Below are 40590 nucleotides of genomic sequence, written 5' to 3' on the forward strand. Positions count from 1 at the left end.
CTACGATAGAGGCTCATGGAAGAGGGATGCAGGTATATGGCGTTAATGGCGGCCTGCGGGGATGTCTGAAAGATGGCGCTGATGCCTTCATGCCGCTGGAGGTTGATGGCATTTCGAGAATATATAATCAAGGCGGCTCTCTACTTGGCACCTCTCGATTTAATCCCTTTTCTAAAAAAGAGAATGAAGAAAGGTTTGTTGAGATATTGAAAAAACTTCATATCGAGGGGCTCGTTATGATTGGTGGGGAGGGCACGGCCACCCTTAGCCACATTATTCATCAAAAGATGCCCACTATGCGCATCGCGCACGTTCCAAAAACTATTGATAATGATATTCCCCTTCCCGGTGGAAAAAGAACATTTGGATTCGAAACAGCACGTACCGTCGGAACCCAAATAGTAGACACGTTGATCGTCGATGCAAAAACCTGCAGGCGATGGTATCTTGTGGAAACTATGGGAAGACAAGCAGGCTTTCTGACCTTGGGAATTGGTTTAGCGTCAGGCGCATCTCTTGCACTTATTCCAGAAGAGTATTCTCGCGGTGCGCACGAACCAGCAGAATTTGCCAAGAGAATTGTGTCTACCATAAAAGCACAAAATATGGCTGGGAAAAATTATGGGGTCATTCTTCTCGCGGAGGGACTCCTTGATTGTCTTAGACCGGAAAGCTCAGAGCTTTTGGATGAAGATCTCCGAGACGAACTCGGTCGAATTACCTACTCAGAGATTGAACTAGGAGATGTGCTTCTTCCGCTTATCCGAAACCAGCTAGAGTCTGAAGGAATCACAGAAATTGAAATTAAGCATAAGACCGTCGGATATGAACTAAGATGTGCGAGACCTATAGCAGCCGATATCGAATATGCACGTATTCTGGGGTATGGAGCTATACAGGCTCTTTCTTCTCAGGAGGGTGCCTTCATGGTCACAAGAGAGTTTGAGAAGCTTTTTTTCGTTCCACTTGAACAGTTTGTCGCGAATGGAACAGTGAGAGGAAGAACCGTCGATCTCGAATCAGATTTCTACAAACTGGCATGTCGGTACATGGTTCGATAGCCCTACTTCATCACCATAAAAAGAGAAGCGCCTCACACATCAGCTTTGAGAACAGGATGGCTCGCCACCTCTCTTTTCTTCTTGAAGGGTGTTGATTGAGAGACAGACTGACGAACAGTGTCTTGAGAGAGGGAAAATGAGTTCCGGAGTTCCGGTAAGCACTGTTCATTCGAACGAGTAGCAATCAAATCAGCGACATGCAGGCGTAAAACTCTTCGTAGTTGCTCTTGTCTCAAACGTTCGCTATCCCCTCCCCATCGTGGCAGGGTGTCGGACGAAGTCCTTAGAGGTCTGCGCTGCAACTTCCGAAGCTTATCTATCCAACCAAACACTTCCATCACTGAGCTCTCCAGACACTTCCAAATAACACACGACAAAGAGGAAACTCGGTGGCTTTCACTGAATACCAGACCCCTTTTTCGAAATGTTTGATGACAAGAGAGAGTGTGTCGGTTCCTATCATTTAGAATGCCTGAAGATCCCCATGAAGTTCCTTCAACAAATCAGCAAGTTACCAACATCCTCTTCTGTTCCCATCACGGGCTCATATAAAACAACATTCTATTCAAATTGCCGAATATTAACTGATAGAAACCCATATTTGATTTGAATAGGTAATGATCATGCATATGAGTCTACCTCGTTGTTTATCTCCCACTTCAAGGGACCAACAAGACGCTCTTCAAGTATTTCTCGATGCTCTTCACTTCACTCTCAAGTCGGAGGGGGGAATATCTTACGACCCCAGAGACCCAGGAAATGCCGAAGGAAATGCGACTGCTTTTGGGATAACACAGAAAAGTTACGATGCCTGGAACAAAAAATGGGGACGTCCGATACGCTCCGTAACCGCTATTCGTCCGTGTGAAATTCAGAATCTCTACTTCGAAGATTATTATCTCGCTAGCCATGCACATCGTTTTACAAAGGAAATTGCCATCGCTCTTTTTGATACAGCCGTGCATACGGGACCTCGCAGAGCAATTCAATTACTTCAAGAGGTGCTCGGCATAGAGCCTGATGGAAGGGTAGGTCCGATAACTCTCAAATTCATTAAGGATGCTTGTCCACATTCACTCCTCAATCGTTTTCTAAGAAAGAGGGAAGAGTTTTATAAAGCGCTCTGCCAAAGGAAACCATCACTGTCAATTTTCTTAAAGGGCTGGCTCAGACGCGTTCATTTACTGAGAAATGAGGTGCTAGGGATAGGCGAAAGCCATTCTGACTACCCTCTATCTGACCAATAACTCTTGCAAATGGAAAACCTGATTTTCTCATCTTATGAAGCGTTGCCTTTGTATTATCGGACGCAATACCAAAAAGAATTGGCCCTGTTGTTTGAGGATCAATTAGCCAAGGATAGCGACGAACTGCTTCAAGCGTTGTATGCTGGCTTAGGATACTCTGCAAATTCGATTGATATAACGAACTTCTTATCCCAATTTGGCAAAGTGTTCGGACCCCTGGATAGAGGGGAATATGATCGGGAAGCAGCGTTACATGTACTGGGAGTTTGGCAATTTTGTTGAGTAAATGCCCCAGCAAGCCAAAACCAGTAACGTCCGTAGCAAATAGGACTGATTTTTCTTGAAGAATAGGGAGAAGTTTCAACTGACTCTGCAAAAGCTCTTTCTTCATGAGCTCAAGAGTACAACCCGATCCGAAGCCTCTTGCATAACCTGCTAGTAACGTACCAAGACCGACTCTTCTACTGATGATGATGTCAAAGGACGCACCCACGTCACAAAGCGCTTGCGGGACTTTCTCTCGTATAGCACTTACCTCAAAACCAGTAAGCTCAGAGTCTCCCACAGCACTATGCCCACCCACAATCAGACTTCCGTACTGCTGGGCAGCCAACCTACTCCCGGACATAAATTGCTCGAGCAATCTCTCCTCGACATCTTCAACCGCTCGTGGAAGCATTAACAGGGCATGCGCATTTTGAGGTTTAACCTTTTCTACGAGTAGGTCTGCCGCAGCATGATGGAATGCGAATTGTGCATTCGAGTAAGGATCCTTGGTAAAGGGTGTAAAAAAGTCTACACTCTGAACAAGCTCTTGATTCCCTTTCACTGATATCCGAGAAGAGTCTGAAAGCGGTGCTTGAAGATTTATGCATAATTGCTCTCTTCCGACTTTTCCGCCACAACCCTTGCAATACATCTCTTCTGAACCCTTGCGACTGAAAACCGATCCGAACACCCCTCGGTTCATAATCGGTAAGCGATGGAATTGACGTATAAATCGACCATCAATTATATCTTTTAACACTCGTGGCCATCGCCCTATAAAAGAGAGCGTTCCCCTCACAAAGAGAGCTTCCTCTTTGTCTGTCCCAATAATTTTCAAAAACCTTTTTTGAAGATAAATCGACTTCAGAGATTTTTTCCTGAGCTTCCTTCTCAGGTTCAGTACGAATGGTCTTGCTTGGCGAACTGCAAAAATACCCGACTTGGGTCTTTCCATACCTCTTATGTCCGCGATATCACCCAAGGCGAATATATCTGGGTGAGACGCGCTTTGAAGCGTATTTTCAACATCAAGAAATCCGCGGGGGGAAATAGCTAAACCACTACGGACTAGCCATTCCGGCAGAGATGCTCCTGCTGCTGAAATAACCTTACAACAGGAAAGACTCTCGCCATCAGTGGATGTAATGATTCTATCTGTAATCTGTTTGACCTCGAAGTGAGTCCTCGTTTGAATACCTCTCATACGTAAGACATTCAACACGCTGGCCCGCGCACGCTGCGGCAACTCTCGTAAAAAACTATCACTTCGCTCTAGGCAAATAATTTGAGCTTTCCCTTCAAAACGCGTATCCAATGCTAGAGCTAACTCAATAGCAGCTACTCCACCTCCTATTATGGCTAACTGGAAAATCTGCCCCTTCTTCTCTTCCTCCATTACTGCAAGCCAGCGCATAAATTGCTGAACAGGCTTAACACTACAAAGCGTCTCAGCATCGTGCCCTGCATTAAATACGGGTGAATGAACTCCAACATTCAAGCTGATGATGTCTCCACGTAATATTCTACCAGAAGATAGCTCAACTTCTTTTTTATCAGGATTAATTCTGGAAACATCACCTTGTATAAACACAGCACCTGCCCAGTCAGCCAACCGTGGAACATCAATATGAGCATCAGAGAACGGAATCCTTCTCGCGATAAGAGATGGCAACATTCCGCTGTAGGGCGCATAGCAAGAGTCTGAAACAATCGTAACCCTGACCGACGGCAATGGCTTCATCCCCAACATTCGAAGAGCCAAACAATGAGCGTGACCCGCACCTACGAGCAGGAGATCTTTTTCCAAAAGAGCGTGATAAGCTTTCTTTATCATAATACTTCACCGTTGACGGCGTAGCATGCCGCCACCACGAGATAACGAGGTAAACGAGTGGCTTCAGCGGCACTCACGTATTAGCGTACAATATACGTTCTAGGATAGCAGGCTCTCAACAAGAGTTGCGATTAAAAAAGTGATGCTTGCGAGACCATTCTGAGTGAAAAAGACATTATCCGCTCTATGTAATGTTTTTTCATGAATAATCATATTTTGCCGAAGTAAAAAAACTCCAAACACACCCATCAAAATGTAGTATGGAGAGTGCAATTCAGCTGCCATTCCGAAAATAATGAGTAAGACCCAAGAAATTACATGAGCGATCCTAGCGATACGGAGAGCGGATCCTATTCCCATCGCAGAAGGAATCGAAAAAAGTCCGACAGAACGATCAAACTGTGCATCTTGACAGGAATAAATAATATCAAATCCCGCCACCCAAAACAGCACGGCTGCCATCAAAACGAGTGGCTCGTATGTCAGGCTCCCTATCAGAGCAAACCAAACACCACCAGGAGCACATGCAAGTGCGAAGCCTAAGAAAAAGTGGCTGAATCTGCTAAACCGTTTAATCAATGAATACCCGCAGACAATGGCGAGTACGATCGGAGCAAGAATGAAACAATGGCTTCCGAGCTGCCAAGAGCCAAAAAGAAAGCCGATGCCAGCTAAGAACCAGAGCAGCAGAGCTTCATTTCTCTTGATCGCACCTGAGGGCAGCTCTCGATTCGAGGTTCTTGGATTAAGAGCATCCCATTTTTGATCTGCTATTCGATTAAAGGCCATTGCAGATGTTCGAGCTGCTATTACACACCATACAATCCATAAGATTTGCCCGATGGAGACATTCGTTGTCTTGGAACAAACCACCCCCATCCCCAAAGCAAACGGCAAAGCGAACACCGTGTGCGAGAACTTTACAAAACTGCCCCATGTTTTTAGCCGCACGGGTAGGGCAGAGGAAAATGCTTCAGTCATGAGTTGATGGTAAAGAGACCAGATTCAAAGATTTACTACTGCTCAACGTACGCCGACCCCCAGAATCCTTGTCATCACCCTTATCTCGGCCCCACCGAGGAACGAGCTCTCGGTGCAGACCCATTTGATCGAGGATTTTCATCACCATCATATCCACGAGATCCTGGATACACTCCGGACGCTGATAGAACCCTGGCATCGCTGGAACGATCCGGGTTTGCATCTTGGAGAGTCGCAACATATTTTCCAAGTGCAGTGAGGAAAGAGGCGTTTCCCTCGGAACGATTACCAAGCGCCTTCCTTCCTTCAGAACTACATCCGCTGCTCGATGAATCAGATTTTGACACAACCCATTTGCCACAGCTCCCAAGGTCCCCATCGAACAGGGAACTATAACCATGCCCTCCGTCAAGAAGGACCCTGAAGCGATTGCTGCACCAATATCTTTATTGTCATAAAAGAAGATCTGATCACTGGGTCTTCCAATCAGCGTTTCAGCAGAGAGCCGAGATGACTTTAACTTTACATTCTGCTCTTCATGCAGAACCCTGAAAGCTGCTTCGGAAAAGACTACGTGCACCTCGTCACAACACTGCTCAAGATGATCAATCAAGGTAAGGGCGTATGGCATCCCGCTGGCGCCAGTAATTCCCACAATCCAGTTCTTCTGAGGCGCTTCCTGCACGTTACTCTCCTTTGTATTCCGAGCTCTGTCGGGATCTCTACCGCGTGTTCTATTGTAACCTGCCAGCAATGCAAAGTCACTTCTTGTGGGTAGTCGATGATATCCACGATTCCCTAACGGAAATTTGTCGAAAAATCGTCCCCCCAGCTTGAGGAAACACCCCCTGAAACAAACCGATACTGAGAAAGTTCAACAAGATACGGCCTCTTTCTGGCCATGGTAAATGTAGGCCACGCCACCTGTAAGCGACTGTGATGAGCAACGTTGAAAGTGCGCTCTTTCCAGCTCCGCAACAAACTCAGCCTCACAGGGGAAATGTCTACTTGTTCTCGGAAGATATTCATAGGCTGCCCTATTCCCAGTCAGCAAGCCTCCTAACAAGGGCATGACTTGGAAACTGTAGAAGGAAAAAAGAGCATTCCATATTTTATTTTTAGGCTGACCAAATTCCATGATAAGGAGATGTCCCCCGGGCTTGAGCACCCGATACATTTCCTGTAATCCAAGCTGCAAATTTTCTATATTCCTCACTCCAAATGAGACCGTGAGAAGAGCAAAGGTTTCGTCTGAAAAAGGAAGGCACTGGGCATCAGCCTGAAGGAATAAACTCCTACTCCGCCTCTTCTTCCCTTGTTCTAACATAGGAAGACAGAAGTCAGCTCCGATACACATTGGAAAGCTATTTTCCAACTCAAAGAGCACATCGCCCGTACCACTACAAAGATCGAGAACCGGCCCATCAACAGGGAACTGCCTCCACTGCTTCGCGAGTTTCTTTCTCCACCATTTGTGAATGCCAAGACTCAAGCAAGAATTAGCAACATCGTATCGAGTCGCTATCGAGCCAAACATATCCTGTACGTCCTGACCAACTACTTGTATTTTCACTTGCTCATTTCCCATGACATATATTGCAATTTCTCTATTCCATATACCTTAAGCAACGATGTCAATAATTCACGGCCTTCTCATCCTCGTTTATATCCTTATTCCCCTGTTTGTACCCGAGGTCTTCATTCCCACACCATCACCGTTACAGTATTCATATGGACAAAAGACTTTTGTTTTAGGTCTTTGCATACTGGTTTGCTCTTGAGTTCTGAAATCCGGCAAGCTACCCTTTCCCTGGACTTATCGAAAGAAAAGATTAGGTCTATAGCCACCTGAACATTCACGTCGTAGATAGATTTTACAAACGACAATACTTTATGCACGAGAGGAACGATGCTCAGACACCAACGTAAAACGAATCATGCTCTGTCCCCTCAAATTCAGTATTCCCCAATAGCAATTCTTGAGACTGCCCAACCTCTAAGACGAACACCCCTGAAATTCAGCAACGTACGCATGCCGTGCCTATGGAAGCACTCAATCTTCGCTCCTGCTTTTTCTGTGTTCTGTAATGTTCTCTCCGTCTTTTTCGTCATCACCATGCTTGGCATCACTCCAGTAGATTTTGCTCTCGCTGCTCCACAAACCGAGGACGTCAAAACTGACGTACCCAGTTCGCACATCTCGCAAAAGTCGGCTGAACTGAACGAGCGTGGAGCTGCGCTAGCGCAAGAAGCGAACTTTCAAGAAGCAGAAGAACTTCTTCGCCAAGCGGTCTCACTGGATTCTCAGAATCTGTCGGCTATCTTTAACCTTGGCAGCGTCCTTATCCAAGTCGGCAAACTGAGGGAAGCGACTACTCTCTTGGAGAAGCATTCAAATCTTGCAAAGAACGACGCGGGACTGTTCGCGAGACTAGGAGACGCCTACTTCACTCAAAAAGAGATAAAAAAAGCAAAGACGGCATACGAGCGTGCGCTCGAACTCGACAACTCACTCCCTAAAGTCCCTGCGCGCCTCGGGACTGTCTATTCCCTCGGTAACGATCTGACCAAGGCTATTGAGCTGTATTTAGTAGCGATAGAGCAGGAACCTGAAAATATTGAATACCTGTCAAATTTGGTCAATCTTTATCTTGCTACGAATCAACCCCAAAAAGCAGTCAGTAGCGCTAAAAGAGCTCTACAATTACAACCATCGCCGCAACTCTATGTATCTCTCGGGTCTGCGTATGAACTTCAAAAGGAGTGGAAAAATTCACTTATTGCATTTCAGCGGGCAAAAGATCTTGGTGAATCAGGTTCTGACATCCAAGAAAAGATCGAGATTTTGAAAAAGAAAGTTGAAAGGACATGAAAACACGACTAACCATCAACTAATATCTTTGCGAGATAAAATGCAATTTTCAGAAATACGTCGGAAAATACTTAATGATCAATTGCCCCTGAATGCTGAAGAAGGAGTATGGCTTTACTCATCTGCAACTCTTCTCCAGCTAGGCCAATTAGCAAACGAAATTCGAGAAAAATTACATGGAGATAGAACGTATTACAATTGGAATCTCCATCTAAACTCGACAAATGTATGTAAATCAGACTGTCTATTCTGTTCTTTTGCCAGACTAAAAACGGGAATGCCACAGGCATATACCATGGATCTTCACACTGCCAAGCGATGGATTACAGAACGGTATCGGCCGGGAATGACAGAGATTCACATTGTTAATGGAAATAATCCTGATCTTCCATTTGAATACTATTGTGAACTCCTAAAAATGATCAGAGCAGAATTTCCTAAACTGCATATTAAGGCGTTCACTGCCGTCGAAATTCACCATTTTCATGAACAATTCGGCTTATCCTACGAAAGTATAATACAGAGCCTTATCGCTGCCGGGCTTGGCTCTCTCCCAGGGGGAGGTGCTGAGATTTTTTCTGCGAGAGTACGAAAAAAGATCTGTCGCGACAAAGCATCTGCGGAACAGTGGCTAGAAGTTCATCGCACCGCTCATCGCCTCGGACTGCGGTCAAACTGTACGATGCTTTATGGGACAGTCGAACGGCCACAAGAGATTGTTGAGCACTTGATTCAGCTGCGAACACTTCAAGAAGAAACAGGAGGTTTTCAGACCTTCATTCCCCTTGCTTTTCATAATGAGGGAAACCGAATGGAACGTTTACCCGCTCCTACTGGTAGTGATGATCTCCGAATAATGGCCTTAAGTCGGATCCTTCTCAACAACATCCCGCATATTAAGGCTTACTGGGTTATGCTGGGTATTAAGACCGCACAAATTGCCCAACACTTTGGAGCGAATGACTTTGATGGAACCGTAACGGAAGAAAAAATCTATCACATGGCAGGCTCAGACTCTCCTCAGAAACTCACCATAGAGGATATTCAGAGAATAATCGTTAGCACAAATCGGATTCCCATCGAACGAGACACCCTCTATCGAGAGGTTCAAGGGGAACAGGATTCTGGGACACAACTCGCTACGAGACATTGTGCCTAAACTCGCTGTAACGGATAGAGGAGCCACAGAGGGTCTCGTAAGCTCTCAGATAGGGTTAGCTCGAAACACGTACATATATGTATCTAGACAATAGAAACGACAACAGACAGTCTATACGATAGAGATAGTGGCGTGGAGAAGACAAATAGAATATTTTGTTCTCTGTGCTACTCATAAGTGCATCCAACTCAGGTTTCTCCGTGCGAAAAGCGACTGGAGAAAGGCTGAATAATCCATCAGGAGCAAAAGTGTCCGAAGACCTACTGAACAAAGTCGTATCTCTTGCCAAAAGAAGAGGGTTTATATTTCAGAGTAGTGAGATTTATGGGGGACTAAAAAGTGCCTACGACTACGGCCCATTAGGAGTTGAGCTTAAGCGAAATATTTCGAACTGCTGGTGGGAGTCGATGGTTCATGCCCGAGAAGATGTTGTTGGGCTTGATGCTGCTATCTTCATGCATCCAAGGGTCTGGAAGGCAAGTGGTCACTTGGCGGAATTCTCTGACCCCTTAGTAGACTGCTTGAACTGCGGCGGTCGTTTCCGCGCTGACAAAGCTCCGACACTGCCTCCTGAATCTCCTGTAACTTTCCGAGCAGGCGGGAAGTCCGACGGCGATGAGCTTCAAGGAACGGTCAGTGACCGCGGATATATCTGTCCTCTCTGTAATTGTCCGAACCTTTCGGCCGAACGTCAATTCAATCTTATGTTTCGTACGTCTATTGGACCAGTAGATCCGCTAGATAAAGCAATAAAGAAAATTGTGCATGGACGAATGAATGCCAAGGAGATTCGAAAGACGGTTGAAGAAGCCCTGCAACCATCAGCAATTTACCTGCGCCCAGAGACCGCCCAGGCAATATTTGTTCAATATCAGAATGTACAACAGAGCTTGGGAATGAAGATTCCATTTGGGATCGCACAAATAGGAAAAGCTTTTCGGAATGAGATTATCACTGAGAAGTTTATTTTTCGAACCTGTGAATTTGAGCAGATGGAGCTTGAGTTCTTCGTAGAACCTGGCACTGAAGGCGACTGGCTTGACTACTGGTCAAAAGCTCGCATGCAATGGTGGCAAACATTTGCTAATTCAACTGAGAATTTTCGCCTGAGACCGCATGAAGCTGATGAGCTGGCTCATTATGCCTCAGCTTGCTATGACATCGAATATGCTTATCCGTGGGGCTGGGATGAGCTGGAAGGCATCGCATCACGAACAGACTATGACCTTCGAAAACACTCAGAAGAATCTGGCAGCAAGTTGCACTTCTTTGATCAGCAAAAAGAGGACCCTGAAACAGGTAAACCAGGATATCGGTATATCCCATATGTTATTGAGCCTTCTGCTGGTTTAACGAGAGGACTCCTCGTGTATCTCCTCGATGCGTATACGGAAGAAGGAGGCAAAGATGCCGATGGAAATGATAAGATTCGAAAGGTTCTGAAGCTTCACCCAAGGCTTGCACCGATCAAAGCCGCAATTCTCCCTCTTGTAAAAAAGGAAGGGCTGCCAGAAAGAGCAGAGAAACTTTCGTTAGAGTTCTTTCAGTCGGGAATCAACGCACGCTTTGATGCCCAACAGTCTATTGGAAAACGATACGCAAAACACGATGAGATCGGCACACCCTTTTGCATCACTGTTGATCACCAAACACTAGAAGATGAGACAGTCACTATCCGAGATAGAGACTCGACCGAGCAACAGAGAATATCGGCGAGTCAAGCGGTACAGTTTGTTTTAGACGGCCTTAAGAAGTAAGCCCCCAAGAGGAGGATTCCTGTGTCCCTCACTCACTAATCTTCAGGCAACGCCGTACTGTTACCTAAGAAGTACCTGTTACCTAAGAAGTACTCGGGCATGCTCACGAAAAGGAGACCCGAAAGAAACGAGTTGGTTATACGTACAAGAGTGGGAAAGACATTCATTCTTGCACGAGAACCAATATCTTAGGCCACAAAGAATGCTGACAACGCGGCCCTCTTATCGCAACTCGAGTCTGGGGGAAATACTATTTAGCAAGTCTGCGAAAACTCCTTCCCGAAAAAACTTCTTCAATTGAGAGAATTGATCTTTCTCATAAATGAGATTTGGGATGGCTTCTTGATCAAGTGGCACTCCTGCCATTTCATAGATCTCTCGACTGGCATCATAGATTGTGCCATACCCATCAATCATCCCATACTCAAGGGCTTCCGAGCCAAGAATAATTCGCCCGTCTCCAATGGAATCGACGACATCCCGCTCAATTCCACGACCCGACACAACTGCATCCACGAACTCCTCTCTTACTTTATCAACTGATGCCTGCAAGAAATCCCTATCACTCTTGGTCATGGGGCGAAACGAATTCCCGACATCCTTGAGCTCGCCACTCTTGATGGTAATCATCTGAAAACCATACTGATCGGCAATTTTCGAGAAGTTGGGCAACTGTAAGATTACACCGATAGAACCTGTTAATGTCCCAGGTTGAGCCAAGATTTTCTTAGCTCCTAATGCTGCATAGAGCCCTCCAGAAGCTGCAACGGAGCCCATTACTGCAATGGTTGGCTTGCGCTCTGCTAATGCTCTAACAGTTGAATAAATGGCCTGCGATGGCCCAACAGCTCCGCCAGGTGAATTAATATCAAGAACGATTCCAAGGACATCATCATTGGCGCTATGTTTATAGAGTTCCTCGAGGATTTTCTTCGAATCGATTATCATCCCTTCAATTTCGACTACTGCAACTCCCTTCGCCGATTTTACCGGGGCTTTTACGGCTGAACCGGATATTGCGCCCACAAGTCCCGCTAAAAGAAATGGAATGCAAAATGCGAGGACTACTGCCCCTGTAATAAATTTGGCTAGCCAAGTTAAGTATCCCTTCATTACGAGAATCTCCCTAAATAGGTTATGAGCAATATAGCAAGGAGCACCGCACTCGATACTCCATGGATTATTCCCAAGTGAGCACGCTTGAGAACCTCTCCCCGACCTAATCGAGCCATCTGCTGCGATAAAAATACTGTTAATCCGAACAGAAGAACTACTAACGTCAGCTTGGTATGAAACCATCCTTGCTGAAAATATACGCTGCCTGCTCCCGATACAACATTGGCCACTCCTGTAACGAGCACGACAACCATACCTCCAAGGACAAAGCCCTTCCAGAGCGCCTTGACCGCCGCATACAGATCGCCCTGACCAAGAGACGAGCTCAGATTTTCATGGGTGGTGTAGACTCGCAAGACTCTACTGAGACAAACCAAGCCACCAACCCAAAAGACGATTCCTAAAATATGAATGGAAAGGGATATCTGCACAGCATTCACCTCAAAAAAGAAACTCAATAGAAAGCGAAGAGTAGAATAACAATAAATGGCTCATTTCCGCATTGAGAATTTACAGGAATCTCAAAAAATGGGGGCTTGTCCAACTCACCCAACGGCAACTTGGCATGATCAAAAGGCATCTCAGGGTTGAAGACTGGCTCCTCAGCAAAGCAGCTTAGGCGCTAGGCCTTTCCAAAAACTCACAGAAGGCATGGATGAGAGTAATGTGCACTTCCTGAATTCGATCGGTCTCTTGCGAAGGCACGACAAGTGCGTGCTTCACCATATTTACCAGTTCTCCACCATCCTTACCAAGTAGACCAATCGTCGGGGCATTGAGTGCATTAGCAACCTCTACCGCTTTAATTACATTCCTAGATTTTCCCGAGGTTGAAATTGCAATGAGAACATCTTTTTCCCTTAAAAACGTCTTAGCCTCCCTTTCAAAAAGGGTGTCATACGCATAGTCATTCCCCCAACACGTCAAAGTCGCTCCATCCATAAAATGATGAGCCCGAATTCCAGGTCGCTCCCTCTTATAACGAGCTACGAGTTCTTCCCGAAAGTGCATTGCATCACATGCAGAACCACCGTTCCCACAGATATAAACCGTTCCACCACTCTCAACAGACACTTGAATTTCTTGGGCTGCCCGCTGCCAGGCCTGTAAGAATCCCTCATTCTCACCAAGTTGCTGCTTCAACCTTGCCGACTCTAAAAGAAAATCCTGAGCTATCATTCTTATTCTCCTGTTAAGAACATCGTGTTTCCTGAGAAGAATGCTCCATAATGCTCGCCGCACTGCAGATTTCCTCTCGTTCTTCATGGGAAAGGCGATAAAGCGACTGGTACATGCAAGCTCGTCGAAGAAACAAATGTAACGGAAACTCCCAGGTAAATCCGATTCCTCCATGGAGTTGAATACACTTTTCGACGACAACCGGAATACGTTCTAGGGCTGCGGAAAGCGTTACCAGCGCAACGGACTCCCGTTGTCTATCCCCTCTGTCAAACATCTTTCCAAGAAAAAAGATAAGCGCTTCAAGCTCACGGACTTGAAGATACGTATTGGCTAGCGCATGACTAACCCCCTGAAAGCATCCTACAGGCACCCCAAACTGCCTTCTCTCACTCACGAAGTCTCGTGTCATTGAGAGAACTCTTTCTCCAATCCCCAGAAGCTCTGCTGCAACAAGAAATCGAATAATAGCTTTCCACTCTTGCCCCGATATATTCTTGCATGGAAGAGCTTTCTGCTTCGGAACCGAATACCTCCCTCTCGGAAGCATCCTCTCCAGCGACTTCGTCGGTGACAGATCACTCAAATCTGTACTCTCTCGGAAAAGATATACGCTGTCTTCAAGGCAACAGAGATATCCAATGCAATCTGAACGACGAACTACACCATTCATAATCCCATCTATAAAAAACGTATCTCCATCTTTTGAAACAGATAATTGTTGTTCGGAAGGGGGAATGATTGCCACAGTTTTTAGGCCGTTCCTGAGGGCATCAACAGATCCTTCGCCCAAAAAATCTAGTAGTGCCGTATTGTGGTCCTCGTTCGAAAGGAATGAGCAAAATAATGGGCCTGTTAGTAAACTCTCAACTAAAGACTCAGGGAGGAGATACTCTCCAGTTTGACGCTGCACATTGCCCAGAAGAGAAAATGGATTATCTTCTTTCGATAATTCTTGAAAGAACTCAAAAAATCCTATTTTCCGCATCTCTTCCCAAAGCGTGCTATCAGATGTGACCTCGTCCTCAAGTCGTGCATAGAGGTAGTCAGTAGTGATCTCTGATTTAAGAAATCTTTCTACCAGCTCAATCAGCTCAATGTGCTCTGGTTGCTCCATCTTTGATATCTGCCCCTTACCGTTCTTGATATTTCACTAAACAAGACCCATGAGAGCTTTTACCTCCTCATTCGGCTTCCATGGAGGTTCAAAAACAACTCGCACTTCGACCTCGTCGACCTCCTCAAGCTTACACACTTCAGAACGCACCTGCTCCACTAATGTTGGGCCTGATGGGCAAAGCGGTGTAGTAAAGGTCATATCAATCTCAACGGTTCGTTCATCAATTCGGATATCGTAAATCAGTCCTAGAAACCACAGATCCAAAAACAAATCTGGATCTTCGATCGTTTGTAAGACTGCTATGATCTCCTCTTCTGTAATCACAGAAATTTTCCTTTGCAGATAGCCTTTGACTTTAAGGAGTATGACAGCCCATGGGCAGGACAGGCAAGTCGTTTCAACCAGCTCTTCACCAGGCTTTAGCCTTTCTCCTTCTTACTTGATTGATCCCGATAAGTGGCATAGAGCCTCTCAAACGCTTCAGGAAAGGTTATTTCTCTTTTTACGAGCTGAATCGCAGAGTCTTTCAAAATATCCTGGCACGAGAGCTCAATCTCTTCTCGAATATCATCCAGAAACAACTGAAGTAGCCGCTGCTCCGTGAGATCAGCGGCCCGACGCTGTCCCAGCTTGCTCGAATGAAGCCAACTCTTGTGCTCAGACATCGACTGTCTTGCAGCAGTTATTCCCTCACTTTTAGTGGCAACCGTTCTAACAATCGGAGGAATCCAACCATCTGGCTGAACTTCAACAAGACTCAATAAGACATGCAGGTCTTTCTCGAGAATATCCGCACCAAACAGATCGCTTTTATTAATAATAAAGAGATCCGCTATCTCCAAGATTCCTGCCTTAAGTGACTGCACACTATCTCCCATCCCAGGGACCAATACTACGCAACACGTATCAGCACTTCGAACGATATCGACCTCCGCCTGCCCTACACCAACCGTTTCAATGATAATTACGTCAAAAGGCGCACTTTGCAGAATCAATAAGGCATCATGGGTACCACGACTAATACCCCCAAGCGCTCCTCGAGTTGCCATACTTCGAACAAATACAGAATCCTTCGCTAAGGCAGAGACCATCCGTATTCTATCACCCAATACCGCACCACCAGAGAATGGACTCGAGGGATCAATCGCTATAACTGCTACCCGTTTTCCCTCAGACGCCCACTCATAGGCAAGCTGATCAACAAGGCTTGATTTCCCTGCCCCGGGGGAACCTGTAACCCCTATGACATGCGCACTTTTCTTACGATTTGGGAGTTTTGTTAAAAGGTGTCGAGCTCGTGGAACACGATTCTCAGCAAGCGTTATAAAACGCGCGATCGCTCGAATATCGCCCTTGACCACCCCATCAATAAGTTCTTGATCTGAAAAAACTCCCATGCGTCTCTATCCCCGCTGGTACACCAACAGCTGTATTATTAATCAATCGGGTCTAAGAAAAAATAATTGATTATGATGAAATCTAACGGATCTTCCGCCAAAAGACCACTATCCGTAACATCCTAAATTTTGAGGAACTCAGAAAATTATCCTCATAGAATATAGAAATACCGTGGAAGAGACCCCCATCTCTTCCACGGCACCTGGGTGTGAGGTAAAAATTATCTAAGCGAGCTGAATAATTTCATTCAGCAACTGATCAATTGATGTAATAATTCTCGAATTTGCTTGGAATCCCCTTTGTAGAGTGATCAGTTTAACGAACTCTGTCGCAATATCAGTTGTTGATAGCTCTAAAGAACCTGATTGGATATTACCAAACGTTCCACTGCTAGGACTTCCTTGAATCGGCTCTCCTGAATCATTAGACTGTGCAAGGAGGTTACTACCTACTCTCTGAAGCCCCTCCTCATTCGCGAAGTTTGCTAAACCAATAGTTCCGATAACGGTATTTTCACCATTATCAAGAAGCGCGAAGATTTCTCCATTCCCAGAGATACTTACAGAGGTAACCGCTCCTACCCCCTGCCCATTTTGGCTAATTGAGTTAATATTCGAGTTTGCTGCAAACTGTGTGAATTGAGCAAAATCAAAAGCGATATCTCCAGTTGTAGTTGATCCATTATTCCACGGAATATTCGTAGCGTTAATGGTACTCCCTGAGGCAATAGAGCCGTCTGCATTGAATGTCATTGCTGATGATCCAAGGAATCTCGGCTCTCCAGTCTCTAATGAAGTAAGCGGATCTACATCTTCACTATTAACGTAAGCAGCAGCCGTCCAAGAGTTAGCACTTGCCTGATTCTTGAAGAAAAATACGGTTACGGTATGCGCCTCTCCAAGAGAATCTACCACATCAAGAGCTGTTTGAAACGCAGCCGCGTCAGACAGGTCAGCAAAAGTGAGAGTATTAGCGGTTCCATCCGTTCCTGCATTTGTTGCTTGGAGACTTGGTGCCGTGCCAGTTAGGCGGCCTATGACTATAGCATCTGTACTTCCTGCATCAAGATTCCCAGAAATCGTTACTGCGGATGTAGTGGTTGCGCTCGATGCAGCAGTGTTCAAATTGAGAGGGGCAAGTGCTCCCGTTCCATTAGAGGGGAACCCAAGCACTGAGTATCCATTTTGGTCGACAAGATTACCAGTCTCATCTGTTCTGAAATTTCCAGCTCGGGTATAGAAGCGTTGTGGTCCATCAGCAACTACAAAAAAGCCATTGCCATCAATTGCGAGATCAAGTGGTCGACTCGTGAATTCGAGCGTCCCTTGGCTAAAATTACTGGTCACACCTGCAAGCTGAGAACCCGAACCTATAGTTCTTCCAGCAGTTTGACCTCCAGCAATCAGATCGTTGAACTCGGCACGACTTGCTTTGTAACCAATCGTACTCGAGTTGGAAATATTATCACCCACAGCTGCGATAGCTGAACCGTGACTTGAAATACCTGCGCGACCTGCGAATAGTCCGTTTACGATGCTCACGTGTAATCTCCTTTAACCTAACTAAACAACAAAATTTCTTCTCTAGCCCGTTTAGCTTTTGGGCTACTTAAAAACATAAAACTACTTAGGAATCTGAACTCGAGATATCTCAGAAGTCAGAACCTCTCGATCTCCAACAAGAAGCGTAGGATTCGGACCTGGAATATATCCATTCACAATACCAGCTACTGATACTTCAGGGGCAATCTCACCACCTCCAGACGAAACGGCCTTTACTCTTGCCTGATAATCGCCATTTGCCGCTGTTACTTCATCGAGAGGAATTCTATGCGAACCGCTCGACAGAGGCCCAAAACTTAATACTTGCTGAACAATTCCAGCCGAATCAACCAGCTCAACCTGTACGTTTGATGCGTTATTACCGAGCTGGAATGCTATCTCTCCCGCATTCCCATTCGATACTGAGACGACATCTGAATCGAGCCATACCTCTTGGCCAAGATACGATACAAGTGACCCAAAACTGTCACTTCCCTTATCTGACTCAAGTTTTTCATTAATGCCGATTAACTGCTCAACCTGGGTGAACTGTGCAAGCTGTACTGCAAATTCCTCATTTTGCATCGGATTTAGTGGGTCTTGGTTCTGAAGCTGTGTTACCAGAAGCTCAAGAAATTCGGTCTGATCGATAATCTCAGGATTATCTTTCTTACTGGCAGCTCCGCCTAGCGCATCACCTGCTACTTGTCCTAGTCCGTTTATTGTCGCCATTTTTCCTTTATTCCCTATGCTACCCAGTGGTCAGAAATCTGTGAGCTCTTCTGCTCACCAACTACTGCAACAGAGTCGTGAGCAGAGAATCCATCTGTCTCCCCGCGCGATTCTCTCTCAAATTGTTCTTGCTGTTGTGAAAATGTATCGGCATTCGCATTTTGTTGGCTGCCGTCATCCTGAACAGAAACGTTTACATTATTTACATCAAGTCCAAGTCCCCGAAGAACTTGTTGAAGCTCTGCGCCCTTATCACGAAGTAAGGTGTTAACATGTGCATTATCAGCTGCTAAACGCGCATGTAAAACTCCATCTCGAATACTGACTTCCACTCTCACACTTCCTAGAGATGGTGGATCAAGTCGCAACGAAATTGATTTTCCATCCCGTGATTTTGCTACATCTCGTAATGCTTCCTCTACTTTTTTTAAGGTTCTCAGCTCTTGCCCCTTTGATAATTCCTTCATGGACTCCTTATTTGCTGCTGCCTCTGACTTATCCGCTTTCAGATTGATTACAGAGCCATGTGCCTGGCCATTAAGTGTTTGGCTATGCCCTTGCTGAGCACCTGAATTCGTAAAGCTAGACATCTGCTCAACTCCTCGTGAAACGCTAGCCTCAGATGGATTTGATAAAATTCTTGACTGAACTAGAGACGAAAAAAGTTCACTCTGCGGCTTAAATGTAGGAGACAAGATAACTTGTTGAGCGCCGGCCTCTTCACCGTTCTTTCCCTGAAGGAGACCTTCTACAAGTTTTGCAAGCTGATCCTCTCCTCGAGGCTGCCCTTGTTGTACCTGTTGATTGAGTGCAGTCTGTTGAATAGCACTGGTGACTTCCTTAACAACCTGAAGCTCCTCTCCGGTAACAGATTGAAATTCTGGTATCAGGGGCGTTCCTTGGGGGTTTTCACTTTGAGTTGGAGCACCACCTGATGGTTCCCCTGTTATAACCTTTACACCTGGCTGAAAGCGGGATTCTACCAGTCCATCTTGCACCACAGCATTCTCTTGTACGGCAGCATTCTCTTGTACGGCAGGACTCTCATGAATTTTTGTTTGCGATGGCAAACCCTGTGATACAGGGAGTTGCGGCGTCTCATCTATGACGACCTCGTTCGATGTAGCAGCGGTGAGTTGAACTCCTACTGCCAGAATAGCTCCCTCTGTGTCTTCGCTCTTCTCTGAGGAAGCGGGGATTGGCGTCTCAATGAGGATCTCCTCGGAGGGCGCCTCGTGATTGGCGTCTTCTTTTGCTTCTGAATTATCCTGCTCTGCAACATCTACTGTCTCCGTCTTATCAACAGTCGATGCGTCTTGCTCGCACGATGTCCGATTGCTGTTCTCTTGTGCTGAATTATCTGAATGCTTTACTGAGCTTTGAACGGATTCAGACTTGACTGCTGTGAACGTATTCACTTCTGATTGTTGCTGCTGAAATCTTGCGGACTCTTCTTCTTGAGCACTATTTTTTGAATTTGCTAACGTCGAAGTCTGATTTGCCAGTAAAGTGTTAAAATCTGTAGTCTTTTCTAGTTCTACCGAGATCTTATCAAGCAACTGAGAGAACTGTGCCATCAAGAGACCATCAGCTCCAGCTTGACCCAGTCTATTCGCCGATGGCGAAAGCTTTTCTGGAGGGGTGTTTTCAATCGCTATCCCCTGATTTTTCAAGATCGGACTCGGCATAATTATCCCTTTCTAGACACCTGCATCTGCAGCTGGGAGATAGGGAGCAATCTGTACGCCAAAAAATGATAAACATAAACATATGTGATATTAGGTAGTTAAGAGAACATTGTCCGCTCAATTGGGGCAATTAATGCCTCATAGAGGTGAATTCACCGAGTACGTGGAGAAGTCTTCCTCTCCTTCCAGACCCTCATAGCGACATTTCGCATGCAAATGATATCGAGAAGACCATTTCATGATAGCGGCACCTACCAAAGAAAGAGAAAGAGAAAGAGAAAGAGAAAGAGAAAGAAGGATTCGTATTGCTACGTTCTTCTGCAACAGCATAAGCAGGTATTACATGCTTATAATTCCCTGACTGTAATCGCCCCGTTTGGATATCCACCAACGGCAATCAGCCTATAAACACCCGCTATCACCATCGCATGAAGTGGCAGCTTATTCGCCTCTGCTTAACATCCTTGTGATCGTCAAAGCTCGCTCAGCACTCATAAGTGATAAAATCTGTCCGATCCTTTTCTCTGGCATTCTTTCAAGCAGGCCCAGCGCAATAGAAACATCCAGCTGCTCTATTAATTGAGCCGACTCTTTTGGATCCATTGAACCATAAACATTTGATAGCTGTTCAAGCTGACCATTCCTTCTTTCGGCACTCTTTTCTCGAGATATCTTTAACTGATCAGTAAGCTCCCTCAATTCAGCCAGCCGTACAACAAATTCCTGCTCTTTAAGCGAAAGCTCTCTAGCCTGCTGTTCAATCTGCGACTCCTGCTCACGCAGCTCTACACGTCGAATATCAAGCTGCTTTAAAACCGAAAGTTCCTCTTCTGAGTACCTTGGCAATGCCGGGACAGAACTCAGCGCAACTTCTTGGTGCAGAGAGGCACGAGCTGTGCTTACATTAAAAACTCCGGCATACTCAAATGCAGCAAGAGAAATCTTCATAAGAACGAAGAAGGCGACTAACGCCACTGCACTCTGAACTCCATTCGGCCTTGAATGATCGAATGCAAAGCGAGAGTTGTGACTGGCGCGGGAGTTATGTTGAGTTATGCTTTCTGCCGAGGACTCATCCGTAATAATTTTAGACCTCTCTCGTGTAGCATCCTCTCTTCTCATGCTCTCCCTGATTGCCTGAGCAATCTGTTTTGCAACTTGTGCGTCACCGCCGCCTTTTTGTCCCCCTTCTTTCATCCTGCCAATGGTTTTATGAAGGTCTCGGTAAAGCTCTGCAGCATCTTCTCGCGTCAGTTTTTTCTTTTTTGCATTCATCATTTTTCTCCGAACTGCATATTCCCCTTCAAGGTGCCTATCTCATCAAGAAAACTTGCTTCCTCTTTCTCATATTTCTCCGTATATGCTGATAGCTTTTTCTCTTTTAGTCTTTTCAGCACTTCTTCTTCTTTTGCCGCCTCTCTGTATTGTATGAGAGCCTCTTGCTGATCCCTCCGCGCCACTAGTAAGTTTTCTTCATTTACAGCAAGCTCTCCTCTCAGCCGAGTGATATAGTTCCCGAGTAAGCTCATCAGCTCACCGCTGGTAACAGGCGACGTAATCTTCGCCTCACTTAGAGATTGCAGGATCTGTTCCTCTTTTTTCTCTAGATCGCTCACTGTCTGATTTTTCTCAAGCAGCGCCTTATGGAGTCCATCTTTCAGTAACTTTCGGTACTCTAGAACGCGCTGCAGTCTAAACTTGAATTTTTTCGGCATGTTACACTATCCATTTTCCTGAGCACTCTGTGACTGCTCTGCCTGCGCTCGTTGATAGAGTTCATTGACCTTCTTATTCGCCTGTTCAACTACTGTTATAAGATTCTTACATGCATCTTCAAGTGACACCCTTTCGTCAGGCTTTTGGCGAAGAAAACTGTTCAGCATATCAATAGCACCAACCGCTCGGTCCACACGAGGATTCTGACCAGCCTTGTATGCTCCAATAGTGATAAGGTCTTCTGTATCTTTATACGTAGCTAAAATATCTCGGGCCTCCGAAGCAATATCAACAAATTGAGATGGAACAATGTCATTCATTACTCGAGAGATACTCTGTAACACATCGATAGCTGGGAAATGCCCCTTGGATGCGAGATCTCGATTGAGCACGACATGTCCATCTAGAATTCCTCGTACAGCATCTGCGACGGGTTCATTCATATCGTCCCCTTCAACCAGCACCGTGTAGAGAGCAGTAATAGAGCCCTGACCTTCTGTCGTTCCAGCCCGCTCAAGCAACTTTGGCAGTAAAGAAAATACGGAAGGCGTATAACCTCTCGTACTAGGCGGCTCACCGATTGCCAGCCCAATCTCTCTCTGAGCCATCGCGAGTCGTGTAACAGAGTCAAGCATAAGAACTACCTTCTTCTCCTGATCACGGAAGTACTCAGCAAGAGCGGTTGCATACAAGGAGGCACGTATTCTCATCAAAGCTGATTCATTACCCGTTGCTACAACAACAACGGAACGCTTTAATCCCTCCTCGCCAAGGTCTCGCTCTATGAATTCTCGAACCTCTCTTCCCCGCTCACCAATAAGACCAATAACATTCACCTCACTCTTAGAATGTTTCGCAATCATCCCAAGGAGCGTGGATTTTCCGACTCCAGAACCCGCCATGATGCCGGTCCTCTGCCCCTCTCCCATGGTAAGAAATCCGTTCATTGCCTTTACACCCAGGTCGAAAGGCTCCGATACCCGACGACGTGAGACCGGATTCGGAGGATCTCTTAGAATAGGGACTGCCTCACCTCCAGGCACCAATGGCCTCCCATCGAGGGGTCGTCCCATTCCATCAATAACTCTCCCTAAAAGATGTGGTCCCACTGGAACGTGAGATTCAAGACCAGTGGAAGTAATGGTTGCGCCCGGAGCAAGACCTTGGGGCTCTGCATAAGGCATAATCAGTATGCGGTCTTTTTTGAAGCCAACCACTTGCGCCTGTATCAGATGACTACCGGAGCGAATATCAACAGTAGAACCAACGGAAACAAAAGGCCCAGTGCCTTCAATAATTAAACCCCTTACATCAGTAACTGTTCCGCGCATTTCGCATGCACTGGTGAAGTCAAGCACCGATGAGGCTTTTTGAAATGCACTGCTCATTTTACAACTCGCATCACTTGTTCAGCGATTCTCTGCCATGCCTCTTCTAATTGGTAATCAATTTCACCAGCACTTGTATCAACCACACAACCTGAACGAACGGTCTCATCTGACTCGAAATTCCACGACTGATCGGAATCATCGAGCATCTTCCTAACGCCAAAGATCTCGATAAACTCGAAGTCCTGGGGACTAACGCGAACACGCTCTATGAGCGCACTTCCAACTTTCGATAAAGCCTCACGCACAATCTCAATAATATACTCAGGATTAATCTCAACTGCTTGTCCGACTAATTTCTTTGCAATCTCAAGAGAAAATTTGACAGCATCGCTCTCTAGCTCTTGTAGAGTCCGTTCCGACTGCTGTATCAGGTCCTTTAGGACTATTTCAATAGACTCATTTCTTTTGTTTTGAGCGATTACCTCTTCTTGCATCGCCTCCTCGCGACCATACTGCTTCCCTTCCTCAACGCCAGCTGCATGTGCCTCAGCTACTTTCTGCTCCATTACTGCCTTTAGGGAATCAATCTCATCACGCAGCTGCAATTCGACAGATTTCTCCTCTTCAACATATCCAGTAACACTATGTGCAAAGATTTTTTTCTGCTGATCGATCTGCCCTCCATAGTCGGCAAACATCGCATCTGAGCGAGTCTCATCAGATTCAATAATGGCAATTTCAAGTGGCTCAAAGTGGGGATTCTCATCAATCTCGTCGATCATTTCCCACGACGAATCGACATAAGGCGTTTCTTGATAGTCTGCTTGACGCTCGGGGTTTTGAGCTGTTGTCATTCTTATTCCTCTTAGATACGACCGTCATTTAACCAGTAGCGGATAAGAAGTGCCGCCTGATGTGGATTCTCTTTTACAATCCGAGAGTTCTCTGCCATAAGTTCCTCAAGCTGCTCAAGATCCACAGACTGATCAATCTCTGGCAATTTACCTGCCTTGGAACGTTCAGCGTCAAGCTCTTGCTCAAGTTCTTTTAATCCGGTCGGTAATAAACGCTCAAGGTCAAGTTCTGCTTCTGTTGGAGTGATTATAAACCGCACAAGTGGTCGTACGATGATGAAGAAGAAGAGAATAAGAAAGAGAACTGGCCCAGCACGAAAAATCGCATTAAATATCATGTCTTGGGTAGCTTTCGCATCCATTTGCTCGACGAAACTATCGCTCTGCGCATTAAAGGCTATGTTTTCAACCGTGATTGAATCGCCTCGAACGGAATCATACCCAACAGCGCTTTTAACGATATTCTCTATCTTCTCTAGCATCTGATTTGGAAGTGGTTGAAACGTTTTTGTTTCAGTTCCATCCTCTGCAACTACTGAGTCATATGTTCCATCCACAACTACAGCAACCGAAAGTCGAGTAAGCGTTCCTTGTGGTGATCGGGTTCGGGAGACAGCGCGTGATACCTCATAGTTTCGAACTTCCTCGTTTCGCGAGCTCGAGCTATCTCCTGGACCATCAAGAGTATTAGGCGATGGATTAGACATATTTGAGACAATCCCTGGAACACCTCCTCTCTGAGATGTGCCTGTCCCTTCATTCATTGTCCGCTCTGAACGAAGCACCTTCCCTCCTGGATCAAACGTCTCCTCTTCGCGCTCACTCTGAGTGAAGTCCATATCAGCTGTGACTCGCGCGATTGCTTTACCAGGGCCTAATACTGTTGAGAGAACTTGCTCAATTCGACTAACAAATCCTTTTTCTATCTCACGTTGATATGCAAGACGGGTTGCTTCCATCTGTAGCTGATCACCCGTCTCATCTTCTGGTGTAGTCAATAGAGAGCCATTCGCATCCAAAATGGTAACATTTTCTGGTAGCAGTCCTTCGACACTCCCCGCAACAAGATGAGCTATTCCTTTTATCTGCTGAGAGATCAGCTCGCTTCTGCCAGACAGACGTAGCATGACCGATGCTGTAGGCTGCTGCGACTTATTAGCGAATACACTTTTCTCTGGTTGAGCAATATGAACACGTGCGGCATGGACAGCGTCAAGCGATTCTATGGTTCTCTCTAGCTCTCCCTGAATTGCTCGCGTAAACTTCACTCTCTCCTGGAAACTTGTTGTACCAAGATTCGAAGCTTCAAATATCTCAAGTCCGACTTTGCCACCTTGTACTATCCCTTCACCGGCTAGAGTCATGCGCAGCTCATGTACCATTGAAGGCGGTGAGATAGTAATAATAGTACCACCACCTTCTACCTGATATTTTACTTTCAAATCTTTTAAGCGCTCTATCACAGACGCAGAATCTGCCGGCTCGAGATCAGAAAATAGTGTCACAAACTCAGGGCGGTTCGCCCATTTAGACACAAAAATAATTCCAGAAACAGAAGCAATAAGTAATACAGGAAAGAGTATTTTCTGCACTAGTGGCAGCTTCATATACCCTTCCGTTAACTGAGCAAGAATCGCACTTGGATCAAAACTTGAAGCCACAAAAACCCCTCAAAAAAACTATTTAAACCTATACCTGTGTTCGCATTACTTCTTCGTATGCGCGTGTAATTCTCATTCGAATATTGTTCATGAGCTTAAAGGCGATATCTGCTTTTTCGAGAGCAATCATTGCCTCATGGGTTTGCACACCCTTCCCGAGAACCATTCCTTCAATTTTATGATCAGCATCTTTCTGAAGTGAGTCTACTTCCTTCATGGCATCGGTGAGCATATTCGCAAAGCCATCTCGAGACTTGCCAGTCTTATCCGAACTCCCTGCCTTCTCAAAGCCTTCAGTAGCACCACCCTTTTGTGCCTGTTCATACGCTTTAATAGAGCGAAGTGCAAAGTTTGGTGATGATAAATTTTCAATCGCCATCTATTATCCCTTCTCTTTAAAACCTACCCGCAATACTTGCTCCACGCTCTTCAATCTGCTTCGTAGTTTGAATCGCGTTTGCAGCAGCTTCATAGGCGCGCGTTACAGACATAAGTTCTGTCATCTCGCTCACCACATTAATATTTGGATATGCAACAAACCCTTGCTCGTTAGCATCAGGATGCCCAGGCTTATAGACCATTTTGGGGCTCGACTCGTCCACGACTACCTTTTCCACCTTAGGCTTAGCGAGCGAGACATTATCAAGAGCATCACGAAACTCCTCGGCCACCTGTACAAGCATTCGCTTTTTGTAGGGACCACCCTCAGGGGTTCTTGTCGTTTCGGCATTCGCAATATTTGATGCCGTAATATTCACTCTTTGACGCGCTGCACTGAGAGCAGCTGAGAGGCTTTCAATTGCTTTGAACATACGTGCTCCTTTATCTCATCGCTTGCTGTATCGCGAAGCGAAGCATTTGCATTTTCTTTCTTACTACCGAAGCCGCCGTCGAATACTTCCCAGCGTTATAGGACAACTTACCCATCTGGATATCGAGATCCACGTTATTGCCGTCTGCCTTGGTAGCACCAGTTAAATCTTGTATGAGACGTGCTTGCCCTTGCGACGCAAGATCAAGATGCTTATCACTCGTTTTTTGAAGATGAGAAGGAGCAGCCTGCGGTTGAAATGCTCTGTTTAATTCTGCCTTAAAGTCGAGGTCAACTGCGGTATATTTTGGTGTCTCGACATTAGCGAGGTTGCTGGTAATGGCACTATTACGCTTGTGATAGAGGTTCAGTGCCTGCTCCAGTGCTGCTGTGTTTTTATCAAAAATAGACCCTATGATACTCATGACGAATCCCTGACAGTGATTACAATGCTCCTGATACGATGTGCAAGGACCGTGCTAGATTCGCGAATAACTTTTACATGAATAATATCAGGGTGTTATGACTGTATAATCGGCTTTTGTCGCCTCTGTTCGTCAAGGATTTGACGAACAATTTTTTGCCAAATCTCTACAAACACAAGACACAAACAACTCACAGGCGGAGGATACTACCCTGAATGAGCCACCATTTCTCGCAGGTGAGCCACTTCAACTTTTGCAGTTTCTACTTCCTTTAAAGCTGGAGTCTCCAAGATCACTGGTATCTCAGAAATCTCTTCTCGAGCAAGGAATGCAGTCAAGGCATCTTCTCCTATAAGACCCTCTCCAAGATTCTCATGCCGATCTTTTCTACTACCGAGTTCCGTCTTGCTATCATTCAGGTGCACACACCAAACTCGGGAAAATGAATAACATTCATCAATCTGCTGAAAGACCGAATCAAGCTCCCCTCTCCAATCGTAACCGCTAGCCCACATATGCTGGGTATCAAGCCCAAATCCGAGTCTTGAATCATCTTGTACTAAATCCGAAATTTCCTTTAGCTCTTCAAGACGGTCTCCTATAATCTTTCCCGCTCCAGCTGCTACCTCTAAAATGAGTCGTGAGCGTTCATCACTCTTTTCAAGAATTTCACTGATTGCTGATGCTACCCGCCTAAAACCTTGGGCTTCATCTGGCTCATCCTTTAAGCTTCCCACATGAACCACAACTCCATCACCATTCAATCGAGCATTTAAATCGAGATAGAACTTTAGCGAGTTCTTCGCTTTTTCAAGTTTCAGCGGGTCCGGCGTCGCTAAGTTAATCAGATAAATCGCATGGAAAAATACTTTCTCAACCGGTGATGATTCACGAGCACGGAGAAAAGCATCCTCATAGCCAGCCGGATACGGCTTTAGATTCCAACGTTGTGGTGGTGATGGATGAATCTGAATAGCATTCACATCCAGTGTTTTTGCGTTGACGATCGCATTCTCTAATCCACCAGATACTGAAACATGTGCTCCAAAATACCGAACCATCCCTCATCTCCCAAACAAATCTATGCCTGTATCTTCCCTTTAATCTCTTCCAGACAATTCTCTTCCGCAACAACGAACACCATAGTTTTTAAAAGCGCGGACATACACTCAACATTCTTCTAACATGCCCTCTCTAAAATGCCCAAAAAGTACCAGGCAACCCCTTTTCATTCGCACTGATGCAATGTAATTTCAGGGGGTTGAGGCGAAAACATGTTCAGGGTTGAATTTAACATGAACTAAAACTACAACAGAATTGTGGGAAGTCATGAGAAACCACCAGGCTGGTGAAAATCGATGAACTCGCAACCTGATGAACTCGCAAAGATGACAAAGTCATAACAGGACAAAGTCATAACAGGGACACATTATGATTACAGTAAATCATTTATCGAGGAATTACGGGAAGTTTGTAGCGGTACGCGATGTCTCATTTGAAATACCCAGAGGTGCTGTGGTGGGATTACTCGGACACAATGGTGCGGGGAAGACCACTATAATGAAAGTCTTAACTGGTTACCTTGAACCCACTGAAGGGAGCGCTTTTATAGATGGATTAGACATTACCTCTCAACGGCTGGATATCCAAAGAAAGATAGGCTACCTACCAGAAAATTCTCCCGTTTATCCCGAAATGTCGGTCATTGATTATCTCGAGTATGTAGCAGAGCTCAGAGATATTCCTCTTGAAGATAGAGTTCCTGCTCTACGAAATGCGATTCAACGAACTGGCCTGGAAGAGAAAGTAGCAGATAACGTGAACACGCTCTCTCGAGGATTTAAACAAAGGGTAGGAGTTGCTCAGGCCATATTACATGAACCAGAGATCCTTATTCTTGATGAACCCACTAATGGGCTTGATCCTTCGCAAATTGAAGAAATGCGACAACTCATTCGAGATCTGAGTGAAAAAACAACCATCATTCTTTCCACACATATTCTGCAGGAGGTCAATGCCGTCTGCGACAGGGTATTAATCATATCCCAAGGTTCTGTAGTACTTGATTCACCCCTCGAAAATCTATCGGGTCGAAATCAGTTCCTACTGGAGACGGACTCACCTCTTCACTTCATAAAAGAAGCTCTCAAAAATATCAGCATTATAAGTGAGATACAGCAGGTCAGCACTCTGAATGGGCATGGCCCCACCCGAAATGAGTACCGTATTACCCTACAGGATGAAGAACCCACCGTTTCTGCGGAGATTATACGAACCCTGATCGAAAAAGGCTCAAATCTATTTGCATTCCAGACAGAGTCAAAAAATCTAGAGTCAATTTTTAAAGAGGTATCCAGCGATTGATGAGAGTACATGCTTCAATCAAAAGTATCTCTACTTCCAAAGATGCTAAAATAGAAAGGATAGGCGAGTAATGAACAAGGTGATTCGCATTGCAAAAAAAGAATTAGGTAGCTACTTTTCTTCCCCCGTTGCCTTCATCTTCCTCGGTGTCTTTCTCGCAATTAATCTCTTCTCATTTTTCTGGGTATCCCAATTTTTCGCTAGGAATATTTCTGATGTTCGCCCGCTATTCGAATGGATGCCGTTGCTACTGATTTTCCTCGTTTCCTCGCTTACCATGCGCATGTGGAGCGAAGAAAGGCGAGCGGGAACAGTTGAATTTCTTATGACGCTACCGGTCTCGACCTCACAACTCGTCTTCGGGAAAATGCTGGCCTGCCTATCGCTGATAGCAATATCTCTCCTCTTAACTCTTCCGATTCCCGTTACCGTATCTTTCCTTGGCGATTTGGACTGGGGACCAGTAGTAGGGGGCTATATTGCCAGTATATTCGTTGCTGGTTGCTATACCTCTATCGGCCTCTGTATCAGCGCGAGGAATGATAATCAGATTATTAGTCTCATCCTATCAGTATTGCTTTGCCTTGGATTATATCTTATCGGCTCACCCTTGCTTGTTTCATTCGTTGGCAATGACGGATTAGAGCTACTGCACGCGCTGGGAACTGGCTCGCGTTTTGAGTCTATTACACGCGGCGTCCTCGATCTGAGAGACATCTTCTATTATGTAAGTCTGATGGGGATATTCACGAGTCTTAACGTCTTTTCACTCGAACAAATCCGCTGGGAGAATCAACCAAACATCTCTTCGTCAACCAAACTGTGGAGAAATCTGACGCTGCTAATCTGCCTAAACTTTTTTGTTGGTAATCTCTGGCTGGCATCCATCCATTCAGTACGGATAGACCTCACCGAATCAAAGATGTACTCCATTTCTCAACCCTCAAGAAATTATTTAGAAAGTCTGACAGAGCCACTTCTTCTGAGAGGATATTTCAGCGAACGCACACATCCATTGCTGGCTCCCTTAGTCCCTCAATTAAAAGATCTCCTGCGAGAATATGAAATTGTGAGTAGAGGAAAGGTTCGCTCTGAATTCATCGATCCAAGAGAAAATCCACAATTGGAAGAAGAAGCGAGTGAAAAATATGGGATTAAACCAGTACCATTTCAAATATCCGACAAATATGACGTTTCATTGGTAAATTCCTACTTTGATATATTAGTGCTGTATGGTGATAAATTTGAGGTGATAAATTTTCGAGAGCTGATCGATATTCGAGTTGCTGGAGAAGGAGATATTGAAGTCCGACTGAGAAATCCAGAATATGATATTACCCGTTCGATCAAGAAAACACTCTTTGGATTTCGTTCATTAGAAAACTTATTCGAGAGCATCCCAAAACCGATCACGTTTGAAGGATACATCTCTCAAGCAGGACAGCTACCAGCAGAGCTCAAGGATCTCCGAGATAATCTTGTAGCCGCAGTGAATGAACTCAGTGAACTTGCTGCAGGCAAACTACAAGTGGAGATTAAAGATCCGGAAGAAGGTGGAGAGCCTTTTATGAAGGAGCTACAGGAGAAATATGGGCTCACTCCTCTACGAACATTGTTATCGAGCAAGCCATTCTACTTCTCTGCATTGTTGCGGATGGACGAGAAAATCATTGCTCTACCGATTCCTAATCCCGAAGATTTCTCTGCTGAATATGTCAAACGGGCCATAGAATCAGGGCTTAAACGTCTCGCGCCAGGTTTTGTCCGTTCCATCGGTGTGGTTACTCCGATGACACCAGATCCAAATCAATTCAGTCCGCAGGCAAGCAGCAAAGACTTTTTCTTACTCCAAGAACAACTCCAGCAGGAATATGATATTGAGTTGGTAGACGTGGAGTCGGGCACGATCGGAGAATCTGTGGACTTACTCCTTGTTCTTGCGCCTCATGATTTATCGAATAAGGCCCTCTTCGCTATTGACCAATTTCTCATGAAAGGAGGAACAGTTGCCCTAGCGAGCTCCCCATTTCATATCGCCAGAACTCAAACCGAACTCCGTGCCGAAGCGAAGAAATCGGGCCTTGAGGATTGGTTGAAATCTTATGGAATCTCTTTCAAGGATGCTCTGGTGCTCGATAATCAAAATGAAGGGTATCCAGTGCCGGTCCAGAGAGATGTAGGTGGAGGGTTTACTGTTCAAGAGATTCAAAAAGTACCCTATCCACTCTTTGTTGATGTTCGCGCTGCGGGGATGAACTCAGATTCGCTCATTACTTCAGGGCTTGGGCAAGTGACACTGAATTGGAGCTCCCCGATCGTCTTAGATGAGGAGAAGCTTGGGGACAAGAGCATCACTCGCATCCTTGAAAGCTCAGAAGATTCTTGGACTGCCAAGCTCGATTCGGTTATTCCCGACCCTATAAAATACGGCCCCCAGGGATTCCCCTCTGGAAAAATACAACCAAGTCTTTTAGCAGCAAGTATTGAAGGACAATTTCAATCCTATTTTGTCGGCAAAGAGTCGCCCTTGCTCAAGGAAAGCGCTATTCCAACTCCTGATGCCGCGAAGACTGATGCTACTGTTGTATCCGGAGTGATCGAAAAAAGTCCGAAGTCTGCCCGAATTATCATCTTCGGTTCTAACGAGTTCCTCACCGATCAAACTCTGCAGATTTCTCTTGGAGGAGGCACTTCTCGATACCTTAATTCGCTTCAGCTCTTACAAAATGCCGTTGATTGGTCATTGGAGGACCGTGGGCTACTTTCCATCAGAAGTCGAGGACACTTTTCTAGAACTCTCACACCAATGGAAAAAGATGCTCAGCGAAGATGGGAGTATGGAAATTATGTCACAGCCATCTTGTTGCTACTTCTCACATTCTTTGGATATCGGAAACTGCGAGAGAAGACGAAACGAAGACAAAAGTCATTACTGGAACAACTTTCATAGGAATCATGCAATGAAAAGCCTTCTACTCCCCTTAAGCATTCTTCTTGCTGTACAACTGTTGTTAAGTGTTATTCTGTCTGCTTTTCAAACTGACATGAGCTCTTTCACACCCGAAGAAGACTTTATTGCGCTCTCACTTGAGGATTTAGACGAAATCCTCATAACAGTACGAGAGGACAAGACACCTGAGCGCAGCCTTATCCTGAAAAAAGAGTCTGATATCTGGATTCTACCTGATTACTATCGATTTCCAGTATCTGGTAAAAAACTGCGAATGTTACAGGAGCAACTCTTTCAGTTGAAAAAACCATATCCTGTCGGCTCCACCAAGCTAGCGGCTAATCAGTTTGAAGTGAGCGAGAAGACATTCCAAACTCGAGTAGAATTTAAACAAGATGGCAAGGTGGTAGAGACTCTCTATCTTGGCACCTCTCCCTCATTCAAGAAAGTTCATGCGAGAACACAGAGCGACGAAAGAACGTATGCCATTAGTTTTAGTAATTATGAGCTCAAAGCCAAAGATAACGCCTGGCTGAATCGGGAATATCTCCACCTTCCACCGACAAAAATACAAAAAATAGAATTTCGAGATATTTCTCTTGAAAGAACTCAGGTTGACGCTGTCTGGCAGTTGGGCAACCTAAATCCCGACAAAGAAGAGTTGGATCTCGGGGCTGCGAACAGTCTGATCAACGATCTTACGAAAATCAATTTTCTCGATATTCTTGGCCAGGAAGTGAAGAAGGAATACAACCTCAGCAAACCAGCTCTATCGTATTCCATTTCACTGTTTAACGGCAGCAAAATTCAATATGAATATGGCAAGGTTAAGGGTGAGACTTATTACGTGCTACGAGTCAGTGATGAACCAAACCTGTTTAAGATTTCTGGATATCAGGTAGATAAAATAAAAGATGTATCAAGTTCTGCTTTGATAGAAGAAAAGAACGAATCAATCGCGAAAGAAGCAGCTCATAAGGGAAATGCAGGTAAGGCGGAGTAAACTGCTTACTCCAAGCTCTACGTGCAGTCTGACTACGCTACAGTTGAAGCTGCCCAGACAACTACCCGATTTTTATTAACATCCCGTTAGGCAACGATCCAGTACGGTAAGGGAGCCGAAAAGAAAAGTCTGGAAACTAGGCGTCAGTCGAGCAGGTTCCGCAGCCACCACTCGGTCCCTTTCCATTACAAGCATTGGAAGATTCACTAGTCGGCGCCTTACTGTCATTCGACGGAGAACTGGCTCCAGATGAAGTATAGTCTGTCTTATAGAAACCACTTCCTTTGAAGTGTATCGCTGTAGGAGTAATCTTTCTTACCACCTTCTGCCCAGTTGTCGGACATACAGATAGAATTTCATCACTTACTTTTTGAATTTTTTCAAACGTTGAGCCATCTTCACGCTCATACAAATATATAGGCATCTCTGTTAACTCCCTGAATCCCTGAAACTTCATTCTCTTGCAAACACGATAGCCCTCGTGATGTACCAGAGAAAAGAGGTCTCTGACCCGAAACTATACGCCTGTATCAAGGATTAGTCATCCCCGAAGCAAAATTCAAGGTCTCCTCATGCAACATCCAGAATCTATGAGGAAATCAGCTCTCCCCGGTCTATGAAACAAACCGTCGTTCGCAGCTCTGTTACAACCTTAGGGAAAATTGCTAGCACAGCTCGGCGATAGAGGGCTAGCTGCTCAGAGAACTGATTTTCTAGCATGTTCGATTCGCTTGATACGTATCCGGTCTTAAACTCTAGAATCTCTGCAACTCCATCTTCATTCACCACCAGTCGGTCTATCACTCCACTGACGACGTACTGCTCACTGTTCATTTCCTGCTCTATAAAGCTAAACGGAAGCTCACGATAAAGCTTCAGCTGTGACGGGTTAGCGCCATAACGGCTGGATTGGAAACAATGTGCAACTACTTCTGTTTGCAGAATCGATACAATCTCATCTGATAATGATTCCGTGGTTGGATCAATACCCGCTACACACGACATGAGTAGGTCTTTTAAGAAAGATGGCTGCTCTTCTCTATTCGGATACCAATCAATCTTTTCTATCAGCCGATGGATCAGAGTTCCTCGGAGCTGAGCACGTGAGTTCTTTCTTATCACCAAGTAATTGTTGCTTTGGGATGGTCTTTTCTTTTGCAAGAACTTCTTTCGGAGAGTTCCTTCCTGAGACTTTTGACGAACTACATATCGCACTGAATTCAGTTCCGAACTTTCCTCCTGTACGTGAATATGATTCGCCCACTGAGAATTCCCGTCTTCATAAGTAGACTCTCCTCCGTTGAGAAACTCTTTAATCAGGATATTCGCAGGCGTGAGCTTAACTCCTTTCCCCGTCTCTTGCGCATAGAGGTATAAAGCATATTTTGCCCGACTTAAAGCTACATAGAGAACCGAGAGCTCTTCGGTCAACTGATTCCGTATGACAGCATTATACATTTTCTCAATTCTGCCAAAGAGCTGTCTTTCCTCTTTCTTTACATACGGGAGGAGTTTTTCAATTTCGCCGGAAAGCCTTTCATACTTGAGGAAATCACGATCCTGCGCAGTATCCATTGCATAGGTCAACTCAGGCAAGAACACTGCATCAAATTCTAGACCCTTGGACTTGTGAATAGTCATTACCCTCACAATTCCAGCACCCTCATCTTGTACCCGCTCCGCTCGTACATACCGTATAAAATCACCAATCTGCGAATATGATTTATTATCGTGCGCGAGAGCAAGTCTCATCAGCTGCTCACACCGAGTCACATCTCTAGGTGTAGAAATCTTAATGCATGCTGTGATTACGTCCTGTAACACTGAAGCGAGACCTCTTTCGGCAATTTCAGCTGTCAAGGAATCGAGGCCACCATCGAAATCCCCATATCGGTTTACTAACCATTCTGCGATTGGAGTCTGTTGAATATGATAGCGGCTCCGAGTATCGCCTCGATACATTACAATCTGAAGAAGATGTAAACACGCGACGACAATTACTGAATCAGTCAGAGCACTTCCACCTTCAGCACTAACCTGCAATCCGAGAGATTCGCATGCTCGAACAAACGGCAGGATTTCTTTATTCTTTCTAACCAGAATGGCTATCTCTAAAGAACTGTTTTGCTGCAAGAGTTCGTTTACCCTATCAGCGATGTACTCTGAGGAAGACCCTGCTGATTCCTCTTCACCGATAGTCTCCAGTGAGATATATCCCGGAATATCATTGCGAGCTGCATGATGCGCGCTGTACGCACCAAGCCAGTCCTTAACCACACTACGATGCTCATCAAAAAGCGAACATTCTTCTAAATCGGTGAATAGCTTGTTAAGAAATGAAATAACTATCGGACTGGAGCGATAACTTTCCTTTAAATCTACGCTCCGCATATGGGGATAGCTCTCTTTTACCTCGCGAAAAAGAGTGGCTACTCCACCACGCCATCCATAAATACCTTGTTTTGGATCTCCAACGATCAAAGCGCTTCGTTCATTATCCGGCGAAGATGCTATCTCATCGGTAAGTTTCGAGAGTACGTGCCACTCACTTCGGGTCGTATCCTGATATTCGTCAATGAGGACATGTGAAATGCGACGATCCAGCCGATAAGCGATATGGAGCATATCAAGAGAACTTACCGTATTCGCCAGTAATATTTTAATATCAGAAAAGCCATAGCAACGACTACGACTCTTTTCGGCTAATAGTGCAGCTTGGTAACTCTCAAGAAAGGAACCAACAAACCTACTATCCTTCAGCATATCCTCGGCCATCCTTTTAGATACGAAACTAAGAGCCTCTCGAAATGCTTCCTCCCAGTCTTTGCGGATCTCGGTTCCAGAAAATTCTGTTTTCCCCTCTAAAAGCGATTTCGCTAATCCACTCTTGATAAACTCACTCCAAGCTTCTTCCTTCAGGGCACTTTTACTTTTGGTCAACATTTTCTTCCAACGCAGGTCTGGAGCACCATTTAATCGTAGGACATCGGGTAACCTATCGAAGCTATCAACGATCTCTTTTACGTTGGTTGCTGAAGACGTAAAGAATTTTGGCTCAAGCTCGTCGAATGACCAATCCCATGCCTCGACAGGTACATGAAGTGAAAGATCGGTGAGGCGTGTAAGTTTTTGGAATATTCTATTAAATACACTTCGCGAAGCATCAGCAGTAGTAATGGTATAGAGCAATTCCCGCCTCTCTTCGGGTGTTTTTTTCTGCAGGACATCCTGCAAAACCATCTGCTCCAACTGCTGCATATGGTACTGCGAGGGAATATCCCACGTATCTGGAAGCTCAATCTCTGATGAAAATAATCGGGCAAATTTTTGTGCGAAACTATCGAGTGTTTCTATAGGCAAAGACGAAATCTGCTCTAAGAGCGTGGTGAGCAGCTCTCCAGCTTTCACAGAATCAAAGGTTGGCACTTCAATAAAAGAAGCTACTGATTGTGCGGCAGTTTCATCTTCTGCACACTCAATAAGAAGGGAAACTATTCTTTGAAATATTTCATCTGCAGCCTTTCGACTAAACGTTGTAGCAAGGATACCATCAGGCCGCGCTCCCCTTGCTAATAAAGAAACATATCTTCGGACGAGTTGATAGGTCTTACCCGATCCAGCACTCGCCTGAAACATTATGAGAGGCTCAAAACTCACGATCCCTCCTCTCTGCCGTCGGAATATTCTAAAAGCGCTGAGTGCTGATCAGGCTCTATTAGCTCAGAGAAGTCATCGAACCTACTTTCGAGAATATTCGGAGGCCAAAACTCGCCGCGAATTACATTCTGTGCTACCTGTTGAGCTGCCCCTTGGGCCTCTTTTAGCTGACTCTCTGACCAAGAGGCAATCAACACCGCACTTTTACTTACGTTAGCGGGTAAAACAAAATAGCCGAGCTCAATATCTCCCTTAAATTTTAAGGCTCGCATTGCAAACTCATACAATGGAAGCTGAAGATCGCACCATTCTTCGTCTATCTGATGTGTTTTCTCTGGAGCAAATGGATTCATGGAGGTCTTGTAGTCAAGTGCAACCCACTTCTTGAGCTCAGGATGAAAGTCAATTCTGTCGATCTGGCCCCTAAGACCCATTGCTCCAGCGGATGTCTGGAGACCAACTTTCTTCTCATAGAATGGAAGCTCAACATGAACAATTTGCCAGCCATCTCTCCTCCAGGCTGCTTGCACTCGCGCAAATCCAGTCAGCCTCTCCTCAAGCTGTAGGCACTGAACCTCAACAGCTGGTTTGATTGCTGAACCTAATGCTTTGTGCCGCACGCGCTCTAATTCGATGAGTAAAAAATCTAATATCTCCTCTTGATTGGAAGAATCCTTGACTGACGAGTTCCCAAAGTTAGCCACTATATTGTGAAACAGGGTGCCAAACTGCATAGCACTGAGCTCCTCCTGAATCGGATCAAATGCTCGCAATCTCAGGATATGCTTGAGATAAAATCGGAATGGGCATAGGAGATAGTCACGAAATGATGTGACGGACATCGCTTCGACTTCTCTTGTCTCGATCTGCATGAAGTTTTCTAAAAACCATCCAGCTGTGTCACCAAATCCCTCACCGTAACTCATCAATCTCGCGTGTTCAGGAACCTCGACTAATGACTTTTTCGCATTACACAGCTTCGTCTCCAATGCACCACCAAAAAAAAGACGCGACGGGCGATAGTAATCTCCATTGATACTCATTTTCGGAAATATGAAGGTTACTCGCTGCTTCGAGTGCTGCGCATGAAGAGCATATACATAGTCTCTAACAAATTGTCGCTCTTTCGTCTCCATTTTGAGCAAGCCCTGCAACGCTTCTGGAAGCCACGCTCCTTCTCGCTCGCCTGCCGGGAGTACTTTGTCATGACATCCCAAAACAAGAAGGTGCTCTGCATCATCAAAAAGCGTCTCCAACCAACCGACTAGCTCAATTTCCGAGTCGCGCGGCCCTTGAGCTGCAGGCTCTTGTCCAGCTCCAAGCCGAAGTGCTAAATCAGCAAGGTATGAGAAATATTCTTCTGGCCGCCGGACCAAGCGGAGTTGGCGCTCAAATTCAGATTCAAGCCCCATGAGAACCTCTGAAAAGACCCCTTGTTCTGCTATATGATGCTGTAAAGTTGCCATCACATGCTTTTCGAGGGTCTCTATAAAATATTGTGGTGACATCTCCTCACTAAATACTTCTAAAAACACATCGACATGTCTCAACTCGTCCATATCAGCTGATACATCACCAGGGAATTGATTACTGTTAAGGGGGAAAATTCGTGAAAGACATCTTTCCGTTATAATACGCTCGAGATGCAAAAAAGACTCTGTCGTGTTCTCTTCTAAAAGAAGATACGCAGACCATTTAGATTTCAAAAGCGTCACGGCGGTCTGTGCCAAAGGGTTTTCAAGAAATAGAGATGCCGCTTTGAACCAGAGAGAGAGAGAACGATACTCCCCACCACACCTGGCAAATGTATGATGGGAAATATTATATGCTTCAAGGCTCTGTCGAACCAAGGGTTCATGTTGCTCATCAGCAAAACTCACGGTGATATCCTGTGGATGAATCCCATTGCTGAGAGCCTCTTGTAATACGTCAACAGTTATGGCTGCTTCCGATTCGCAGTCTGCAACACTACGCATAGCACCTTCTACGAGCCCCTCTTGCGCATGTACATCGGTCCAGTATTCTGGAATCAACGCGCCAGCCTCATTAACACCACCTGCATGTTGCTCTGGAAGTGGAATCAGGAGATGCGTTTCACAGGGGGCTCTCTGTAAAAATGTCTGATGGACTAGACTTAAGTCTAATGCTCCAATAATTACGAGTTTTTTCCCGTCTGATGCAAAACTCTTCAAAAGCGCACTCTGTCGCTGAAGAGACCGCTCACGGAGCCCATAATCCAATATTTTCTGGGCAAATAGGTGCTCTAATGCAACAAGTTGTTCCCAGCGTTCTTCGTAAAATGTTAATTCAGCCATCCGCTGCTGGATGATCTCCGCTGCTCCGCTGAACGTATATCCAGCTTGTCCAAGTTTTTCCCATAAAGCTGTTAACTGTCGAGCTGCCGTTCGAATATCTTTTACGCCCGTGAGCCAGCCAAAATCTTGCTCCTCCCCTTCTAACAGCACTTCTTCCCAGATAAACTCCACTTCTCGATTTGATAGGTAATGTCCTTTCTCACCGGCAATGTATTCTGGCAATAGACCGATCGATAAATACTCTGGGGGGACAAGAGCTGTTCCGTGTTCTGCTGCTCTCATAGTCAGAATTTCATTGAGTCGTCGACTTGCTCTCTTTCCCGGCAGTGCACACACGTAGTCCTGGAGCCAAAATGGATTTTCAGCATCTTCCGAGAGCCAAGAGGCTACGAGATGAAGAAAGTGTTGATTCCACCCTAAAAAGTGTCGCTTGATCAAGGCATCACTCATATCGAATACTACGCATCCTTTCTAGGATACACCTCTCTTCCGCCGCTCAAATCCATTTTATGTTACAGCCAATACTCGGCGACTGTTCAGAGGGCGGTGCATCACCTGCTAATGCAGCGTCAATTGCAAAGCGAAGGTCACATCCAGTTACTTTTATATCATTTCCTGGACGACTAGCATCGAATTGTCCCCTGTAGAATAACGCTCTATTCTCATCATAGAGAAAAAAATCGGGAGTACACGCTGCATCAAAATCACGAGCCACCGCCTGCTTCTCATCATAGAGATATGGAAATGAATAATCGTATTTAGCTGCTCTTGCACTCATTTCTTCAGGCCCGTCCATTGGGTATTGGCTTGCATCATTTGAACTGATAGCGACCACTCCAAGAGACTTATTCTCGTACTCTCGTATCAGTGCTAAGAGAACGTCATGAATCGCGATGACAAATGGGCAATGATTACAAATAAACATCACCAATAATGCTTTTTGGTCACTAAAGTCGTCGAGCGACACCTGTTTTCCAGTACATACGTCTGGCAGTGAAAACAAAGGAGCGGGCGTTCCAAGTTCGACCATCGTAGATGGTGTTTTTACCATATCGTTCCTCACAAGAGCTAATCGGTTTAACAGAGTGCAAGATTAGCTTGTTATCTGTATCTCCTACAAGATTTTTATCAAACGGAAGCCCTTCCATAGAAGGGTATCGCTACAGCGCATCACCCAAAAGAGAGAAATCAACTTTATCAGTTCTGAGGCGAGAGAGAAGCTGCACTCGTTCTAGATAGCTTTCAATGTCTTTGACCCCGACACATAGCCGTTTCTCGAGGTATTTCACCATACGATCATTGAATCGCCATCCTCGCTGCGCTGACAGTGCTTGTAGAAGTAACGATAATTCACTCCTGTCAGGATTACCAATCAGGAACTCTGTTCCTGCAGCAAAGCGCGTCCCTAGGTGTTCATCAAATTCATAAAATGAGGAGTCCTCTGCTCGGAAGAAAATTATAAGACCACCATGTACCCTCAAATCTTCAATACATTTCACCATGGGACCCGAGTTCCCTCTCGAAAAATGAACCAGTAGCTGATCTGCATCA

The 40590-nt window shown here is 45.3% G+C and carries 37 protein-coding genes; 8 read left to right on the forward strand and 29 right to left on the reverse strand.

The window, feature by feature from the left end; translation table 11 throughout:
• On the forward strand, positions 1-1061 hold a 1061-nt coding region (locus tag EBR25_04555; GenBank protein ID NBW40262.1), incomplete at its 5' end, for a 6-phosphofructokinase.
• A gap of 32 nt (positions 1062-1093) precedes the next feature.
• Here the strand turns inward: EBR25_04555 and EBR25_04560 are convergent.
• The gene (locus EBR25_04560; protein ID NBW40263.1) at positions 1094-1399 is read right to left on the reverse strand and encodes a hypothetical protein; all 306 of its coding nucleotides are present in this window, start codon (positions 1397-1399) and stop codon (positions 1094-1096) included.
• 279 nt (positions 1400-1678) lie between these two features.
• On the opposite strand from EBR25_04560, the gene EBR25_04565 reads away from it, so the two are divergent.
• Positions 1679-2308, forward strand: coding sequence for a hypothetical protein (locus EBR25_04565; protein NBW40264.1), 630 nt, complete (start codon positions 1679-1681; stop codon positions 2306-2308).
• Here the strand turns inward: EBR25_04565 and selD are convergent.
• From selD to EBR25_04585, 4 genes are all read right to left on the reverse strand, one after another.
• On the reverse strand, positions 2229-4409 hold the full coding sequence (selD, locus tag EBR25_04570; GenBank protein ID NBW40265.1) for a selenide, water dikinase SelD: 2181 nt from the start codon (positions 4407-4409) through the stop codon (positions 2229-2231). The genes EBR25_04565 and selD overlap by 80 nt on opposite strands.
• Positions 4410-4508: 99 nt before the next feature.
• Entirely contained in the window at positions 4509-5390 is an 882-nt protein-coding gene (locus EBR25_04575) for a 4-hydroxybenzoate octaprenyltransferase (GenBank protein NBW40266.1), read from the reverse strand.
• Complete coding sequence (locus EBR25_04580; GenBank protein ID NBW40267.1) at positions 5383-6021, reverse strand: UbiX family flavin prenyltransferase; 639 nt, start codon at positions 6019-6021, stop codon at positions 5383-5385. The genes EBR25_04575 and EBR25_04580 overlap by 8 nt, the downstream gene beginning before the upstream one ends.
• 243 nt (positions 6022-6264) lie before the next feature.
• Positions 6265-6978, reverse strand: a complete 714-nt coding sequence (locus EBR25_04585) for a ubiquinone/menaquinone biosynthesis methyltransferase (GenBank protein ID NBW40268.1) — start codon at positions 6976-6978, stop codon at positions 6265-6267.
• 321 nt (positions 6979-7299) lie between these two features.
• Here EBR25_04585 and EBR25_04590 point away from each other — a divergent pair, with 321 nt between their 5' ends.
• From EBR25_04590 to EBR25_04600, 3 genes are all read left to right on the forward strand, one after another.
• The gene (locus EBR25_04590; GenBank protein ID NBW40269.1) at positions 7300-8262 is read left to right on the forward strand and encodes a tetratricopeptide repeat protein; all 963 of its coding nucleotides are present in this window, start codon (positions 7300-7302) and stop codon (positions 8260-8262) included.
• Positions 8263-8302: 40 nt separating this feature from the next.
• Positions 8303-9421 carry an aminofutalosine synthase MqnE gene (gene mqnE, locus EBR25_04595; protein ID NBW40270.1) on the forward strand — a complete coding sequence of 373 codons (1119 nt, stop codon included), beginning with the start codon at positions 8303-8305 and terminating at the stop codon, positions 9419-9421.
• A gap of 302 nt (positions 9422-9723) precedes the next feature.
• The gene (locus tag EBR25_04600) at positions 9724-11178 is read left to right on the forward strand and encodes a glycine--tRNA ligase (protein NBW40271.1); all 1455 of its coding nucleotides are present in this window, start codon (positions 9724-9726) and stop codon (positions 11176-11178) included.
• Positions 11179-11400: 222 nt separating this feature from the next.
• On the opposite strand, the gene sppA is transcribed toward EBR25_04600, so the two are convergent.
• The 19 genes from sppA to EBR25_04695 form a co-directional block, all read right to left on the reverse strand.
• Positions 11401-12477: a signal peptide peptidase SppA gene (gene sppA / locus EBR25_04605; protein NBW40272.1), complete on the reverse strand. Its 1077-nt coding sequence runs from the start codon at positions 12475-12477 to the stop codon at positions 11401-11403.
• Positions 12291-12782, reverse strand: coding sequence for a hypothetical protein (locus EBR25_04610; GenBank protein NBW40273.1), 492 nt, complete (start codon positions 12780-12782; stop codon positions 12291-12293). The genes sppA and EBR25_04610 overlap by 187 nt, the downstream gene beginning before the upstream one ends.
• A gap of 127 nt (positions 12783-12909) precedes the next feature.
• Positions 12910-13473, reverse strand: coding sequence for an SIS domain-containing protein (locus EBR25_04615; protein ID NBW40274.1), 564 nt, complete (start codon positions 13471-13473; stop codon positions 12910-12912).
• A gap of 13 nt (positions 13474-13486) precedes the next feature.
• Positions 13487-14590, reverse strand: coding sequence for an acyl-CoA dehydrogenase (locus tag EBR25_04620; GenBank protein ID NBW40275.1), 1104 nt, complete (start codon positions 14588-14590; stop codon positions 13487-13489).
• A gap of 36 nt (positions 14591-14626) precedes the next feature.
• Positions 14627-14935 carry a DUF59 domain-containing protein gene (locus EBR25_04625; GenBank protein NBW40276.1) on the reverse strand — a complete coding sequence of 103 codons (309 nt, stop codon included), beginning with the start codon at positions 14933-14935 and terminating at the stop codon, positions 14627-14629.
• A 77-nt stretch (positions 14936-15012) separates the two neighbouring features.
• Entirely contained in the window at positions 15013-15990 is a 978-nt protein-coding gene (meaB, locus tag EBR25_04630) for a methylmalonyl Co-A mutase-associated GTPase MeaB (GenBank protein ID NBW40277.1), read from the reverse strand.
• 225 nt (positions 15991-16215) lie between these two features.
• Complete coding sequence (locus EBR25_04635) at positions 16216-17532, reverse strand: flagellar hook protein FlgE (protein NBW40278.1); 1317 nt, start codon at positions 17530-17532, stop codon at positions 16216-16218.
• 81 nt (positions 17533-17613) lie between these two features.
• Complete coding sequence (locus EBR25_04640) at positions 17614-18264, reverse strand: hypothetical protein (protein NBW40279.1); 651 nt, start codon at positions 18262-18264, stop codon at positions 17614-17616.
• A 14-nt stretch (positions 18265-18278) separates the two neighbouring features.
• Entirely contained in the window at positions 18279-19952 is a 1674-nt protein-coding gene (locus tag EBR25_04645) for a flagellar hook-length control protein FliK (protein ID NBW40280.1), read from the reverse strand.
• Positions 19953-20090: 138 nt separating this feature from the next.
• Positions 20091-20282, reverse strand: coding sequence for a hypothetical protein (locus EBR25_04650; GenBank protein NBW40281.1), 192 nt, complete (start codon positions 20280-20282; stop codon positions 20091-20093).
• Positions 20283-20393: 111 nt separating this feature from the next.
• Entirely contained in the window at positions 20394-21230 is an 837-nt protein-coding gene (locus EBR25_04655; GenBank protein NBW40282.1) for a hypothetical protein, read from the reverse strand.
• Entirely contained in the window at positions 21227-21667 is a 441-nt protein-coding gene (locus EBR25_04660) for a hypothetical protein (protein ID NBW40283.1), read from the reverse strand. The genes EBR25_04655 and EBR25_04660 overlap by 4 nt, the downstream gene beginning before the upstream one ends.
• A gap of 6 nt (positions 21668-21673) precedes the next feature.
• Entirely contained in the window at positions 21674-23056 is a 1383-nt protein-coding gene (locus EBR25_04665) for a FliI/YscN family ATPase (GenBank protein NBW40284.1), read from the reverse strand.
• Positions 23053-23853 (reverse strand): hypothetical protein, encoded by an 801-nt coding sequence (locus EBR25_04670; GenBank protein NBW40285.1) that lies wholly within the window; start codon positions 23851-23853, stop codon positions 23053-23055. Before EBR25_04670 ends, EBR25_04665 begins: the two co-directional genes overlap by 4 nt.
• A gap of 11 nt (positions 23854-23864) precedes the next feature.
• Positions 23865-25514, reverse strand: coding sequence for a flagellar M-ring protein FliF (fliF, locus tag EBR25_04675; GenBank protein NBW40286.1), 1650 nt, complete (start codon positions 25512-25514; stop codon positions 23865-23867).
• 28 nt (positions 25515-25542) lie between these two features.
• Positions 25543-25893 (reverse strand): flagellar hook-basal body complex protein FliE, encoded by a 351-nt coding sequence (fliE, locus tag EBR25_04680; protein ID NBW40287.1) that lies wholly within the window; start codon positions 25891-25893, stop codon positions 25543-25545.
• Between the two features lie 16 nt (positions 25894-25909).
• Complete coding sequence (flgC, locus tag EBR25_04685; protein NBW40288.1) at positions 25910-26326, reverse strand: flagellar basal body rod protein FlgC; 417 nt, start codon at positions 26324-26326, stop codon at positions 25910-25912.
• 10 nt (positions 26327-26336) lie between these two features.
• Entirely contained in the window at positions 26337-26750 is a 414-nt protein-coding gene (gene flgB, locus EBR25_04690) for a flagellar basal body rod protein FlgB (GenBank protein ID NBW40289.1), read from the reverse strand.
• Positions 26751-26956: 206 nt separating this feature from the next.
• Complete coding sequence (locus EBR25_04695) at positions 26957-27811, reverse strand: deoxyribonuclease IV (GenBank protein NBW40290.1); 855 nt, start codon at positions 27809-27811, stop codon at positions 26957-26959.
• A 370-nt stretch (positions 27812-28181) separates the two neighbouring features.
• Between EBR25_04695 and EBR25_04700 the strand changes: the two genes are divergently transcribed.
• From EBR25_04700 to EBR25_04710, 3 genes are all read left to right on the forward strand, one after another.
• On the forward strand, positions 28182-29114 hold the full coding sequence (locus EBR25_04700) for an ABC transporter ATP-binding protein (GenBank protein NBW40291.1): 933 nt from the start codon (positions 28182-28184) through the stop codon (positions 29112-29114).
• 70 nt (positions 29115-29184) lie between these two features.
• Positions 29185-32064 (forward strand): ABC transporter permease, encoded by a 2880-nt coding sequence (locus EBR25_04705; protein NBW40292.1) that lies wholly within the window; start codon positions 29185-29187, stop codon positions 32062-32064.
• Entirely contained in the window at positions 31952-33067 is a 1116-nt protein-coding gene (locus EBR25_04710) for a DUF4340 domain-containing protein (protein NBW40293.1), read from the forward strand. The genes EBR25_04705 and EBR25_04710 overlap by 113 nt, the downstream gene beginning before the upstream one ends.
• A 136-nt stretch (positions 33068-33203) precedes the next feature.
• On the opposite strand, the gene EBR25_04715 is transcribed toward EBR25_04710, so the two are convergent.
• From EBR25_04715 to EBR25_04735, 5 genes are all read right to left on the reverse strand, one after another.
• Positions 33204-33491 carry a zinc ribbon domain-containing protein gene (locus EBR25_04715; GenBank protein NBW40294.1) on the reverse strand — a complete coding sequence of 96 codons (288 nt, stop codon included), beginning with the start codon at positions 33489-33491 and terminating at the stop codon, positions 33204-33206.
• Positions 33492-33655: 164 nt separating this feature from the next.
• Positions 33656-36724 (reverse strand): hypothetical protein, encoded by a 3069-nt coding sequence (locus EBR25_04720; protein NBW40295.1) that lies wholly within the window; start codon positions 36722-36724, stop codon positions 33656-33658.
• Positions 36721-39489 carry a PD-(D/E)XK nuclease family protein gene (locus tag EBR25_04725; protein NBW40296.1) on the reverse strand — a complete coding sequence of 923 codons (2769 nt, stop codon included), beginning with the start codon at positions 39487-39489 and terminating at the stop codon, positions 36721-36723. The genes EBR25_04720 and EBR25_04725 overlap by 4 nt, the downstream gene beginning before the upstream one ends.
• Before the next feature lie 46 nt (positions 39490-39535).
• Positions 39536-40090: a thioredoxin family protein gene (locus EBR25_04730; protein NBW40297.1), complete on the reverse strand. Its 555-nt coding sequence runs from the start codon at positions 40088-40090 to the stop codon at positions 39536-39538.
• Positions 40091-40199: 109 nt separating this feature from the next.
• Positions 40200-40541 carry a hypothetical protein gene (locus EBR25_04735; protein ID NBW40298.1) on the reverse strand — a complete coding sequence of 114 codons (342 nt, stop codon included), beginning with the start codon at positions 40539-40541 and terminating at the stop codon, positions 40200-40202.
• Positions 40542-40590: the final 49 nt, after the last annotated feature.

The organism is bacterium (assembly GCA_009926305.1).
Lineage (GTDB): Bacteria > Bdellovibrionota_C > UBA2361 > UBA2361 > RFPC01 > RFPC01.

What these genes read in the sequence shown, in the direction of transcription:
- EBR25_04560 (NBW40263.1), bottom strand. Translation starts at nt 1,399, where the DNA reads ATGGAAGTGTTTGGTTGGATAGATAAGCTTCGGAAGTTGCAGCGCAGA.
- EBR25_04565 (NBW40264.1), top strand. Translation starts at nt 1,679, where the DNA reads ATGATCATGCATATGAGTCTACCTCGTTGTTTATCTCCCACTTCAAGG.
- selD (NBW40265.1), bottom strand. Translation starts at nt 4,409, where the DNA reads ATGATAAAGAAAGCTTATCACGCTCTTTTGGAAAAAGATCTCCTGCTC.
- EBR25_04575 (NBW40266.1), bottom strand. Translation starts at nt 5,390, where the DNA reads ATGACTGAAGCATTTTCCTCTGCCCTACCCGTGCGGCTAAAAACATGG.
- EBR25_04580 (NBW40267.1), bottom strand. Translation starts at nt 6,021, where the DNA reads ATGCCATACGCCCTTACCTTGATTGATCATCTTGAGCAGTGTTGTGAC.
- EBR25_04585 (NBW40268.1), bottom strand. Translation starts at nt 6,978, where the DNA reads ATGGGAAATGAGCAAGTGAAAATACAAGTAGTTGGTCAGGACGTACAG.
- EBR25_04590 (NBW40269.1), top strand. Translation starts at nt 7,300, where the DNA reads ATGCTCAGACACCAACGTAAAACGAATCATGCTCTGTCCCCTCAAATT.
- mqnE (NBW40270.1), top strand. Translation starts at nt 8,303, where the DNA reads ATGCAATTTTCAGAAATACGTCGGAAAATACTTAATGATCAATTGCCC.
- sppA (NBW40272.1), bottom strand. Translation starts at nt 12,477, where the DNA reads ATGGTTTCATACCAAGCTGACGTTAGTAGTTCTTCTGTTCGGATTAAC.
- EBR25_04615 (NBW40274.1), bottom strand. Translation starts at nt 13,473, where the DNA reads ATGATAGCTCAGGATTTTCTTTTAGAGTCGGCAAGGTTGAAGCAGCAA.
- EBR25_04620 (NBW40275.1), bottom strand. Translation starts at nt 14,590, where the DNA reads ATGGAGCAACCAGAGCACATTGAGCTGATTGAGCTGGTAGAAAGATTT.
- meaB (NBW40277.1), bottom strand. Translation starts at nt 15,990, where the DNA reads ATGGGAGTTTTTTCAGATCAAGAACTTATTGATGGGGTGGTCAAGGGC.
- EBR25_04640 (NBW40279.1), bottom strand. Translation starts at nt 18,264, where the DNA reads ATGGCGACAATAAACGGACTAGGACAAGTAGCAGGTGATGCGCTAGGC.
- EBR25_04645 (NBW40280.1), bottom strand. Translation starts at nt 19,952, where the DNA reads ATGCCGAGTCCGATCTTGAAAAATCAGGGGATAGCGATTGAAAACACC.
- EBR25_04650 (NBW40281.1), bottom strand. Translation starts at nt 20,282, where the DNA reads ATGCTGTTGCAGAAGAACGTAGCAATACGAATCCTTCTTTCTCTTTCT.
- EBR25_04655 (NBW40282.1), bottom strand. Translation starts at nt 21,230, where the DNA reads ATGATGAATGCAAAAAAGAAAAAACTGACGCGAGAAGATGCTGCAGAG.
- EBR25_04660 (NBW40283.1), bottom strand. Translation starts at nt 21,667, where the DNA reads ATGCCGAAAAAATTCAAGTTTAGACTGCAGCGCGTTCTAGAGTACCGA.
- EBR25_04665 (NBW40284.1), bottom strand. Translation starts at nt 23,056, where the DNA reads ATGAGCAGTGCATTTCAAAAAGCCTCATCGGTGCTTGACTTCACCAGT.
- EBR25_04670 (NBW40285.1), bottom strand. Translation starts at nt 23,853, where the DNA reads ATGACAACAGCTCAAAACCCCGAGCGTCAAGCAGACTATCAAGAAACG.
- fliE (NBW40287.1), bottom strand. Translation starts at nt 25,893, where the DNA reads ATGGCGATTGAAAATTTATCATCACCAAACTTTGCACTTCGCTCTATT.
- flgC (NBW40288.1), bottom strand. Translation starts at nt 26,326, where the DNA reads ATGTTCAAAGCAATTGAAAGCCTCTCAGCTGCTCTCAGTGCAGCGCGT.
- flgB (NBW40289.1), bottom strand. Translation starts at nt 26,750, where the DNA reads ATGAGTATCATAGGGTCTATTTTTGATAAAAACACAGCAGCACTGGAG.
- EBR25_04695 (NBW40290.1), bottom strand. Translation starts at nt 27,811, where the DNA reads ATGGTTCGGTATTTTGGAGCACATGTTTCAGTATCTGGTGGATTAGAG.
- EBR25_04700 (NBW40291.1), top strand. Translation starts at nt 28,182, where the DNA reads ATGATTACAGTAAATCATTTATCGAGGAATTACGGGAAGTTTGTAGCG.
- EBR25_04705 (NBW40292.1), top strand. Translation starts at nt 29,185, where the DNA reads ATGAACAAGGTGATTCGCATTGCAAAAAAAGAATTAGGTAGCTACTTT.
- EBR25_04710 (NBW40293.1), top strand. Translation starts at nt 31,952, where the DNA reads ATGGAAATTATGTCACAGCCATCTTGTTGCTACTTCTCACATTCTTTG.
- EBR25_04715 (NBW40294.1), bottom strand. Translation starts at nt 33,491, where the DNA reads ATGCCTATATATTTGTATGAGCGTGAAGATGGCTCAACGTTTGAAAAA.
- EBR25_04725 (NBW40296.1), bottom strand. Translation starts at nt 39,489, where the DNA reads ATGAGTGATGCCTTGATCAAGCGACACTTTTTAGGGTGGAATCAACAC.
- EBR25_04730 (NBW40297.1), bottom strand. Translation starts at nt 40,090, where the DNA reads ATGGTAAAAACACCATCTACGATGGTCGAACTTGGAACGCCCGCTCCT.
- EBR25_04735 (NBW40298.1), bottom strand. Translation starts at nt 40,541, where the DNA reads ATGGTGAAATGTATTGAAGATTTGAGGGTACATGGTGGTCTTATAATT.